General features: G+C 39.9%; 50 protein-coding genes (2 of these 50 only partly in view). 11 read left to right on the top strand and 39 right to left on the bottom strand.

The window, feature by feature from the left end; all coding sequences use genetic code 11:
* Both OCI93_RS10665 and OCI93_RS10660 read right to left on the bottom strand, forming a co-directional pair.
* Positions 1–342, bottom strand: partial view of an efflux RND transporter permease subunit gene (locus tag OCI93_RS10665; protein ID WP_261626377.1) — the 5' portion only. 2,760 nt of this gene lie to the left of the window's left edge; 342 of the gene's 3,102 nt are visible here — the first part of the coding sequence; its start codon is at positions 340–342; its stop codon lies beyond the left edge, outside the window.
* The gene (locus tag OCI93_RS10660; protein WP_261626376.1) at positions 342–1,364 is read right to left on the bottom strand and encodes an efflux RND transporter periplasmic adaptor subunit; all 1,023 of its coding nucleotides are present in this window, start codon (positions 1,362–1,364) and stop codon (positions 342–344) included. The genes OCI93_RS10665 and OCI93_RS10660 overlap by 1 nt, the downstream gene beginning before the upstream one ends.
* Positions 1,365–1,944: 580 nt before the next feature.
* Between OCI93_RS10660 and OCI93_RS10655 the strand changes: the two genes are divergently transcribed.
* Both OCI93_RS10655 and OCI93_RS10650 read left to right on the top strand, forming a co-directional pair.
* Entirely contained in the window at positions 1,945–3,813 is a 1,869-nt protein-coding gene (locus OCI93_RS10655) for a methyl-accepting chemotaxis protein (RefSeq protein WP_261592411.1), read from the top strand.
* Positions 3,814–4,199: 386 nt separating this feature from the next.
* Positions 4,200–8,339 carry a hybrid sensor histidine kinase/response regulator gene (locus OCI93_RS10650; protein ID WP_261626375.1) on the top strand — a complete coding sequence of 1,380 codons (4,140 nt, stop codon included), beginning with the start codon at positions 4,200–4,202 and terminating at the stop codon, positions 8,337–8,339.
* A 315-nt stretch (positions 8,340–8,654) separates the two neighbouring features.
* Here the strand turns inward: OCI93_RS10650 and upp are convergent, their stop codons facing one another.
* The 4 genes from upp to OCI93_RS10630 form a co-directional block, all read right to left on the bottom strand.
* Positions 8,655–9,284 carry a uracil phosphoribosyltransferase gene (gene upp, locus OCI93_RS10645; protein WP_261592409.1) on the bottom strand — a complete coding sequence of 210 codons (630 nt, stop codon included), beginning with the start codon at positions 9,282–9,284 and terminating at the stop codon, positions 8,655–8,657.
* An 11-nt stretch (positions 9,285–9,295) separates the two neighbouring features.
* Positions 9,296–9,844, bottom strand: a complete 549-nt coding sequence (locus tag OCI93_RS10640; protein WP_261592408.1) for an NAD(P)H nitroreductase — start codon at positions 9,842–9,844, stop codon at positions 9,296–9,298.
* A gap of 86 nt (positions 9,845–9,930) precedes the next feature.
* Positions 9,931–10,584: an HvfX family Cu-binding RiPP maturation protein gene (locus OCI93_RS10635; protein ID WP_410007625.1), complete on the bottom strand. Its 654-nt coding sequence runs from the start codon at positions 10,582–10,584 to the stop codon at positions 9,931–9,933.
* Between the two features lie 140 nt (positions 10,585–10,724).
* Entirely contained in the window at positions 10,725–12,686 is a 1,962-nt protein-coding gene (locus tag OCI93_RS10630) for an NADPH-dependent 2,4-dienoyl-CoA reductase (protein ID WP_261626373.1), read from the bottom strand.
* Between the two features lie 265 nt (positions 12,687–12,951).
* Here OCI93_RS10630 and sppA point away from each other — a divergent pair, with 265 nt between their 5' ends.
* Together sppA and ansA are read left to right on the top strand one after the other, a co-directional pair.
* Positions 12,952–14,820, top strand: a complete 1,869-nt coding sequence (sppA, locus tag OCI93_RS10625; protein ID WP_261626385.1) for a signal peptide peptidase SppA — start codon at positions 12,952–12,954, stop codon at positions 14,818–14,820.
* Positions 14,821–14,878: 58 nt separating this feature from the next.
* Positions 14,879–15,889, top strand: coding sequence for an asparaginase (ansA, locus tag OCI93_RS10620; RefSeq protein ID WP_261592405.1), 1,011 nt, complete (start codon positions 14,879–14,881; stop codon positions 15,887–15,889).
* 155 nt (positions 15,890–16,044) lie between these two features.
* Here ansA and gndA read toward each other — a convergent pair whose 3' ends face one another.
* On the bottom strand, positions 16,045–17,418 hold the full coding sequence (gene gndA / locus OCI93_RS10615) for an NADP-dependent phosphogluconate dehydrogenase (RefSeq protein ID WP_261592404.1): 1,374 nt from the start codon (positions 17,416–17,418) through the stop codon (positions 16,045–16,047).
* Between the two features lie 450 nt (positions 17,419–17,868).
* Here gndA and pyk point away from each other — a divergent pair, with 450 nt between their 5' ends.
* Complete coding sequence (gene pyk / locus OCI93_RS10610; RefSeq protein ID WP_261592403.1) at positions 17,869–19,302, top strand: pyruvate kinase; 1,434 nt, start codon at positions 17,869–17,871, stop codon at positions 19,300–19,302.
* A 28-nt stretch (positions 19,303–19,330) separates the two neighbouring features.
* Here the strand turns inward: pyk and OCI93_RS10605 are convergent, their stop codons facing one another.
* The 6 genes from OCI93_RS10605 to OCI93_RS10580 form a co-directional block, all read right to left on the bottom strand.
* Positions 19,331–20,155 (bottom strand): LytR/AlgR family response regulator transcription factor, encoded by an 825-nt coding sequence (locus OCI93_RS10605; RefSeq protein WP_261592402.1) that lies wholly within the window; start codon positions 20,153–20,155, stop codon positions 19,331–19,333.
* Positions 20,155–21,225 (bottom strand): sensor histidine kinase, encoded by a 1,071-nt coding sequence (locus tag OCI93_RS10600; protein ID WP_261592401.1) that lies wholly within the window; start codon positions 21,223–21,225, stop codon positions 20,155–20,157. The genes OCI93_RS10605 and OCI93_RS10600 overlap by 1 nt, the downstream gene beginning before the upstream one ends.
* Positions 21,226–21,370: 145 nt before the next feature.
* Positions 21,371–22,927: a SulP family inorganic anion transporter gene (locus OCI93_RS10595; RefSeq protein ID WP_261592400.1), complete on the bottom strand. Its 1,557-nt coding sequence runs from the start codon at positions 22,925–22,927 to the stop codon at positions 21,371–21,373.
* A 191-nt stretch (positions 22,928–23,118) separates the two neighbouring features.
* Positions 23,119–23,577 carry an Lrp/AsnC family transcriptional regulator gene (locus OCI93_RS10590; protein WP_070985187.1) on the bottom strand — a complete coding sequence of 153 codons (459 nt, stop codon included), beginning with the start codon at positions 23,575–23,577 and terminating at the stop codon, positions 23,119–23,121.
* Positions 23,578–23,648: 71 nt separating this feature from the next.
* Entirely contained in the window at positions 23,649–24,290 is a 642-nt protein-coding gene (locus OCI93_RS10585) for an MBL fold metallo-hydrolase (protein WP_261592399.1), read from the bottom strand.
* Position 24,291: 1 nt separating this feature from the next.
* The gene (locus OCI93_RS10580; RefSeq protein ID WP_261592398.1) at positions 24,292–26,082 is read right to left on the bottom strand and encodes a M14 family metallopeptidase; all 1,791 of its coding nucleotides are present in this window, start codon (positions 26,080–26,082) and stop codon (positions 24,292–24,294) included.
* A gap of 147 nt (positions 26,083–26,229) precedes the next feature.
* On the opposite strand from OCI93_RS10580, the gene OCI93_RS10575 reads away from it, so the two are divergent.
* Positions 26,230–27,057, top strand: coding sequence for an SDR family oxidoreductase (locus OCI93_RS10575; RefSeq protein WP_261592397.1), 828 nt, complete (start codon positions 26,230–26,232; stop codon positions 27,055–27,057).
* A 75-nt stretch (positions 27,058–27,132) separates the two neighbouring features.
* Here OCI93_RS10575 and rplT read toward each other — a convergent pair whose 3' ends face one another.
* The 4 genes from rplT to thrS all read right to left on the bottom strand — a co-directional run bounded on the left by rplT (position 27,133) and on the right by thrS (position 30,428).
* Positions 27,133–27,492 carry a 50S ribosomal protein L20 gene (rplT, locus tag OCI93_RS10570; protein WP_261592396.1) on the bottom strand — a complete coding sequence of 120 codons (360 nt, stop codon included), beginning with the start codon at positions 27,490–27,492 and terminating at the stop codon, positions 27,133–27,135.
* 15 nt (positions 27,493–27,507) lie between these two features.
* Positions 27,508–27,708, bottom strand: coding sequence for a 50S ribosomal protein L35 (rpmI, locus tag OCI93_RS10565; RefSeq protein WP_070985175.1), 201 nt, complete (start codon positions 27,706–27,708; stop codon positions 27,508–27,510).
* Positions 27,709–27,900: 192 nt separating this feature from the next.
* Positions 27,901–28,461: a translation initiation factor IF-3 gene (infC, locus tag OCI93_RS10560; protein WP_261592437.1), complete on the bottom strand. Its 561-nt coding sequence runs from the start codon at positions 28,459–28,461 to the stop codon at positions 27,901–27,903.
* Between the two features lie 56 nt (positions 28,462–28,517).
* Complete coding sequence (thrS, locus tag OCI93_RS10555; protein WP_261626372.1) at positions 28,518–30,428, bottom strand: threonine--tRNA ligase; 1,911 nt, start codon at positions 30,426–30,428, stop codon at positions 28,518–28,520.
* Positions 30,429–30,681: 253 nt separating this feature from the next.
* On the opposite strand from thrS, the gene OCI93_RS10550 reads away from it, so the two are divergent.
* Positions 30,682–31,686, top strand: a complete 1,005-nt coding sequence (locus OCI93_RS10550; protein WP_261626371.1) for an endonuclease/exonuclease/phosphatase family protein — start codon at positions 30,682–30,684, stop codon at positions 31,684–31,686.
* Between the two features lie 63 nt (positions 31,687–31,749).
* On the top strand, positions 31,750–32,196 hold the full coding sequence (locus OCI93_RS10545; protein WP_261592393.1) for a DUF3010 family protein: 447 nt from the start codon (positions 31,750–31,752) through the stop codon (positions 32,194–32,196).
* Positions 32,197–32,234: 38 nt separating this feature from the next.
* On the opposite strand, the gene OCI93_RS10540 is transcribed toward OCI93_RS10545, so the two are convergent.
* From OCI93_RS10540 to glnS, 5 genes are all read right to left on the bottom strand, one after another.
* A complete protein-coding gene (locus tag OCI93_RS10540) occupies positions 32,235–32,783 on the bottom strand; it encodes a hypothetical protein (protein ID WP_261626370.1) in 549 nt (182 codons plus the stop codon).
* Positions 32,784–32,857: 74 nt separating this feature from the next.
* Positions 32,858–33,100, bottom strand: coding sequence for a DUF2164 domain-containing protein (locus OCI93_RS10535; RefSeq protein ID WP_261592391.1), 243 nt, complete (start codon positions 33,098–33,100; stop codon positions 32,858–32,860).
* A complete protein-coding gene (locus OCI93_RS10530; RefSeq protein WP_261592390.1) occupies positions 33,084–33,398 on the bottom strand; it encodes a hypothetical protein in 315 nt (104 codons plus the stop codon). Before OCI93_RS10530 ends, OCI93_RS10535 begins: the two co-directional genes overlap by 17 nt.
* Before the next feature lie 359 nt (positions 33,399–33,757).
* Positions 33,758–35,593: a protein kinase domain-containing protein gene (locus tag OCI93_RS10525; RefSeq protein ID WP_261592389.1), complete on the bottom strand. Its 1,836-nt coding sequence runs from the start codon at positions 35,591–35,593 to the stop codon at positions 33,758–33,760.
* 55 nt (positions 35,594–35,648) lie between these two features.
* Positions 35,649–37,313: a glutamine--tRNA ligase gene (glnS, locus tag OCI93_RS10520; RefSeq protein ID WP_261626369.1), complete on the bottom strand. Its 1,665-nt coding sequence runs from the start codon at positions 37,311–37,313 to the stop codon at positions 35,649–35,651.
* Between the two features lie 229 nt (positions 37,314–37,542).
* Here glnS and OCI93_RS10515 point away from each other — a divergent pair, with 229 nt between their 5' ends.
* The gene (locus OCI93_RS10515; protein ID WP_261592387.1) at positions 37,543–38,616 is read left to right on the top strand and encodes a DUF3083 family protein; all 1,074 of its coding nucleotides are present in this window, start codon (positions 37,543–37,545) and stop codon (positions 38,614–38,616) included.
* A gap of 13 nt (positions 38,617–38,629) precedes the next feature.
* Here OCI93_RS10515 and OCI93_RS10510 read toward each other — a convergent pair whose 3' ends face one another.
* The 15 genes from OCI93_RS10510 to yceD all read right to left on the bottom strand — a co-directional run bounded on the left by OCI93_RS10510 (position 38,630) and on the right by yceD (position 54,050).
* A complete protein-coding gene (locus tag OCI93_RS10510) occupies positions 38,630–42,271 on the bottom strand; it encodes a two-component regulator propeller domain-containing protein (RefSeq protein ID WP_261626368.1) in 3,642 nt (1,213 codons plus the stop codon).
* 156 nt (positions 42,272–42,427) lie between these two features.
* Positions 42,428–44,290: an alkaline phosphatase D family protein gene (locus tag OCI93_RS10505; RefSeq protein ID WP_261592385.1), complete on the bottom strand. Its 1,863-nt coding sequence runs from the start codon at positions 44,288–44,290 to the stop codon at positions 42,428–42,430.
* The gene (locus tag OCI93_RS10500) at positions 44,274–45,068 is read right to left on the bottom strand and encodes a TatD family hydrolase (protein ID WP_261592384.1); all 795 of its coding nucleotides are present in this window, start codon (positions 45,066–45,068) and stop codon (positions 44,274–44,276) included. The genes OCI93_RS10505 and OCI93_RS10500 overlap by 17 nt, the downstream gene beginning before the upstream one ends.
* 8 nt (positions 45,069–45,076) lie before the next feature.
* Positions 45,077–45,403 carry a PilZ domain-containing protein gene (locus tag OCI93_RS10495; protein WP_261592383.1) on the bottom strand — a complete coding sequence of 109 codons (327 nt, stop codon included), beginning with the start codon at positions 45,401–45,403 and terminating at the stop codon, positions 45,077–45,079.
* An 11-nt stretch (positions 45,404–45,414) separates the two neighbouring features.
* Positions 45,415–46,311 carry a DNA polymerase III subunit delta' gene (gene holB / locus OCI93_RS10490; RefSeq protein WP_261592382.1) on the bottom strand — a complete coding sequence of 299 codons (897 nt, stop codon included), beginning with the start codon at positions 46,309–46,311 and terminating at the stop codon, positions 45,415–45,417.
* Complete coding sequence (gene tmk / locus OCI93_RS10485) at positions 46,311–46,940, bottom strand: dTMP kinase (RefSeq protein ID WP_261626367.1); 630 nt, start codon at positions 46,938–46,940, stop codon at positions 46,311–46,313. Before tmk ends, holB begins: the two co-directional genes overlap by 1 nt.
* Positions 46,930–47,919 (bottom strand): endolytic transglycosylase MltG, encoded by a 990-nt coding sequence (gene mltG, locus OCI93_RS10480; RefSeq protein ID WP_261592380.1) that lies wholly within the window; start codon positions 47,917–47,919, stop codon positions 46,930–46,932. The genes tmk and mltG overlap by 11 nt, the downstream gene beginning before the upstream one ends.
* Positions 47,916–48,701: an aminodeoxychorismate lyase gene (gene pabC, locus OCI93_RS10475; protein ID WP_261592379.1), complete on the bottom strand. Its 786-nt coding sequence runs from the start codon at positions 48,699–48,701 to the stop codon at positions 47,916–47,918. The genes mltG and pabC overlap by 4 nt, the downstream gene beginning before the upstream one ends.
* A 58-nt stretch (positions 48,702–48,759) precedes the next feature.
* On the bottom strand, positions 48,760–49,998 hold the full coding sequence (gene fabF, locus OCI93_RS10470; RefSeq protein WP_261626366.1) for a beta-ketoacyl-ACP synthase II: 1,239 nt from the start codon (positions 49,996–49,998) through the stop codon (positions 48,760–48,762).
* An 80-nt stretch (positions 49,999–50,078) separates the two neighbouring features.
* The gene (acpP, locus tag OCI93_RS10465; protein WP_261592377.1) at positions 50,079–50,315 is read right to left on the bottom strand and encodes an acyl carrier protein; all 237 of its coding nucleotides are present in this window, start codon (positions 50,313–50,315) and stop codon (positions 50,079–50,081) included.
* A 218-nt stretch (positions 50,316–50,533) separates the two neighbouring features.
* The gene (gene fabG, locus OCI93_RS10460) at positions 50,534–51,280 is read right to left on the bottom strand and encodes a 3-oxoacyl-ACP reductase FabG (RefSeq protein ID WP_261592376.1); all 747 of its coding nucleotides are present in this window, start codon (positions 51,278–51,280) and stop codon (positions 50,534–50,536) included.
* A gap of 19 nt (positions 51,281–51,299) precedes the next feature.
* The gene (gene fabD, locus OCI93_RS10455; RefSeq protein WP_261626365.1) at positions 51,300–52,226 is read right to left on the bottom strand and encodes an ACP S-malonyltransferase; all 927 of its coding nucleotides are present in this window, start codon (positions 52,224–52,226) and stop codon (positions 51,300–51,302) included.
* Between the two features lie 54 nt (positions 52,227–52,280).
* Positions 52,281–53,333 carry a phosphate acyltransferase PlsX gene (gene plsX, locus OCI93_RS10450; protein ID WP_261592374.1) on the bottom strand — a complete coding sequence of 351 codons (1,053 nt, stop codon included), beginning with the start codon at positions 53,331–53,333 and terminating at the stop codon, positions 52,281–52,283.
* Positions 53,334–53,344: 11 nt separating this feature from the next.
* Positions 53,345–53,515: a 50S ribosomal protein L32 gene (gene rpmF, locus OCI93_RS10445; RefSeq protein WP_070985127.1), complete on the bottom strand. Its 171-nt coding sequence runs from the start codon at positions 53,513–53,515 to the stop codon at positions 53,345–53,347.
* A 10-nt stretch (positions 53,516–53,525) separates the two neighbouring features.
* Positions 53,526–54,050: a 23S rRNA accumulation protein YceD gene (gene yceD, locus OCI93_RS10440; RefSeq protein ID WP_261592373.1), complete on the bottom strand. Its 525-nt coding sequence runs from the start codon at positions 54,048–54,050 to the stop codon at positions 53,526–53,528.
* Between the two features lie 119 nt (positions 54,051–54,169).
* Here yceD and OCI93_RS10435 point away from each other — a divergent pair, with 119 nt between their 5' ends.
* Positions 54,170–54,763: a Maf family protein gene (locus OCI93_RS10435; protein WP_261592372.1), complete on the top strand. Its 594-nt coding sequence runs from the start codon at positions 54,170–54,172 to the stop codon at positions 54,761–54,763.
* On the opposite strand, the gene OCI93_RS10430 is transcribed toward OCI93_RS10435, so the two are convergent.
* Both OCI93_RS10430 and rluC read right to left on the bottom strand, forming a co-directional pair.
* Positions 54,719–55,390 carry an HAD-IIIA family hydrolase gene (locus OCI93_RS10430; protein WP_261626364.1) on the bottom strand — a complete coding sequence of 224 codons (672 nt, stop codon included), beginning with the start codon at positions 55,388–55,390 and terminating at the stop codon, positions 54,719–54,721. The two genes, OCI93_RS10435 and OCI93_RS10430, sit on opposite strands and share 45 nt — an antisense overlap.
* Positions 55,391–56,344: a 23S rRNA pseudouridine(955/2504/2580) synthase RluC gene (gene rluC, locus OCI93_RS10425; protein WP_261592370.1), complete on the bottom strand. Its 954-nt coding sequence runs from the start codon at positions 56,342–56,344 to the stop codon at positions 55,391–55,393.
* 511 nt (positions 56,345–56,855) lie between these two features.
* Between rluC and rne the strand changes: the two genes are divergently transcribed.
* A protein-coding gene (rne, locus tag OCI93_RS10420; RefSeq protein ID WP_261626363.1) for a ribonuclease E crosses the window boundary here: on the top strand, positions 56,856–57,671 show its start. Its footprint extends 2,454 nt past the window's final position; the window shows 816 of its 3,270 coding nt (coding positions 1–816); it begins with the start codon at positions 56,856–56,858; the stop codon falls past the right edge of the window.

Raw genomic sequence — 57,671 nt, 5'->3', positions numbered from 1 at the left:
ATCTTCAATATTTGTACCTGGCCTAAACTCAACCACAATGCGACTAGAGTTTTCTTCACTTTGAGCACGAATAGACTGCACGCCTGATACTCTCGCCGCAGCTCCTTCGAGCTTGCTTGTGACTTCTGTATCGATTGTTTCTGGTGAACCGCCAGGAAAAGAAGCACTAACAGTTAAGCGTGGCCTGTCAACATCAGGGAGTTCTCTTACTTCAACACCACCAAGTGCTGCCACACCTGCGATAATAATCAATAGATTCAATACTACAATGAGTACAGGTCTGCGTATAGCAAGTGAGGGTAAGTCAGATAAGTTGCTATTTGATAAAGGTTTATTAGACATTAGTTTACCTTCGCTAATTGCGGACTAACTTCTTGGCCTTCACGCAAACGTTGCACACCTTCTACAACCAGCATTTGTTGATGTTGTATATCACCATCCACCAGCACTTGGTTGTTTTGACGCTGAATCACTTGCACATTAACACGTTTCGCAACCCCTTGTTTCTCAACCCAAATATAAGGCCCTATTGGACCCCACATCAATGCTGCTTCAGGAATAGCAGCATAGCGTTGCCCTAAGTTACTTAGTACAACTTTAAAGCTCATGCCTGGTAGATATATATCTTGCTCATTATTTAGTTCAGCTCTTATTCGAATAGTACGCGCATTTGCATTCACTCGTGAGTCAATCTGGCTAATGGTGGCTTGCAATTGATTTTGATTTTCTTGCCAAGGTGATACTTGTACTTGGGTACTATTTTTGAGAAGTTCAAGCGCAAGTTCAGGCGCTTTAAAATCGATATAAAGTGTGGACCGATCATCTAAAGAAACTAATTGAGTTTGATTTGTTACCCAGTCACCAACTTCAATATCACTAATTCCAACAATACCCGAAAAAGGCGCAACAACCCGATGATCTTCAATATCATTTTGTGCTTGAACGAATGCGACTTCAGCCAGAGCAACCTGTGTTTTAGCATCATCTAAAGCGCTTTGTGTTGTGGCACCATTTTTGATACTCTCTTGTAATCGCGTTAATGCTCGCTGCGCGTTTTCTAATTGAATTTTTGTTTGTAATGCTTGGGCTTGCTCTTTTCTGTCATCAAGCTGAAATAGAATATCACCTTTTGTAACCTTGTCTCCGCTTCTAAAAGACACTTGTGTCACCCTATCTGCAACAGTTGGAAATAAAATGACTGAGCGCCTTGCTTCAGACGTGCCTACAGCTGTAATTTGTTGCTGTGTTGCAGCAAACTGCAAGGGGGCTGTGATAACAACAGTAGCTGGGCGCTTATCTTGGCCGTGTACTACTGTCGCAATGGCACTAAGTAAAAGGGCTAATATTAATGAGCGTGACGGCATATGCTTCCCTAAATGTTGATGCTTAAAAATATGATACGTTTAAATGCGGTAGTTTAGATCTGCCACAAGGTAGTATATAGCTTAGCAACATGTTCAAAAACAAATACTTTTACACTACTTTACACACATATAAGCCTGAATTTAAATAACAATGCAGCCCTATGACCCACTCAATGAAGTCTTATCATAAAATAAATCTCTGTCACTGAGTCAAAAATAGAGCAATCTCACTAAAAGTCACAAAAAAAACTGTTCTGTTTTTTAAGTACTCAGTCACTTAATTACAACGAAAAACATAATCATAAAAGCGTACCAGATAACTACTTAATTCAGCCATTAGTGTCATTTAAAAAGCTAATCAATAAGGCTAAGTCAATTCTCAAAACATTTCCTATACCAAACAAATTGGTCATTACTAAATCAACCATTAATAGGTAACACGCTTGTTACATAAATATGTGATGCAATTTAATCTAACTGTTTAAAGTTTTGCGATATCTGGTACATTAAAGCAAAACTAACATTGCAAGTTTTTGTTAATGTTTTACATTTATATGATGTCGGGTGTTGGAGATATGCTGTGAAGTTCAAACACAAAATTGTTATTGTATCCTCGTTAGTCTTGTTTGTTGCGCTTAGCGTCTTATCTATTAAACAATACTTTTCTATTAAGCAGAATCTAGAACTACAAGTCAGTCAAAGTGTTAACGAAATAATTCAGGGAATAAGTAATACAGTTACTGCGCAAATGCAAGGAAGTATGGACTTAGCATCATTAGCAACTTCACTCATTTCAGAAACTGACTCCTTGCAAAGTGCCTACCCTATTTTGTCTCAGCCAAAACTCACTGAACAATTTTTATTAATTGGATATGGCCAGGAAAGCACCGGCAAATATATAGCAAGTGATCCAAATTGGAACCCAGGCCCCACATGGGACCCTCGAAAGCGGCCTTGGTACACAGATGCTAAAAATGCAGGCAAGTTAATCGTCACTGCCCCTTATGCCGACTCAGTTAGTAAAGAAATAGTGGTGTCAGTGGGCACACCAGTAAACAAACAAGGTCGCTTTCACGGCGCAATTTTTTATGACGTTAGCTTAGCCAAGCTTGGTGATATGATAAATTCATTTAATTTATTTGATGCTGGCTTTGCATTTATGGTCAGCACAGACGGAACTATTATCTCGCACCCTGATGTTAGTTTAAATGGAGATGAAGCAAGCAAGTTTTTGGGTGATACGGCGTTTAGCCAAGATTTGCAATACATTGTGCTTAATAATACCGAGTACTTAATTGACTTTCAAAAAGTTGATGGTTTTGACTGGCTGGTTGGTATAGCGCTTGAAAAAGAGAAAGTGTTTGCTGCTGTATCTGAAGTGACACAAGACTCTATCACGTTTACTACATTATTCGTCATTATTAGTGTTGTGGTCCTGTCTTTTGTGATCAGTTTATTACTTAAACCACTTTCAGAGATTAATAATGCCATGGCCAATATTGCTAAAGGCAATGCCGATCTCACTGTGAGACTCAATACTAATAGCGACCCTGAGTTTGCTTCACTGGCAGAAAACTTCAACCTGTTCGCCGCGCGCTTACAACAGTTAATCGCTGATATTCAAGTCCTCGGCCACGAAATTCTTGAAGATGCCAAACAAACGTCCTCTGGTGCTAACCAATCTAGTAACGCTATTTCAAGGCAGTTGGAGTCTTTAACTTCTTTAGCAACAGCAACAGAACATATGTCCGAGACAGAGCAACGCGTTGCTAACTCAGCGCAAGAGGCCGCAGAAGCAATCCAAAATACGGATAGCGCAGCCGTCGAAGGTCAGAAAATCGTCACGCAAACCACTGATACAATCGCACATCTATCTGAACAAATTTCTACTGCAGTTGAAGTAGTTAATGCTTTGGAAGTATCCACCAGCGGAATAGAGCAAATACTTTCAGTCATTAATGGCATTGCAGAACAAACAAATCTCCTAGCGTTAAATGCCGCTATTGAAGCTGCTCGTGCCGGTGAGTCTGGTCGAGGCTTTGCAGTAGTTGCGGATGAAGTACGAACGCTCGCACAACGTACACAAGAAGCAACGACTGAAATTAAAACCATGATTGACCAATTACAAGCAGGTGCCGTGAACGCGGTACAAGTAATGAAACAAAGTCAGAGTCTGGTTGAAAAAACAGTAGGTAAAGCAGATGAAACTAGCGACTCTCTACAAGCTATTCGTGCCGCTATTGAGCATATCGTGCAACTTAATTTGCAAATTGCTGATATGCTCAATGAACAAAGGCAAGTAGTCAGTGAAGTCAATAATAATGCAATGGAGATCCGCAACATCTCAGACATGGTGTTTAATGAGGCGAAAACGGTTGATCATACAATGAAAAGTCAAGTGGAAAAAATTGCCGAACAAGAAAACATGCTAGAACAATTCAAAGTTTAGTTTTCCTATTTGGCGATTAACCTAATACTCATTGCATTAGATAAAGCACCAGATATTGCGACAGATAAATGCTTTAGTAACAAAGTAGAAATTTCAGTATGCTGTTATTATATATGAGTCATTTAGCTCGCTAGAATGATCAATGTTTTAATAAAAGTTGGTATAATCGTTAAGTTTGATAAATGTTATTTATGATAAACCCGCTAAAAACTTAAGCGGGTTTATCATCTTCGTAAAGGTAAAATGAGCATAGCAAGGTATTTTAATTTGCTTACAGCATACTGGCTGTTCAATTGAAAACTAGATATATAAAAATCATAGCAGACATAAACTAGGCTATTATTAACAATAAACATTCCAATTCACAATAGACTTAAAAATAATTTATGAATAGATTTTTAGTTGTTGCATTTTTACTATTGGTTACTTTATTTCCAAGTTACATTTTTGGTCAAATACCCTTACTGGCGAACGAGTACTCAGTCAAAAAACTGACTGCTGAAGACGGTTTCGTTTCTTCAGAAATATACTCCATCATTCAAGATCAACAAGGGTTAATTTGGTTTGGCACTGCTGAAAATGGTGTCATGCGTTTTGATGGCCGTAAAGTCACATTATTTGAATTTGATAGTATGAGCAATAATGGCCTATCTCATAATGATGCAGGCAATCTCCTCTTAGACCGTTATGGTAACATTTGGATTGGCACGTGGGGAGGTGGGGCCAACCGTTACAATCCACAAACAGGCCAATTTGAAAACTTTATCAATGACCCAAAACGGCCTAGTTCAATTTCAGCGAACCGCATTCAATCTTTGCATCACGACAAAGAAGGCGTAATTTGGTTAGGATCATATGACCAAGGATTAAATCGCTTTTTGAACAACAATCAATTTGCGCATATCAAAAAAGGTAATTCTGACATACCTGGACTTTCTCACAACCGCGTCTGGGACATAGAGAGTCACGACCGAGACTCACTTTGGGTGGCTACCAGTTATGGTTTGAACTTATATAATAAGAAAACAAACGCATTCACATACTTTTTTCCAGAACCAACTAACAAAACCCCTACAGGTGCCAACGAAATTCGTCATATTTTAAAAAGCCGTGATGGAAAAATTTACATAGGCACTCAACAGGGCCCCTTTCTTTTTGACCTACAAACACAAGAGTTCAGTCCAATTGGCATAGTTAAGAATGAAAACTTAGGCCAAGTTAACTCGATGATAGAAGATCAAGATGGGTTTATTTGGTTTGTTACAAGTAACGGTGTTTTTAGACTCTCAAGCACGAATCAAGAATTGAAACAACTGGACCTAGAGCACAATAACGGATTACGAATTATTTTTGAAGATAATGCTCGTACACTGTGGATAACAAATGAAGTACAAGGTATATATAAACTTGTACGTCATAGAAAATTTAAATCACTCCAACATCCTGAATTAAGTGCACCCAATGGTATTTTATCCGACAAAGACGGAAACTTATTAATTGTGAACTCTAAGTCAGAAATATTCAAATGGCTCGTATCCACACAAAACCTAATTAAGCTATCTGGGGCTATTTTTTCCGAAGAAAATGGCTTTGATAATAACCGGTTGTTAGAGCGGCCGGTGCTGTTTTTAACTAATGATAACGTTTTGTGGGTTGGCCAAGACGAAGGACTTGCCAAATTTAACCTTGATACTAATCACGCAAAGATAATTACTTACCCAACTACGAATCCTAATCTCAAAGAGTTTAGAGAGATAAGAGCACTCAACGCAGACGAACAAGGAAAACTATGGATAGGCACTTATAAAAATGGTGTTTACATTTATGATGCACCACAAAACTCGTTCCAGCATTTAGGGGCCTCTTATGGACTGTCACACCCAGAAGTCCTTGAAGTATTTAAAGATAAAAATGAAAATATGTGGGTCGGTACTGGTGATGGGGTAAACCTGTGGCAAGAACATTCCAAATCTTTTTTAGCATTGAAAAGTAATCGATATAAACAAGACAGCTTGTTAGGCAATATCGTGCAAGATATTCATCAATCTAAAGATGGTAAAATTTGGATTGCAACACAAAAAGGGCTCAATTTATATCAACCTGAAACACAAAGCTTTAAACATATCAGCAAACAAAATGGCTTGCCCACCAACCTTATTCGCGCGGTTTCCGATGACAACGAAGGTGAGTTGTGGTTAACAACAAATAAAGGTATATCTAAATTTTCACCCACCAAAGGAAAAATTAAAAACTTTGATAGTCAAGATGGTTTACTCGGCCTAAATTATTATTCTGGTAGTTTAGTTAAGGGCAGCGACAATATATTATTCACAAGCAGCCAAAGGGGCATTGAATATTTCAGTACTCACTCTTTAAGCTCCAACCAAGCCGACCCAAATATTGTCCTAACTGGTTTCAATATTCTGGGCCAACCGGTTAAACTTGATGTGCCCTACTCTTACGTTACTGATATTCAAATTTCTTACTTAGACTATGTATTTTCATTAGAATTTTCTGTATTGGATTTCATATCTCCTCAAAAGAATCAATATGCATATAAACTAGAGGGCTATGATGAGCACTGGATAGAGATTGAAAATCGTAATGTCGCAACATTTACAAACTTAGATGGTGGCTCATATCGATTTTTAGTTAAAGCAACAAATAGCAACGGTGAATGGTCAAAAAACATACTTTCCGTAAATTTACATGTTGCTCCTCCATTTTGGCAGACTTGGTGGGCATACTGTTTATATATTTTAGCTTTTACATCTATCATTGCGACTGTGATTTACCTCAGAACTCGATTACAACGGTTAGAAATAACAAGGCAAAAACAATTTGTTTCCCAACTCGAGCAACAAGTGTCACAAAAAACAGCTTCGCTGGAAGCTCAAGCAGAAGACTTAGCTGCGGCACTGGAAAAAGCTGAAGAAGCAACCCAGCTTAAATCTGATTTTCTAGCAAATATGAGCCATGAGATCCGCACCCCAATGAATGGTGTAATCGGTATGCTAGAACTACTCAAAGCAGGCCAGCTTAGCGCCGAACAAGCTCATGCCGTTAATGTGGCTAGTACCAGTGCCAGCTCCCTCCTAACGCTGATCAACGATATTTTAGACTTTTCAAAAATAGAAGCAGATAAACTTGAAATTGAGTATATCGATTTTGATTTTAGAGAGCTTGTGGAACTACTTGCAGAGTCAATGGCATTAATAGCGCAAAGTAAAGGCGTTGAAATAGTGCTTGATTTGGCGGATATTAATACGCCCATAATACGTTCAGACCCTAATAGGATCAGGCAAATTCTGAGTAACTTATTAAGCAATGCCGTCAAATTTACTGAACAAGGCGAAATCGTCATTGTCGCAAAGCTTAAACCAATGAATGATACTGAGCAGTACCTTTTAAGTTGTCAAGTTTTCGATACAGGTATCGGTATCCCCGATAATAAGCTAGGTACTTTGTTTGATACCTTTAGCCAAGTAGATGCTTCAACGACACGCAAGTATGGTGGTACAGGTTTAGGGCTTAGCATCACTAAACGTTTATGTCAGTTACTCAATGGCGATGTAACGGTGTCAAGTGAAGTAGGTGTGGGTAGTTGTTTTACTGTGACATGTGTCGTCAAAATTTCAGAACCTAAAAAGCCATATAATATAGAAAACCTCAGACTAGAAGTGCTCATCATCGACGCCAATCAATCAAGTCGACATGCGCTACGAAAACAACTTAAGCTGTGGGGTATTTCAGTCACTGAAGCAATTACCTCTGAGGCTGCATCTCAAATACTTAAAGAGCGTAAAATATCAAGCTCAACACCTTTTGATATTGTGTTGCTTGATAAGCACTTAATCGCGTTAGAGAATGACAGCTTTGAGCAAGAGCTTAAAGTGAATAATCCGTTAAGTAAAACTAAGTTAATAGTAATGACTCAAGTTGAAGAATACTATACACAAGGTAAAGTAGTGCCATTCAATATTGCATCCTACCTTTGCAAACCGATAACTCAACTCGCTTTATTGAACGCTTTAGCGACTGCCTGCCCAAATTTAAAAGCTTTACTTAAACAACATCAGTTAATAAGCAATGATAGTAAAAAATCAACAGCGAATACCCTCAGTGCAGATTGGGCCAACGATATCAATGTGCTACTTGTAGAAGACAATAAAATTAATCAACTGGTGGCGTTAAAAGTGCTCAATAATATAGGCATCGAGGTTAAAGTTGCAGAGAATGGATTGCAAGCAATCGAATTAATTGGTGCATCTGCAGACACAAAACCATTTCATGCGGTACTAATGGATTGCCAAATGCCAATCATGGATGGTTATCAAGCAACTCGTAATATTCGCGATGGTCAAGCTGGAGAGAGAAATAAATCCCTACCAATTATAGCTATGACCGCTAATGCTATGCAAGGCGATAGACAAAGATGCCTTGATGCAGGAATGGATGATTACATTACTAAACCTATTTCCACAAAGCAGATACAAGACAAGTTAAAAGAATGGGTAACAAAGTAGCGAGATGAAATTAGGTGATAATTAGTCCATCCTGAAACCAACTTAATTGTTTGAAGATTTAAACGACCTTACTACCCTGAAATTGTAACTTTTCTGAATCACGCAGCCAGAACATTACAATTTTAGTATAAAAATGAAACCAAAATCGCCCCCTAACACACCACAAAAATGATGATATGAAATTGAACTCGTTGATATTTTTCCATTGAGTCATAAGTGAATGAAACTTGCAAAACTCATTAATTGGCAACGGTTGAGGTCGAATTTAAACAACGCTATAGCGATAAAGGCTTCATACCTAAAAGGTCACATGCGCTAAACAGTGCCAAATATTTTATCACCCGCGTCTCCTAAACCAGGCACAATGTAGCCGTGCTCGTTAAGATGACTATCCAGTGAAGCAGTATAAATTTCAATGTCAGGATGCGCATCTAAAGTCGCTTTAACCCCCTCAGGTGCCGCGACTAACACAATTGCTTTAATATGGGTACAGCCTGCGCTTTTTAGCATGTCAATGGTGGCAATCATTGAGCCTCCAGTGGCTAGCATTGGATCTATTACCAAACTTAAGCGTTGCTCAATTTTACCAACTAACTTTTCAAAGTATGATACTGGCTCTAGCGTCTCTTCATTTCTTTGTAGTCCCACGACACTCACTTTTGCAGACGGTATTAGCTCCATCACGCCATCCATCATGCCTAATCCAGCGCGTAAAATTGGTACAACTGTTATTTTTTTACCTTGCAATTTATTGACTTCAATATTGCTGCCCTCCCAGCCTTTTATAACACTGGCTTGTAATGGCAAGTCTTTAGTCGCTTCATAAGTAAGTAACGTACCAATTTCACTAACTAACTCACGGAAGCTTTTTGTACTAATTCCATATTCTCGTAGTAATGCTAATTTATGTTGTAACAATGGATGATCAATAACATGTAGTGACATAACAGCGCCCTCTATAGCTCTTTGAAAAATGTTTCAGGTTTATGGCGTACAGGTTTTGTACAATCAACAGTTGGAGTACCTAAGTAAAGATAACCAATAATTTCATCTTGCTCATTTAAACCTAGTAAAGATTTAACCTTAGGGCTTTGCGCATAATAGCCTGTTCGCCAAACACCTGATAAGCGTTGCGCAAATGCCGCTTGCTGCATGGCAAGGACACTACATGCGGCACTTTGTATTTGCTCAATACGGGGAACTTTTGGATGCTCTTTATAAGGCGATATAGCAATAATGATCATCGGTGCGCGCTGTGGTAACGACTTGGCACGGCTGATCGTGCGTTCACCTTGCTGTTCTTCCACAGCTGCTTGGTGGTATATTTCGCCGAGCTTATCACGAGCCTGCTCATGCACAACAATAAACTGCCACGGGGTTAAGCCACCATGATCAGGTACTTTAAGGGCTGCTTTTTTTATTACTTCTAGCTGCTCCGTTGACGGACCAGGAAAAGATAAGTTACTGTCTGATTGACGTGTAGTGAGTAATTCGATGGCATCCATGTGTACATACCTTTCATTCATTATTTCAATTGTGAATGAGAATACCATCGTAAACGCTTATCATCTATTGTAGATGTGTTTTTTCTTTAACTTTCAACCCTATGTTTATTTAAATAGCGCTTTAGCCAATGATCCACGCTGACAAATCGCCCCCCTCCTGTAAACAATAGGCTTAATAACATGGCAAAATATATCGCGGCAAATTCAATACCGTTATTTAAAATAACCACACTGCCTTTTTCATATAAATAGTCAGGGTAGCCGTGAGTATCGACTAAAGCCTTAATTCTATCTAGGCGCAGTGCTACTTGTTCGCTATTTTCTAAACTTTGCTGTGCTCCAGGAACTCCAAACCAATCAAATACCTGTGCAGCACTCGTTTGCGGATTGCCAGGTGCAACCGAAAACCAACCGTTGTCCCAATGCACCGTCGTTGCTGCAATAAACATAGTAAATAATAAAGGAATTGATACAAGACGGGTAAGTAGCCCAATTAGCAGTAACCAACCACCTAAAAACTCACTCCAACCAGCTAAAAAGGCCAATAAATCAGGTAATGGTAGCCCTAACCCCCACTGTTCATTACCAAACCAAGCAACGACATTTTCATCTGCTAGTAGACGACTAGGAAAGCTGACTTCACTATTGGCAATATTGAGTTTGTTATAGCCGGCAATGATCATTACTGGTGCAACAATCAACCTCAAAATTAATGCTGGTGCGCCGTCTAAAAAGCGCATTTTGGAAACTATCGAGCTATAAGTTTTATAAAGTGTACAAAGCATGAACGGCCTTTTCTATTAATCAAAAATAATATCAATTACTAGTCTAGACCGCTCTATTGTTTTATTCATTGCAAACTTAATTGCAAAACTGAGTGTTAAATCAATCGCGCAGCTTGTAATGCTTCGTAAATAGCACGTTTGGCATCGATTGCACTGGCTAGTTTTGCACCACCAATTACATGGTGATGACTAGGCAAACTCTCTTTGTCAAACAGCTGATCATTGGATACCTGGCCAATACACGCGATGACAGTGTCTACATCTAACCATTTCTCCTGACCAGCTTGCTTGATAAGCAAACCTTTATCTGAAAAAGCGATATATTCACACTCTGGAAGTTGCTCAACATCATGTTGCTTGGCAACTTGACGATGGATCCAGCCTGTTGTTTTACCCAAATCACTACCAAAACGACCGGGGCTACGTTTGAGCATGTAAAGTTTTCGAGGGTCTTTAATCGGGTTAGCATCGCACTCTATTCCCCAGTGGTGTTTAAAGTCTTCGATTGATTGCTCAGGCTTTTCAGCCAAAAAAGCGACCATATCGAAGCCAATACCACCAGCACCTAAAATAGCGATTTTATTACCTAGCTCAACTTCCTTGCGTATCACTTCATCGTATGCAAATACGCGCCTACCATCGCTGCATTCAATGTTAGACATTCTAGGACTCACGCCTGTCGAAAACACAACATCGTCATACTGCTGTGACATCGTGTCCTCATATGGTGTATTCAGTTCAATATCTACATTTAAACGTTTTAATTCAGACAAATAATAAGCCAGCGTCTTTTTAAAATCTTCTTTGCCGGGTATTTGCATTGCCAAATTAAACTGACCACCAGGGTGACTATTTTTATCTATTAATGTAACTTCATGCCCTTTATCCGCAAGATAGTAACTTGCTGATAAGCCCGCAGGGCCTGCGCCCACTACGAGAACACGTTTTTTCTGTTTCGCCTTTTCAAGCGGATAATCCAGCTCAAAACCTGCTTGTGGATTAACCAAACAAGTTGCTCTTTTACCCTTAAATACATGATCTAAGCAACCTTGATTGCAGCCAATACAGACATTTATTTGTTCACTATGATTGGTGGCATATTTATTAAAAAAGTCAGGATCGGCTAATAACGGGCGTGCCATCGAGATTAAGTCTGCTTCTTGGTTGTGCAAAATATCATTTGCAATATCAGGTGTATTGATACGGTTTACAGCAATAACTGGCACATCAACAACATCTTTGAGGCGTTTAGATGCTTCCTTAAAAGCACCAGGAGGAACCATGCTGGCAATCGTCGGCACTCTCGCCTCATGCCAACCAATACCGGTGTTTAAGATATCAACGCCCGCAGCTACCAGTGCTTTTGCTTGTTGTGTCACTTCCTTAGCCGTCGAGCCATTAGGGATCAAATCCATGACAGATAGCCTAAAAATAATCAAAAACTTATCTGAAACAACCGCACGCACCGCCTTAACAGTCTCAACAGCTAAACGCATACGATTTTCTAAAGTACCACCATATTCATCAGTACGTTTATTAGTATGATTTGCCATAAACTCATTAATTAAATATCCTTCTGAGCCCATGATTTCTACGCCATCATATCCTGCTTTTTGGGCCAGCTTAGCTGAATGAGCAAAGTCTTTAATGGTACTTTTAATCATCCGTACAGACATTGCTTTAGGTTTATATGGATTGATTGGTGCTTTGATTGCACTTGGTGCTACATTAAATGGATGATAAGCGTATCGGCCAGCATGCAACAGTTGCAGGCAAATTTTAGCGCCGTGTTTATGCACGGCCTGAGTATACGCTTTGTGCTTAATTACATCATAAATTGAATTAAAAGAAGATGAGATAGGCGTTAACTTACCACGTAAGTTTGGGCTATAACCGCCTGTTATAAGTAACCCAGTTCCCCCTTTTGCACGTGCTTCATAAAACGCACTTAATCGCTTACGATTATGCCAACCTTCTTCTAAGCCTGTATGCATCGAGCCCATAACCAAACGGTTTCTAAGCTCGGTGTGTTTTAATTCTAATTGTTTTTCTAACATTATTTGCCCCAACTAACTGGTCTAACCTGTGCAACATTAACAATTTTCTATAAATTAGCAAGCATCACCTCAAAGTAAATTAATTGTTGACATAATGAACCAGTTGATCAATTAAATTTCTTTATAGATTTTATGCGCATTTTCCAACCAAAATGGAATGTATAAATACTTCGTTACGTTTTTGTGGTAACACCCAAATACAATCTGAGTTATCATAATTATATATATGGTAGGCAGTTCTTTTTTATGAGGATTAATTTTGAATCTGATTAGTAAATTTTTTAAAGCCTTATGGCATGGCCTGAATTTTTCACGCCGTTTAATTTTAAATTTGATTTTTTTCGTGATAATTGTTGCTGCACTTGTCGCGCTATTTAGTAGTGATGAAAAGATCACCGTTGCCGACAATAGTGTGTTAAAGCTCAATTTAAATGGCTTTTTAGTAGAAGAGCTCACATACATAGACCCTATCGACGCTGCATTTCAAGATATGCGTGATTCAGGTGACCAACCAAAAGAAATATTACTAGATGATGTTTTACAGGTGATCAACCGAGCAACGACAGATGAGAGCATTCAAGTCTTACTTTTGGATATCGGTAATTTATATGGTGGGCACTTAGATAAGCTTGAAGTAATTGCTCAAGCTATTGATGAATTTAAAGCTGCTGGCAAAAAAGTTCTTGCTCACAGTGCTTACTATAATCAAACGCAGTATTACTTAGCGGCACATGCTGATACCATCTCACTTCACCCATACGGTGGAGTAAAAATAAAAGGTTTCGCATCTTACCCCATGTATTTTAAAGACGCACTGGATAAACTGAAAGTTACCCAGCATATATTTCGCGTTGGGACATATAAGTCAGCCATCGAACCGCTTATTCGTAACGATATGTCTGATGCAGCCAAAGAAGCTAATCGCTTATGGCTTGGTGAACTTTGGCAACAATATAAAGTTCAAGTAAGCGAAGCTCGTCAATTTGGCTTAGACAATTTTGACGAAACACTTGATGCCTATCAGTCTAAAATACAATCTGTGCATGGCGACTTTGCCCAATACGCATTAGCTAATGGTTGGGTTGATGAACTCAAAACGGACCAACAACTGCAAGCTGAACTTATTGAACTCGTTGGTTTGAACGACAGCGGTAAAACATTCAAGCAGGTGTCTTTTTATAAATATTTAGAAATGATCAAACCGCCTGTGCAGTTTGACAATCCAGTGACTGAAAAAGTGGCCGTGATTGTCGCGCGCGGTGCAATTGAGGATGGTAAGCGCAAAGCAGGTACCATTGGGGGGGACTCAACCGCAGCGTTACTTAAAAAAGCGCGTTTAGATGATAAAGTCAAAGCTGTAGTGCTTCGCATTGATTCTGGCGGTGGTAGCATGTTTGCTTCACAGATTATCCGCAATGAGGTACTTGCAATTAAAGCTGCAGGTAAGCCTGTTATTGCTTCCATGGGCTCCATTGCTGCATCAGGTGGTTATTGGATTGCAGCATCTGCAAATGAAATTTGGGCTGCCCCAACTACGATTACAGGCTCTATCGGTGTATTTGGGGCGCTGTTAACTTTGGAGAACTCACTCAAAGAGCTTGGTATCCATTCTGACGGTGTTTCAACTACTGAGCTTAATGCTATTTCCATAACCCGTGGTATTGACCCCCAGCTGGCTGATATATATCAATTGAGTGTAGAGAACTCATACGACAAATTCATTTCTATAGTCGCAATGGAGAGAAACATTGATAAGGCAGCTGTAGACAAAGTTGCTCAAGGGCGTGTATGGACTGCAACACAAGCTAAAGAGTTCGGCTTAATTGACAAGCTTGGCTATAAAGCAGATGCCATAGAAGCAGCGGCTAAGCTTGCTAATTTAGACTTTTATGATGTGATAACAATACAGCAAGAGTTATCTGAAAAAGAGCAGCTCATACGCGAGGTATTTGGATCCGCTATGGTGCAATCTGCTTTATCTGGTATAAAGTTAACCGCACCTCTTAATGTATTAACAAATGGTTACCTCGCGCCAGTTACCTCACAGGTAGAAAAAAACTTATCAATTCTAAATCAATTTAACGACCCAAATGGCACCTATGTACGGTGCTTGGTGTGTGAAGTGAGTTTCTAACTGCCAAAGTGAAGCTGCAGTTGATATACTTAGCCCAGAACATATTCTGGGCTTTTTTATGAAAAGAAAAAAAATATATATCGCGTATACTGGTGGTACTATCGGTATGAAACAATCGAGTCGTGGTTATATCCCTGCAGAGGGCTATTTAACCGAAACGGTGAAAAATAATGCCGAGTTCACCCGCGAGGAAATGCCACTATTTGATATTCATGAATATTGCCCGCTCATAGATTCATCCGATATGTCTCCCCTTCATTGGCAAATGATCGCTAATGATATTCAAGATAAATATGAGCAATATGATGGTTTTGTTGTATTGCACGGCACCGATACAATGGCTTATACCGCTTCAGCGCTGTCATTTATGTTTGAGAATCTATCCAAACCTGTGATTGTTACAGGTTCACAAATACCGTTATCTCAACTTCGTTCTGATGGTCAGGTTAACTTATTAAATGCTATGTATTTAGCAGCCAACTACCCTATTGCTGAAGTAAGCCTATTTTTTAATAACAAATTGTTTAGAGGTAATCGTGCTACCAAAGCCCATTCAGATGGGTTTGACGCGTTTGCATCACCGAATTTACAACCACTGGCGCTGTCTGGAATAAATATTCAACTAAAAGAAGGTAAGCTGAGCCCGTATGTAGAACAAGCACTACAAGTGACTCAGGTTGTTCATCAGCCAATTGGCGTTTTATATTTATATCCTGGGATCAGCAACGACATCATAAATAGTGTAATTACCAGCACAATCAAAGCGCTTATCATACTTAGTTTTGGCGTTGGTAACGCACCACAACAACCAGATTTCCTTGCAATGCTAAAAGCAGCAAGTGATAAAGGTGTTGTGATAATAAACCTAACACAATGCATTAAAGGCCAAGTCAATATGGGTGGGTATGCAACCGGAAATGCACTACTCAATAGCGGTGTATTAAGTGGGTTTGATATGACATTAGAAGCCTGTATTGCAAAACTCCACTATCTATTTAGCCAAAATTTAGAGTTAGAAACCGTCAGGCATTTGATGCAAGACAACTTACGAGGGGAACTCACACGCTAATTAATCCCAACTTTGGATAAACGAATTTACCCAATAAAGCTATTTTTCTCACTCTGTGCGCTGCTTTCTTTTTAAACCTCTTATCCAAGCCTGAGGTTAAATAAACAGCCGGCTTTAAGCCGACTGTTTATTTTAGCTACTCACTGAGAATACAATCAGCGTACTTTAGATTCCAGCTCGACCAAGTCAGTTAAATGGCATGTTTCGCCACTGTGGGTTTTAATCCCGTGTTCACCAAAGTAGTCGCGTTGTGCTTGTACTAAGTGTCCATTGCTTGGTGTGCTTAACGTTGCAATATAAGTTTGTGTTGAAGCCAGTACTGGGAATGCAAGGCCACTGGCAATCGCGATACCTGTAACTTTACGAAGTGCTGATGCTTCCTTTGTCAACGTATCAATAAACTCAACTCCTTGAGCAATATCATTTAGATAGTCCGCACGGATTATGCAACCAGCTCGCCAAGTCTGTAATGTTTTTGCCAAGTCGACTTTCCATTGATGTGCGCGTGAAGCGCCTTTTATCAACGCAAGACCTTGTCGATAACACAATAAGCTTGCTAAATAGAACGCATCTTTTAGCTCATCCAAGTCAACATCTATCGATATAACCACTTTGTCTGCATATGTCATTTCTTTGGCAGCATGAGTATCTATCGTATTAGTCAAGTGCCTTGCCTGTACTGCCGCAACTAATGACGGCACTGCAATGCCTAATTCAAGTGCATTTTGTGCAGTCCAAAGGCCCGTTCCCTTAGCACCAACTTTGTTATCAATTAAATCCACTAAAGACTCTGCTTGCTCTGTTTCTAAACTAAGGATATGGCTTGAAATAGAGAGTAAATAACTATTTAAAGTACCTTCTGACCATTGCTCAAATATTGCAGCTACCTCTTTAGGACTGCGGCCTGTGCCATGGCGTAACAGCTGATACATTTCTGCAATAAGCTGCATTAACGCATATTCAATACCATTGTGGACCATTTTTACGAAGTGACCGCTAGCAGATTGCCCCACGCGAGCAAAACAAGAATCGCCATTGTAACTTGCTGCAACTTTTTCAAACCATGGCTCGACACGCTCCCAGCCACCTTCTGAACCACTTGCCATCATTGCTGGACCATGACGAGCTCCTTCTGCTCCTCCTGATATTCCCATCGTGGCAAACTCAAATTTATTCTGATATTTAAGTTTTCGTGCAATACCATCTTTATAATTACTGTTGCCGCAATCAACAATGATATCTTCTTTGGCAACACCCGCTTCAATTAAATCACTACACACCCTATCAACTAGCTCACCAGCGGGAACTAACAGTAAGATAGAACGAGGCGACTCTAAGCGTCTGACCATATCACCGAGATCTGAAACTATGTGTAAACGCTCGGCTAATCCCAAAGATTGAGCACAGCTTATCAGCTCTGCGCCTGCGTCAGGGTTTGTGTCATAGGCAACAAGTGTTAACCCCTTTTCAATAAGGTTCAGTGCAAGGTTTTTTCCCATCACTCCCAAACCAACTAATGCGACTTGCATTTAGTTTCCTCCTCGGTAACTACAATATTGTGAGTATTTGAATTTCTCAGCCATTATACCCCAGCAGCTATCAGATGCTAAGCACAGCGCAACAACGTAATGCATCAGTGTAAATTTATGGCACTTTTAAAAAACAAAGATCACTTGTTAATTTACTATAATGACGCATAGCACATACTTACCAAAATAAGTACAAAAAGCGCCCAGAAGTAAACTTTTTGGTAACGGTATCAGTGATTGACCCCAGCTGACACCGGTGTCATAATGACGTCATACAGATCATATAATTTAATCTAGTCGTTAAACAGTCTTTTGAGTTAATTCTTTACAAACTAGAGAGTAGTTTATAGCAAATATATCTATAAACAGATTTATTAGTGAACGATAATGTTGTAATAGATTAAGTATAAATAACACAGCCCTATGGATATAGGTTTACAGGAGATCCTGATGCTTAGACGCACAAAAATAGTCGCCACACTCGGACCGGCAACTGATAGAGATAATAATTTAGAAAAAATAATCTTAGCTGGCGCCAATGTGGTCAGACTTAACTTCTCCCATGGTGTTGCACAAGATCATAAAGACCGTGCGCAAGCGGTTCGTGAAATAGCACAACGATTAGGTAAACATGTCGCCATTTTAGCTGACTTACAAGGTCCAAAAATTCGTGTCTCAACATTTAAAGAAGGTAAAGTAACACTTGATCTCGGTGCTAAATTTACCTTAGATGCAAAAATGGAAAAAGGTGAAGGTACAGTCGAGTCGGTTGGTATCGATTACAAAGAGCTCCCACAAGACGTTACCAAAGGTGACCTATTACTGCTTAATGATGGACTAATTCAACTTGTCGTCGACGGCGTTGATGAGCACCTTGTGCATACCACCGTCACTGTTGGAGGCGTACTTTCAAATAATAAAGGTATTAATCGTTTAGGTGGAGGCTTAACGGCTCCTGCATTTACTGATAAAGACAAAGAAGACTTGATCACAGCCGCAGAAATAGATGTAGATTACATTGCAGTCTCATTTCCACGCAGTGGCGATGATATGCGTTATGTACGCTCTTTAGCTGAACAAGCGGGCTCTAAAGCTCAGTTACTTGCCAAAATTGAACGTGCGGAAGCAGTGGCAACACAAGAAGCTGTAGATGACATTATATTAGCGTCAGATGCTGTTATGGTAGCACGAGGTGACCTCGGTGTTGAGATTGGTGATGCTGCATTAGTAGGCAAACAAAAGCTCATCATTAGACGAGCACGCTCTTTGAACCGTACCGTTGTTACTGCAACACAAATGATGGAGTCAATGATTGACAATCCCATGCCAACTCGAGCAGAAGTAATGGATGTGGCAAATGCGGTGCTAGATGGTACTGATGCAGTGATGCTATCAGCCGAGACTGCTGCAGGAGACTATCCAGAAGAGACTGTCGCTACGATGGCTCGAGTGTGCTTAGGCGCTGAATCTCAACCTGAAATTCACGTTTCAAAACACCGTTTAGATAGCATGTTCTCTGATACATCTGAAACATTGGCATTATCAGCAATGTATGCAGCCAACCACCTAGACAGTGTTAAAGCAATTGTAGCATTAACTGAGTCTGGTAAAACTGCTAAATTAATGTCTCGTATTAGCTCAGGTTTACCTATTTATTCGCTTTCTAGACACAAGTGTACCCTTGGCCAAAGCGCTTTGTACCGTGGTGTCTACCCTGTCTATTTTGATTCAACTAGATGCTCAGAACAAAGCATGGTTCGCGATGCGCTCAATACCTTAGTTGAAGCAGGTTCTCTAAAGCAAGGTGATACAGTCATCCTCACACATGGTGACGCAATGGAAACCGTAGGTGCTACTAACACCATGAAAATTGTGACCGTTTAAAAACACGTCAAGCAAGCTAGAGTGCGCTCTAGCTTGCCAAAGCTGCTTTTACTTTATCACGGTAACTGCGGCTCACTTTTAGCTCTTGACCATTTTCTAATACAAGCAAATACTCTCCACTACTTTGAGTCACTAATTTACTAATTTGCTTAGTATTAACAATCGCTGAACGGTGAACACGTACAAATAAAGCTGGGTCTAGTTCTTGCTCAAGTTCTTTCATGGTTTTACGCAATATATGAGTTTGTCCATCACTACAATGCAAACACATATAGTCACCCGCAGCGTCAACCCACTGAATTGAGGCGGCTGCGACACGAATTATTTCGCCCTGCTCTTTTACCGCTAGCGACTCAGGGTACTTTTTATTTACCAAGGTATCACCCGTTGCCAGCTTTTTTAAAATTTCTTCGCAGTTGTTCCCTGTAATTCCGGCTACAAAACTAGCTAGCTTTTTCTTATGAATATTGTCTTGTTGCGTTTTTAAATAACTTTGCACTTTCTCCACCGCCTTTTCTAGTCTGTTGTCATCAACGGGCTTTAAAATGTAATCCAATGCATGGATCTCAAACGCTTGTACTGCGTACTGATCAAAAGCAGTCACAAATACAATTGCTGGTAATGGCTTTACACTTTTACTCAGTGATCTTGCCACTTCAAACCCATTCATCCCTGGCATTTGAATATCTAAAAAAACTAAATCTATATCTTGCGTTTGACACACATCAATTGCTTGCTGTCCACCTGCGCATAATTCTACAACTTCAATTTGTGAAAATGATTTCAAACGAACGGCCAAGCCTTTTCTGGCCAACGGTTCATCATCAACAATTAATGCTCTAATTTTGCTCATTACTTCTTAGCCTTTTCAAATGGAACGCGAATATTCACTTTCAAACCACTCGGTTTGTTATCTGATAATACAAATGAATAATTGTTCTCATATAGCGTTTTAAGCCTATCAATTGTGTTGGCTATACCCACACCTTGAGCATTTTGTAACTGCCCATTATATACTTCTGCGCCTGGGCCATTATCTCCAACCTCCAGTAATAGCTCATTGGCGAATACTTGCGCTTTTATTTCTAGCTTACCGCCTTCTGTCAAATGAGCAATGGCATATTTGATTGAATTCTCGATTATAGGCTGTAAAATCAAGCTTGGAACCAGCGCTTGCTTGGCTTCCTCACTTACATCAATGTCAATCGATAGACGTTCATCAAAACGCACTTTCTCGATTTCTAAATAGAGTTGCAGCGCATGTAACTCTTGTTCTAAGGCGACCTTTTTTATTGGATCAGTGTTCAAAGTGTAGCGTAAAAAGTCACTCAAACGAGCAACCATTTGATTTGCATCTTTATTTTCTTCAACCAGTATTAAAGTCGATATTGCGTTCAAGGTATTAAAAAGAAAGTGCGGATTAAGTTGATAACGAAGCATTTTTAATTGTGCTTCATGTGCCATCGTATTCGCTTTTAATGCTTTTTGTCTCTCACTTTGCAATAGTTGGTAATATTTAACACCAAAATATAGTCCGCTCCAACATAATATAATGTAGACAGAATCTAGCCCTTGCTGAAGGTAATAAAACCATTCTTCTGGTCGGTAACCATGGCGGTATATTTCCCATAAATTAAATTTTTGTACAACCGCCCACAATGTACCAGTAATGTATGATGCGCCAAATACAACCAGAATTAAAACCCAGGGTGCAGCGTTCCATATTTTTCGGTACAAATATCTAAGAGGTACCGTCATCAAACAACCAGCATACGCGTTAAGCACGATCACAAACACGTAGATATCACGCATCTCAAATACTTTTGAGCCAATATAATTAACCAGTGCATAACCAAGCCAACCAGCTATTTGCAATACCCAAAAAAAACGTTGTCGATTATCGACCAATGCTTGCCATTTCAAAAGTTTATTCAACTCCTCATTATACAGTTTGATTATATCTCAGTGCGAGTTATAGGATCACTGTAAATGGTCTTAGTTTTTTTACATTCCAGCGCAAATGAAAAAAGACACCGAAGTGCCTTTTTAATATTATACCGTATTGGATTTATGCTAGTTTATCTGAAGCCACTTTATATTTAGGGTCTTCAATTACATTTACTTCTACTAAGTCTTTTGCTTTTTCTAGTAAGTCTCGGCAATCTTGACTCAAATGACGTAAATGAAGCTTTTTACCTGCTTTTGTATAACGCTCAGCAAGATTGTCAATTGCTTCAATTGCACTGTGATCAGCCACACGGCTATGTTTAAATTCAATAATAACATCACTAGGGTCACTATTTACATCAAACAAGTCTGCAAAGTTTTTCACTGAGCCAAAGAATAATGGACCATGTAATTCATACACCTTTGAGCCTTCATCATCAATATAATTACTAGTATATATGTGTTTTGCATGTTCCCATGCAAATACAAGTGCTGAAACAATCACACCAACACATACCGCAATTGCAAGGTCAGTGATCACTGTTACCCCAGATACGAGCACAATTACAAAGGCATCCGTTTTTGGTACACGATTCATCAATCTAAAGCTTGACCACTCAAACGTACCAAGCACAACCATAAACATAACACCAACCAATGCTGCAAGTGGGATCATTTCAATCAAGCCAGCTGCAAATAAAATAAAGCCCAGTAATAAAAGTGCTGCAGTAATACCTGATAAACGACTACGGCCACCTGAATTAATATTAATCATAGATTGACCAATCATTGCACAGCCACCCATTGCGCCAAACACACCACAGGTCATGTTAGCTGCACCTTGGCCAATACATTCTCGGTTACTATTACCTCGAGTCTCTGTTATTTCGTCGATCAGAGTTAAAGTTAACAATGACTCAATCAAACCTATTGCTGCTAATACTAGAGCATATGGAAAAATGATCGTAAATGTTTCCCAGTTAAACGGTACCATTGGGATATGAAACTGCGGGAAACCACCAGCAATAGTTGCATCTACGTTGCCTGACATATCTTTTAAGTAATCTAATACACTGCGTGTATCTAGATCAAAACCAATTACCAAGCCCGTTACAACTAAAATAGCAGCAAGAGAGGAAGGAATAGCGGTTGTTAATTTTGGTAAAAATTGAATGATAAACATAGTTAATGCAACCAAGCCCAACATAATATACATTGGACTGCCTTGCATCCATTGTAACTCACCATGGCTATCTGCAACTTTAAATTGCCCAAGTTGAGCTAAAAAGATAACAATTGCCAGACCGTTAACAAAGCCCAGCATTACTGGGTGGGGAACCATTCGAATAAACTTACCAAGCTTAAATACTCCAGCAATCACCTGAAGTATCCCCATCAGCAGTACCGTTGCAAACAGGTATTCAACACCATGCTCAACAACTAAGCTCACCATCACCACTGCTAAAGCACCTGTCGCACCGGAGATCATGCCAGGACGGCCGCCAAAAATTGACGTAATCAAACCAACAATAAACGCAGCATATAAGCCGACTAAAGGATCTACTTGCGCAACAAACGCAAATGCAACCGCTTCTGGAACCAAGGCAAGCGCCACAGTTAAACCAGATAAGATGTCATTCTTAGCAGAGCTCGGCGCCTTGCTGATTAAATTAAACATTCACATCCTCTTGTTATTTTTTACAACATACAGAAAAGCGCTGGATCTTAACAAAATGCAGCGCCTTTAACAAACTAGATGTCAATATTATAGACTAAGCTGATTAGGACTTTGTGACAAATGCTTAGGGTATGTAGAAAGCCTTTGATCTGAACAAAATTCATAGCTTGACGATCTACACTTTAAGTCTCTTATAAAGGAAGTGCGGTTGTTCTTTTCACACAGGTCATTGTTACATTTGAATGCACCTCTTGAACATACTCAAGGTTGAGCAAGTTATCTCTAACAAACAACTCATACCCCTCAATACCCCGTGAGATAATACGTAACATAAAGTCCATTGTGCCAGCCATGGTGTAGCACTCTGTTACTTCATCGTAACTCATTATCAGCTTTTCAAACTCTGCCAAATTGTTACGACCATGATTTGATAAACGAACATGTGCATAAACCAACATATCAAAACCGAGTTGCTTTTCATCCAATAAAGCGACTTTTCCTTTGATATATCCATCTTGTTCTAATTTAGCGATACGACGCCAGCATGGTGATTGTGAGAGTCCAACTTTATCTGCAATTTCCGCAGTGGAAAGACTAGCGTCTTGCTGTAATAGTGCCAATATTTGGCGATCAACTTGATTTAATGACATTGTTTTTTCTTTAAATTTTAGTCAGTGGAAAAAATTATACATGCAGACAACGAATTTGTCCGCCCCTTTAGTTAGCCAAATCGCCCACTCATAAATGGGTTGTGCTGTTTCTCATAACCAATCGTGGTGTTTTCACCATGTCCTGACAATACCAGCGTATCACCTGGCAGCGTAAATAGCTGCTCAAGTATAGACTGCTTAAGCTGAGCAGCATCCCCTTTGGGGAAATCTGTACGCCCTACCGAACCTTTAAATAAGACATCACCCACCAATACTTGAGATGATGGCTTATGATAAAACACTACATGCCCTGGTGTATGACCCGGGCAGTGTCGGACCTCTAATTCTAACTCACCGACCCTAAACTGTTCTTGATCAGTTACCCAACGATCGGGATAAAAAGTGCTTTTTGTTGCAAAGCCAAACATTTGTGATTGCATTGGTAACGCATCAAACCAAAACTTTTCATCAATATGTGGGCCGATAATTTCAACGTTAAGTATTGCTTTGAGCTCATCAGCCGCACCCACATGGTCCAAATGACCATGCGTTAACAAAATACATACTATATCTAACTGCTGTTGCTTTATTATCGTTAGCAATTTATCAGTATCACCACCTGGGTCAACAACTGCACTTTTACCAGTACTGTTGCAGGTAATAAAACGTGCATTTTGCATAAAAGGTGTAACTGGAACCGTGATTACATGCACCCTACTTCTCCTTAAATGACATGAGAATTGGATACTTTAAGTAAGCTTGGTCATAATAGGGAGTTTGTGCATATAACCAATCCATACGAGCTGCTGGATCGCTTGCAAACTCCTTGTCCTCGCGAATTTTACGATCAAACTCTAACGCCATCGCTGGATTCTCTTTTAACATAGAACGAGCAAAAGGTTCTAATGCATAATTTTCAACATACTCTGTACGTTGAAAAATTGTATTAAACTCTCCCCAACTAAAAAATGAATCAGGTGCCTGTGGATGCAATAGATGAGTTGCAAGTTCACCCTTGGCTTGCGCAGTTGCAACCTCATACCACCCGGTTAAATCTACTGAATTCTTAACATCAAAATTAAAGGTTGCATCAACTCTAAATCGCCCTTCAAAAGGCTGTTTTGCAAAAGTATAATTCGTAATACTCGCCTGCTTTAACGCCTCACTCTTTGAGTATGTTTCATCAAGCTTCGTTACTTTTATTCCTTGAATTGTCAGCTTCTTTACGATATCAGGATATGCAGGTGGAATATAAAACTTATCAGGCACGTCGACTTTAACCGCCACTTCTTTTTGCCAATAAATAGGAAGCGCATCATATTGCTGTGGCTTACCCAAATATTTTGCTTCAGTTTGTCCAGAAATCGCACTTTTAAAATGTTTATAGGCAACCCCTTTAAAGCTAATCAAATCGGGCTGTTTTGCATAGCTTCTTTTTACAACAAGCTGCTGAGGGAGGTGCTTTTGCTCTTTAATGACTGCTTTTTCAAGTTCAATATAATGTTCAGATAACGCAGAGATCAACCCGTCATAGAGTATATAAGTACCTAAAACTCTTTGTTTATAGGGTTTCAAAGAGTGATTTTCTACCAAAATGGTCGGCACAGCGGCTAAGTCTCCCCAACCATTTGAAAAACGCGGTGATGCAACCCATCCTGCAATTCCTTTTTTAAAGTCACGTTTGTCCATTGCAAAAACTAATGGTCCTGGTATGTGGCCTTGCTTTGCCAGTGCCGTATCAATGGTGGGCTTTATTTTTGTCTCAAGCACCTGCGCTATCGCAGGCGACTCACTAGCAAAACTGGGTGTAAAGCCATAGGTAATATCATATTGATAATCGGCACCATCTGTCACATGTACATCTAGGTATAAGTCTGGTTGATATTCATTGATAACTTTCAAAACGGCACGTACTTCTGGTGTATCAAGTTTCGTGAAATCTCGATTTAAATTTAAGTTATTTGCATTAGTTCGAAATCCCATATCAGTGGGACCACGCTGGTTAATTCGGTTATATTGACTACTACGCTCATGGCCATCAACATTTAAAATAGGTATAAATAAAATATTAACTTTGCTCAGTAAATCGCGACGCTTACCCAATGCAATGTCTCTTAACATCATAAAAGCGGCATCTTTACCATCAATCTCACCGGCATGAATACCCGCCTGAATAAGTAAAGTAGGCTTATTATTATTTTTTAGCATGGCTGCTGAAAACTGACTTTGCTCAGATGCTACAAGCATCTTTATCGCACGCCCTGATTGACTAAAACCAATATCACGCGCTCTGAATTGAGTTGGATTTGCTGCAACCAATCTCTCTACAAACGCTACTGTTTGCTGGTAATTTGGAGACCGCTCCCCTTCACTCAACTCAAAATCAGTTGTTAAAGGACCTGTGGTTTGCATCAATTGTTCACTTTGTCCTTGCCATGGTATTAATGGTGGTAAATGTCCATTTAATGACAAGCCTGCAGTTAACATAATCATGCTTGCAATCATTTTTATTTCTCAACTTTCAGCGTAGATAGCACAATTATATCAATATTTTAGTTAACATCTTACAATGTGCGGTGATTCAACAAAAATATGCAGCTAATTACATATTGATCACACAAAATTAGGCTAAATAATCTTAGAAGACACAATATGAAAAAAAATATACTCATCACCGGATGTTCAAGTGGCATAGGTTACTACTGTGCTCATGCCTTACAAAATGCTGGGTTTAAGGTTATAGCTTCATGCCGAACACAAGCAGATGCCAATAAACTTAGCGACGAGGGGTTAACTTGTATATTGCTTGACTTAAGTGACGAACACAGTATTAAAACAGGCTTCGCCGAAGCACTCACACTGTGTGATGGACAATTAGATGCACTGTTTAATAATGGTGCTTATGGTCAACCTGGTGCCGTTGAAGATTTGCCAACTGAAATCTTAAAAAAACAATTTGAAGTTAACTTTTTTGCTTGGCATACGTTAACCAGCCTTGCAGTTAAACATATGCGTACACGAGGACATGGCCGTATTATACATAATTCATCAGTACTTGGCCTTGTCGCACTACCTTTTCGTGGTGCTTACAATGCCAGCAAGTTTGCCTTAGAAGGATTAACAGATACAATGCGTATGGAGCTTAAAGATACTAATATTCAAATCAGTTTAATTGAGCCTGGCCCAATCACTTCAAGATTCAGAGCAAATGCCAAAGATGCATTTATTAAAAATATTGATATTCAATCAAGCCCACATAAACAAGATTATTTAGCCCAGCTAAAAAGATTAGAGGCTGAAACAGCGCCACAGCCTTTTACACTAGAACCTGAAGCCGTCTACAAAAAACTCTACCATGCATTAACGGCTACGCAAGCAAAGCCAAGATACTATGTGACTTTTCCAACTTATCTTATGGGGTATTTGAAGCGCATACTCAGTACTCGTTGGTTAGACAAGCTGCTAATTAAAAATCGCTGAGCTATTAGGTAATGAAATAATAAGATCAAAAAAAGGAGCCTGAGGCTCCTTTTTTAGGGAATAAGCTTAAACTTATTAAGCAGCTAGACCATCTTTTGCTTTTGCAACTAATGCTGCGAAAGCAACTTGATCGTATACTGCGATATCAGCTAAGATCTTACGATCGATTTCAACAGATGACTTTTTAAGGCCATTGATGAAACGGCTGTAAGAAAGGCCGTTTTGACGTGAAGCAGCGTTGATACGTGCAATCCATAATTGACGGAAAGTACGTTTCTTAGCGCGACGGTCACGATAAGCGTATTGACCTGCTTTAGTTACTGCTTGGAAAGCTACACGATAAACACGTGAACGTGCTCCATAGTAACCTTTAGCTTGCTTTAATACTTTTTTGTGACGTGCACGTGCGATAACACCGCGTTTAACTCTTGCCATTTCTGATAACCCCTATTAAGCGAATGGTAACATACGGTCGATAAGACCAATGTCGTTTTTGTGAACCATAGACTTAGCACGTAAGTGTAGTTTACGCTTAGAAGACTTTTTAGTCAGAATGTGACGTAAGTGCGACTGTTTACGCTTATAACCGCCTGAAGCAGTCTTTTTGAAACGCTTAGCGGCGCCTCTGTGTGATTTTAGCTTATAAGCCATTGCAATAACTCCAAATGTATTGCTTTAAACCAATGTAAGTAGGCGGATGTTACCATCACTTTGAGGCCTAAATTACAACCAAATCCGGTGAAGGGTTCCTATAAGGCGTGCCCTTTCTTCAGTACCGGTTAATACAGGTGGCCAAAGACACTTTAAACCTGTATTAAATTCGCGCATATTATGCCGTCTTTATTACTTTTTAGCAATAGGTGACATCATCATCACCATCTGACGACCTTCAACTCGATTTGGGAATGATTCAACAACTGCTATATCTTCCAAATCAGCTTTAATACGATTAAGTAATTCGATACCAATTTCTTGGTGAGCCATTTCACGACCACGGAAGCGAATAGTGATTTTAGCCTTGTCACCCGCTTCTAAGAACTTTCTTAGGTTACGTAACTTAACTTGGTAATCACCTTCATCAGTGCCAGGACGGAACTTGATCTCTTTAATTTGGATCTGCTTTTGCTTTTTCTTTTGTTCTTTTTGCAACTTTGCTTTTTCAAAAACAAACTTACCGTAGTCCATCACCTTACAGACAGGCGGTTCAGCATTAGGACTAATCTCTACTAGATCCACGCCGGCTTCATCAGCAATCGCTTGAGCTTCTTTTAACGACATAATGCTCGCTTCCTGGCCTTCTACACCAGATAAGCGAACTTCTTTCGCAGTTATTTCTTCATTGATACGATTTTTTTGAGCTGTAGTTTGCCCTTTTTTTCCGCCTCTAATGGTACGTTCCTCCAAGAAAATCAAAATAGTTGCGTGTGTCAGTTGTATTATTTAAGTCACACGCAGGTTTGTTATTGTCGATGTTTAATTTCTTCGCTGATTTTAGCGATAAAATCTTCGACTGAGAATTTACCTAGGTCTTCACCTTTGCGCGTTCTCACTGCTACTTCCTGTTGTTCAACTTCTTTATCTCCAACAACAAGTAGGTATGGTATACGTTTTAAAGTATGCTCACGAATTTTAAAGCCTATCTTCTCATTTCTCAAGTCAGCACAGGCTCTAATTCCAAGTTTATTTAATTTTTGTACGATTTCATGCACATAATTAGCCTGTTTGTCGGTGATATTCATGATCACGACTTGCTTAGGCGCTAACCAAGTTGGGAATAAGCCAGCATACTCTTCAGTTAAAATGCCAATAAAACGCTCAATTGAACCTAATATTGCACGGTGGATCATAACTGGTGTTTTACGCTCGTTGTTTTCTGCCACATAAGTAGCACCTAAACGACCTGGTAAAGCAAAATCTAATTGTACTGTACCACACTGCCATGCACGTTCTAAGCAATCATACAAAGTAAATTCAATTTTAGGACCATAGAACGCCCCTTCACCCGGTAAATACTCAAATTCAATATCATTAATTTTTAATGCTTCAGCAAGCGCTAATTCAGCCTTGTCCCACATTTGATCTTCACCGATACGCTTCTCTGGACGAGTAGAAAGCTTAACAACAATCTTTTCAAAGCCAAATGTTTCGTAAGTATCATACACCATCTTAATACATGCCGAAACTTCATCCATGATTTGCTCTTCAGTACAAAAAACATGCGCATCATCTTGAGTAAAACCACGTACGCGCATCAAACCATGTAATGCACCAGATGGTTCATTACGGTGGCAACAACCAAACTCAGCCATACGCAGTGGTAAGTCACGATAAGACTTTAAACCTTGGTTAAAAATCTGAACATGCCCAGGGCAGTTCATTGGCTTAATCGCATACTCTCGTTTTTCAGACTCTGTGGTAAACATTGCCTCTGAGTATTTATCCCAGTGACCTGATTTTTCCCACAAAGCACGATCCATCATCATTGGACCTTTGACTTCTTCGTAGCTATATTCACGTAGCTTTTCACGTACGAATTCTTCTAGCTCGCGATAAATACTCCAGCCATCATTATGCCAAAACACCATACCTGGAGCTTCTTCTTGCCAGTGCCAAAGGTCAAGTGCTTTGCCAATTTTTCGATGGTCACGTTTTTCAGCTTCTTCAAGGCGTTTTAAATATGCTTTTAATTGCTTTTTATCAGCCCAAGCAGTGCCATATATACGCTGCAACATTTTATTTTCTGAATTACCACGCCAATAAGCGCCGGCAACTTTCATAATCTTAAAATGTTGACAGAATTTCATGTTTGGTACATGAGGACCACGACACATATCAACATATTCTTCATGATGATAAAGACCAGGCTTATCATCTTTATCGATATTTTCGTCCAAAATCTCTATCTTGTAGCTCTCGTCTCGTGCTGCAAAAGCGTCACGCGCTTCTTGCCAAGAAACAGTTTTCTTAACAACATCATAATTCGTTTTTGCAAGTTCAAGCATGCGCTTTTCAATAGCGTCTAAGTCTTCTTGTGTTAATGAGTGTTCCAAATCGACATCATAATAAAAACCATTGTCGATTGTTGGCCCAATGGCCATTTTTACATCTGGGAATAATTGCTTGATAGCATGTCCGATTAGGTGAGCACACGAGTGGCGGATGATTTCTAAACCATCGTCATCTTTTACTGTAATAATTTCTAAACGAGCATCTTCATTAATCACATCGCATGCATCAACACGCACACCATTTACCCTACCGGCTATGGTTGCTTTAGCAAGACCAGGTCCGATATCTTGAGCGACTTGTAATGTTGATACTGGGTTTTCAAAGACACGCTGACTACCGTCAGGAAGCGTAATAATTGGCATGATAAATCCTATTTACAGTGGTGACACCTACGATGCATCACATGTACAAATTAATTAATTTTAAAATGAGTGCCCAACAACGCTTTTACGAATAAGCATTGGCGCCGGCAGCGATTTAGCATACCGTGTGCTTGAGGACTTTCAAACCGAGTGGTATTTTGACCGTGAGCGTGACGAAATTCAAGTCAAAGACTAAAATTGATCAATAAATTGTTAAATTTATACACGTTTGAGCATTCAAAAAGGGGAATACATGACTGACCTGACTCGCTACTGCTTTGCTTCTTTAAATTTATTAAATTTTGCAAGTCCCCCGTTTTCGTTCTATCAACTGCACGAACACTATAATGAAACACAATGGCAGTCAAAAACCCAATTTATAACTGGGCTTATTGAACATATCAACCCCACCTTTATTGTCTTTCAAGAAGTATTTAGCATTGATGCATTAAAAAACTTATGTGGTGATTTAGGCTTAAGTTACTTCGCTACAGTTGATGCACCAAAAGCGGATGCTGTATTCTCAAATGTACTGTTTAACCCTGTTGTTGCGATAGCCTCAAAAGTGCCGTTTGGGCAAGTGAGCGCATTTGAACCTTGCCCTGAACTGTTAGAGTATTTAAATAATCAACACCAATTTCGTTTTAATCGCACTCCAATAAAGTGTACGATTGAACTGGCAGGTTTTGGTTTAATAACCTGCTACGCGGTACACTTCAAATCACAGCGCGTTCACTCTATGGCACATATGCTTGGTGACTCACAACAAGATGACCCCCTTTTAACACTCTTGCACAAAACAGTGGGAACTATGCAGTCACAAATTTCTCGCTCTTTAGAAGCCTCAATTATTTATTATGATGCACTTAAAACTCAGCGCGAGCAAAATTGTGCCACCCTCGTGATGGGCGATTTTAATGATAACCTCTGTAGCCCAGCTCTATCCTTCATGACCCGCTCCTTTCCCCCGCAAGTTAATATTCATGAGCGTTTTGACAGTGTTGGACTGTTTGACAGTTTTACCTTTGCTGATAATACTCATCAGTTTGAACAAAAACCTGCAAGTCATTACTATCAGGGCCAAGGTAATGTACTTGACTATATTTTAGCATCACAGCAATTTAACCCTAATAGTAGCAATCCTTTGATAAAATCACTGACATATCATAATTTTGATGCCCATCTGGATCCAAAAAGAGATGAAGAGGATATCCGCTATTCAGATCACGCAGCCATCGCAATAGAGATTAAGGTGTAAGCTTTTGCTTTATGGATGAGGTTGCTATAATCCGTCGATAATTAAATAGATTGGAAACCAATAATGAGAACATGTGGCGTTGAGATCACAGGCAGTGACATACTTCTGTGTCTGCTAACTAAAAAAGATGACGTATTTGATATACGTGACGTGCGTCAAACCCGCTTTACTCTTACAAATGTAGGCCTAGACACTGAGCAAATGCGCAAATTTCAATTCGATTTTGCAAAGCTTATGACTGATTATCAAGTTGATTCTGTTGCGATAAGACAACGAGCACCTAAGGGAAAATTTGCAGGCAGTGCAGCTGGTTTTAAAATGGAAGCAGCAATACAATTAATCGAAGGGTTAGATGTGCGGTTACTTTCGACAACTGAAGTTAAAGAGCAGCTTAAGCGCAACCCATTACCGATTGACTTTGAAGATACTGGTCTCAAAAAATATCAAGAAAATGCCTTTGTAAATGCTTTTGTGTATATCATGAAAAAAACCTACCGACCTGATGAATAAATAACCTAGGTTTAAATAGCTTTTACAAAAAGCCCGATTTAAGTCGGGCTTTTTATATCATAGTGATCAACTGCAAATGCGTAGCATACCTTGACTAAAAAAAGCGCAGCCACTGTTTTATACCACCACATCGACGCCAAACCTACAATTAATACGAGTCCAATACTAACCAATATCATAGCAAGAAACCGCTGTATTCTTTTGTCAAATAGTGCATTCAAAATACACGCAGATATTATCACATAGCTCCAAATATAAAGTGCTTGTATTAAAGGTTGCTCAAATAACACAGCTACCACAATTAGGTGAATGTGAATCGCTATAAAAACCCACCGGGATCGTGCTCGACAAGCATAATAATGATTAGTACCTCGGGTAAAATTAGCCGCAGTACCTGCAATTATATCAATTATAATGAGTCCGCCTAGCACATACTGCCACCACATATAAGATTGTTCGGACATTTGATAATGCATCAAAATAAAAACCAGCACTGAGCCTAACAGTGTAAATGCAGTTATACCGAAAAGCGCTAATTTACTTTGCTGTTCACCTAAAATTTCATGTAATGATTGCGGCATGTCCATATAGCCTGCTTCCTTTTTAACCTTTGCACTGGATAAGCGAATTTGTCCAATAAAACTATTTAACGCATTCGCCTTTAATATTTTTCCAAGTCATATAACCTTTCACCCAATACCTCAAAATGTTGTTCTAAATGAGATTTTGCGTCATCAAGTGCTTTATTATAAATCTGCTTACCAATTTGTTCGATAAAAAAATCTACCATAAAGGCCGCATCAAACTGTTCAAGTTCGAGACCAAAACTATCCACACAATATTGCTGTGCCTTTAATATTAATTCATCATGCTGCTGTGATGACAGCTTAATTTTCTGATTCATGATCAGGTTCCAAGTGATATAACTTGTCAGTAACAGCCTTTAAATCCACATGCTCAATGAAGTCATTACTGAGTGTTAAAATTGCGTTTAAATTATTCGTCAATTTGTCTGTTTGTAAGTCGCCGGGTTTAAGTGCTGTTTGTAATAAGTGTAACGCCATATCTGCTAGCAGAAGGCGTTGTTTTTCCTGCCAGTTTTCATCATTACTACTGGCTGGGTGTTTTAATACAGCCTGCTCCACATCATCATGAATACTCCAACTTAGGGTTAAAATATCTTGTCTTTGTTGCTTGTCCATATCCCTACTCACTTATTGATTGATCACCACTACTTTGAATAAAATACACATGTTATGCAATGGCAAATAATTCATTTTCCCTTTATATGTTTAATAAGGGCTGCTGATCTTTGAGGTATGAATTTTGTTCAAATCAAAGGCTTTCATTACGCGAAATGAGCAATGGAGCATAATATAGTTTAAGTTCGTTGCGAATAACAAAGTAGTGGAAGCCTTTGGGCAGCGCCATTCGGCACATTTTTCTACGTTATCACCTGACTTATATAAAATAACTATAGGTGCAGGTTCGCCTTGGGGAAATACCCGAATGACTGCTGTAAAAACACACAGCAAAGATCAACACGCCCTAAGGCTCAATTCTAAAGCTTGGGGTTTTTAGGGTAGTAATATTGGGCTTGTTGCTCGCATAGGTTAAATTCTCGAGTATTTTTATAAGGCAACTTCATAAAGCCTGCTACACCAACATCGTCTATGCTCATAGCATATTGAATAATACGGTTAAGTAACGCTTTGAATTGCTGCTCTTTGCTTGCATCAAGTAAACGATAATAATGATGGATCTTCAAGCGTCCTTCAAGCGACTCAAAAATAATGCAACCGGTGTGGTGAATTTGGTTAAGCTCAAATACACATTTGATAATGCTTTTGGGCAGTTGCAGTTGCTCGTCAGGATCTTTTCCATCTTCAAAGTAACTATGCGGACGAGTCAATTCGTTACTAGACACATCAACCACGGAATAATTCAGCTGTGGGAGTTTATCAAAAACAAATGCACCAGTTTCATCTCTTTCAAGCTGAATAGTTTGGCGTGCATCAAATAGGCAACATTTAAATAAACCTTTTTGAGTGATTCCTTGCGCTAACATCACCGTTGCATTAATGGCATCTGTTAACGCGGTCTGCATATCACTATCATGTAGAATTAAACTTGATTCGATATACAGCGAAGTTTCTTTCCAATGAAAGCTCAACCCCCCCACTACTGGATATTTTGCTAAACGGCTTATGGATGCTAAAAAGGCTTTCTCAACGTCGCCCGTGTCAAATAAAAACTCTTTATAATATCTATCTAGCTGGGCATCGTTAACATCATGAAGTTGTTGCTTGTGATCTGCCCGACGTAAAAACTCCTTTCTAGAGCTATAAACTACGGTATCTGGCTGCTCATCGGTATTACTTACCCAAAATGGAATATTTGCTTTGCTTTCTTTGCGCTTAAAACGGGGTAAGTAAGTACGCGCCATAGCTGGCATATTACGCATAAAGTAATCACCGGCTTGGTCACGTGTGTGCTTATCTTTACTCAACATGCCATCAATTACCGCTGCAAACTCTTTCGGTAAACCCAGACTCTTAGCTGGAATAACTTTTGCGCCAAAACGGCATGATTGAGCACTGGCGAGCGCATAAATGGTTGACGCAACACCTTGCTCATCAAAACGTGGGGATGATTGCGCACCAGACATTTGCTCATCACCAATAAAGTACACATCACCCATTCTGGCATTTGTACTAGCCACATCTGAAGACATTAAGTCCATAATATTGCTTGCTACAGGCTCACCATGTTCATCTATTTGTGCGTACACAGAGCTGCCCCAATCCACCAATGAAAAGTTTTTGACTTGCTCGTCCCAAACAATATTCGACGGTTTAATATCTCCATGAACAATAGGCTGTGGTGACATACCATTACGGTGCGACCGCAAATCTCGCAATACATTGCGCAGTTTTAATGCCAAAGCCACCAGCTCGTCGGCATAAAAGCGCCCTTTTTTAAGAGAAACTTTCTCTAAATCCTCTCCGGGCGCTCGCGCCATCATTAAAATACCTTGCTTTTTTACCCGTTCAAAAGCAAAAAACTTCGGCACCATAGGATTGTGAATTTGCGATAACATGTATGCTTCATCTTCGAGCCTGTCACGCACAGCTTGTGGTAAAGTGATCCGAGAAAACTTAAACACCCATTGCTGGGAGTCTGGGCTGACTCCAGCAAAAACAAAGCCAAACGCTCCAGAGCCAATGATTTCAACATCTGAATAGCCCAACATAGATAATTGTTTTTTACAAATACTAAGCCATTGGCGATGCTTTTTAGCATCATGATGCGATAACAAATAAATAGATTGCTGTTCATTGATATAAAAATTATGGATGGACTTAGTACTTTGCTTATCTACGACTTGGTTTTTCATGTTGTCTTTCACTGAAGAAAAAGGCCGAGTGGCTCGGCCTTTTTAAGTTACTTGCTTAAGCGTTTTCGCTTTTTGCCCATGAGTCCCTTAAGCCAACGGTTTGGTTAAATACCAACTCGGTTGCTTTGTTATCACGACAATAATACCCCATTCTCTCAAACTGAAAGCCTTGCTGAGCAGCTGCGTTTGCTAACGATGGTTCCAATTTCGCATTGCTGATCACAACCAATGACTCGGAATTAAGCGTCTGCGTAAAATCTTCAGCTGCCGCTGGATTTGGCACATTAAATAAACGATCATATTGGCGAACCTCAGCCTCAACGCAATGTGTTGCCGACACCCAGTGGATAACACCTTTAACCTTGCGACCATCACTTGGGTTTTTACCTAAAGTCTCAGCATCATAGCTGCAATAAATAGTTGTGATGTTACCATCAGCGTCTTCGTCAACACGTTCAGCTTTAATCACATATGCATTGCGTAAACGTACTTCTTTATCCAAAACTAAACGTTTAAATTTCTTATTCGCTTCAACTCGAAAATCTTCACGTTCAATATAAAGCTCTCTAGTAAAAGGAACCTCACGAGAACCCATAGCTTCATTTGAAGGGTGATTCGGTGCAGTAAGTTGCTCAACTTTATCTGCGTCAAAGTTCTCAATAACCACTTTGATTGGGTCAAGTACTGCCATAGCACGTGGTGCATTTTCATTTAAGTCGTCACGAATACATGCCTCTAACATGCCCATTTCAACCATATTGTCTTGTTTAGTAACCCCGATACGTTTACAAAACTCTCTTATAGACTCTGGGGTATAACCTCTGCGGCGTAACCCTGCAATAGTTGGCATACGAGGATCATCCCATCCTTGTACCTGGCCATTAACTACAAGATCGTTTAGCTTACGCTTTGACATTACTGTATATTCTAAATTTAAGCGTGAAAACTCAATTTGCTGCGGGTGACACTCAAGACTAATATTATCAAGTACCCAGTCATATAAACGGCGATTATCTTGAAACTCTAGTGTACACAACGAGTGCGTGATCCCTTCCAATGCGTCTGAAATACAGTGCGTAAAATCATACATTGGATAAATACACCACTTATCAGCAGTTTGGTGATGATGAACAAAGCGAATACGGTAAATAATTGGGTCACGAAGCACCATAAACGAACTAGCCATGTCAATTTTAGCACGTAGTACGCACTCACCCTCTTTGAATTCACCTTTGCGCATTCTTTCAAATAAGGCTAAGTTTTCTTCTGGTGAGGTGTTTCTGTAAGGGCTATCTTTACCCGGTTCAGTCAAAGAACCTCTATATTCGCGCGCCTGCTCTGGCGACAAAAAGCACACATAGGCCAAGCCTTTTTCAATCAACTCAACGGCGTAGCCATGCAGTTGGTCAAAATAATTTGACGAATAACAAATCTCGTCATCCCATTTAAAACCTAACCAGCTAACGTCTTCTTGAATAGACTGTACGTAATTAATGTCTTCTTTTTCTGGGTTAGTGTCATCAAAACGTAAGTTACAAAGACCTTGGTAGTCTTGTGCAATACCAAAGTTAAGACAAATTGATTTAGCATGTCCTATATGTAAAAAACCATTTGGCTCTGGCGGAAAACGCGTGTGCGTTTGCTGATGCTTACCGCTAGCCAAATCAGCATCGATAATCGTTCTAATAAAATTTGTTGGGCGATTTTCTGTTTCCGCCATGCTCATGCATTCCTCTGAAATTGGTACTGAATAACTTCGGCATTATTACAAAATACGCTGGGAACTTACAGTAAATCCTGTCCAACACTGAAAGAATTCTTCAAATGCGATACAGATATCACGATCGGCCTTAAATTTCATGACAGTTTTTGTTCTATCGCAATAAAAAAGTCATGAAAATGTTTTATAGTGCACTCATACAGTGATGTAATCCAAGGACAATTAATAAATGGCTTCAATGACACTCAACCGCGTCTATATTCCAACTAATGCGCGCAACAATCAGTATATCCTCGCAGAATTCAAACCAACAGAGCAGTTTTATAACTGTTTTGATGACTTACAAAGCTGCTACGAGCGTCTAGCTCGTCAATTGTTTGCACAATGCGATGAGTATGAACTTCATAATGTACATCTCATTGCTAATGACAAATTACCGATTGTACGTTTTCATGAAGAATCATATTGTTTGCAAACACAAAAACAAATGCTGTTTTTTTATAATCCAAAATATCACGAAGCCCATAAATCTTATTGGGATGAAAACGTAAAAGCACGCAAGATTTCTCTACTCTTTTTAGCCACTGGCAGTGATATTCGCGCAAATGCAGCAAACTTTCATATTAAGGTAAAACGCACTCTAGAAGCACTACTTGAAACCAACCAAAGTATTGGTGCTAACGCGTTAAGGGTACGCGATCATCAACACTTAACCTATGATATTTTTGCTAAGTCTAAAGGTAACAAAGAAAGTTATGGTTATAAATTAAGAAGCTTATACCCAAGATATCAGGCACGTAATTGTACGTTACCCGACACACATTCTGAAATGACATATGCCACTTTTAGCTTACCTGTTACGCGCGCTCTTAAAACTGAATATCAACATCTATTAAAACACGATGATTACAGTCAATTCTACAAAACCATAGAAGATGCTTTTTTGTCGAGTTGTGCTGAAAAACAGCTTTCACTGTGTGCGTTTGTTGCAGACGGACGTTTACCATTAGTACGAAATAGCAAAATAGATAAAAATGCTGCCAATATCGAATTACAGAAGCTCAGCTTTGATATTGAAAGTGACCAAGTGCAAAATGCTTCTATTTGGGAAAGTGATAAATTAGTTGATACAATGAATTTTGTCATCGTTGCGCACACATCCCATAAAAAGGATATGGGCTATGGACGCTTTATGAGTAACGTTGAAAGCGTGATCCGTGCCTTTGCGGATAGATTACATATAAATCCGAACAAACAGGATGTAAATATACGCTTTTTTCAACATATCAGTTACCAGTATTAAAACCTGATAGGTGTTAATACTGGCTATTATCAAATGTTTGGATTGGCACCTTAACTTTAACTTCTATACCTTGGTCAAGCTCTGACGTACAGCGGATCTCTCCCTTTAAAAGCTGTGTCACTAAATTATAAACAATGTGCATGCCAAGCCCACATCCACCTTGGCTTCGCTTTGATGTCACAAAGGGGTCAAATACTGATTTAAGCATAGCATCTGACATCCCCACTCCGTTATCTTGATAATTAAAGTACCAATAATTTTCATCCTGCTGAAGCTGGACTATCACCTGTCCTGTTGATAATTTTTCAAACCCATGAATAACAGAATTATTGAGTAAATTTGTCAAGATCTGATATACCGCGCCAGCATAGGTATGTATGTTGATGTCATCATTACCCAAAACCTGGATCTCGATATTTTTACCCTTTGTTAAAGGCTCAAGCGACGTAAAAATATCTTGCACATACGCTTTGAGATTGATTGCCCGACACACTTCACTAGATTGGTCAACAGCTACTTGTTTAAAGTTACCGATTAGATTTTGTGCTCTATCAAGATTTCTAAATATCAATTGATACCCTTCACCTTGCTCATCTAATGCTTTATTGAGATCTTTTTGGCTTAACGTTTTACTCTTTAATTTATTGGCAACCTTTCTCATACTTTCTTCATTATATGTAAGGGCAGTAAGCGCAACACCCAACGGCGTATTTATTTCATGAGCAACGCCTGCGACTAGACCTCCCAGCGATGCCATTTTTTCGCTTTCGATTAACTCATCTTGAGTCTGTTTTAACTCCATCATAGCTTGTTCTAGCTTTTGGTTTTTTTTGTAAAGCTCATCGGTGCGCATGGCAACTTTTATTTCTAACTGTTCATTAAGTGCTTGTAACGCATTTTCATGTGCTTTGAGCTGTGCGATGTCTTTTAGTGCACCAGCGATGCGAATAGCTTGGCCCCCATTTCCGCGTTTAACAACCTTGCCACGGTCTAATACCCAACTCCAATTACCATCTAAATCTTTAACACGGATAGCTATCTCATAACTTTGAGCATCCCCTCGGATGCAAGACTCCACCTTGGTTTTTAAGTACGTACAGTCTTGAGGATGAACAAACTGACCAATATCTGCTAAGGTCATTCGTGTTTGAGTAATACCATAATCAACACGCGGAGATACACTATGGCGATATATGGTGTGGTTCATTAAATGCCAATCCCACAACTCATCACCACTAGCCCAAAGAGATAGCTCTAAACGTTGCTGTAATTCCTGCATTTTTTTATTTGCTCGAACTACCTGCTGATAACGGCGTTGTCGCACACGCATGATTAACAACACAATAAGAAGTATAGTGAGTCCATAAGTTGCTTTGGAATAACTATTCCACCACCAAGGAGCCTTTACCTTAATAACAAAACGATGTTTGGGAGATTGGATATTAAATCGGTTTACCGTGTATGCTTCAACCACATATTCCCCGGGTTCCAAACGTAATAAATTAACTTGCCTAACACCGGATGCTAACTTCAACCACTTATCACTTAAGCCCAAAACACGATAATAAAACTGCTGCTGCTCAGAGCCATAATCAAGACTGGAATACTGTAAAGAGACAATGTCTTCATCATGATTTAGTACAAGCTCTTTTGCTAATTCAGGAGATGTACGTAGGTGGCCATTAGGGCTAGGTAACAATACCCGCCCCAACAATTCAATATGACTTATAAGAAGTGGTTTTTCACTCTTATCAATATTTACTTTTTGCGGATAAAATTGATTAAACCCTTTTGCCCCACCAACAAAAACTCGTCCATCAGGCGCTAACCATGCAGCATTATAATTAAATTCATTGTCTTGAATGCCATCAATTGGAGAGAAATTATGAATTGCAAAATTGGCCGTGTGAATCTGACTTAACCCGCCACTACTGCCTACCCACATATGATCATAACCATCGTATACTAAAGCCCATATAGCAGTATTAGCCAGCCCATTCGTATGCGTAATTGTACGTTCAACTTCAAAATCAGCATTAACAATAGATATGCCTAATTCACTGGCTACCCAAGTATTTTCATATTGGTCTTGCTCCAACATAAACACCAGATCTGAACTCAGCCCGTGCTGAGTAGTAATATTACGCAACCTGCCACCTTTGAACTGAAAGAGCCCATTGCCGATTGATCCAAACCACAAAGCACCGGCAACATTGCGCATGGATGAAACATGACTAGGAGCTTGAATTGATGGGTGAAAATATGGCTCTAGCTTATTTTTTCCTTCGACATATTTGAGCAAACCTGACGTTCGAGAACTTATTAATAAATCGCCTTTGTACTCAAGCATACTATTAAAGGTAAGTTCAGGCCCATTACCAAAATCTGGTTTAAGGTGCTCTAAGCGCGCATTTTCAAAATCATACTTAATAACTCCATTACCTCTGGTTGTGACCCACAACTGCTCTTCAATAATTGCTACTTTAGTAATAAAGCTGTTGTCTAACACATCCAACGAAGGATAGATTTTGTTTGCAGCGATAAATCCCTGACCATCAAATATAAATAGCCCACTTGATGTGCCAAACCACAGTCTGTCTTGCTTATCAATAGCAAAACTTCGTATATCCGAACTCAGTAAAGGTGATTGGGTATAACTGTGTTGGCTGACATGGCCAAAAGACTCACTTAACTGGCTTAAAAAGTGTAAACCTCTTGTTTCAGTTCCAAGCCAGAGATCCTGATTTGCGTCTCTCATCACCGTAATAACATTGTTATCCAGTAATCCATTAGTTTGCATACTGCGCTTGTACCAATGATTGAGAAGTTGTCCCTGCCTATCTAACAGGTATAAGCCATTATTAGTTGCTACAAGTACTTCATCGGCATTCACAATCACATTATGTAATGTGATATTTGTATCGTTGGTAAAACTTCTAGACCACAATACACGCTCATACAAGGTGTCATAGTTAACCAGTTTTTGCATTTTGCTTATAAGAACGATGCGCTGGGCTGAAAAACTCATTTTTTCATATTCCCCACCAAGCAGTAATATGGCTTCAGAAGATTGCTTTGTATATTTCATTAACCCTTGATCACTCAAGAAATAATATGCACCATTGCGTTCAATTACATTGCGAATGAAGCGCCCTGGCAAAATCACTTTACTAGGCTTTAAGGTCGTTTGACTTACTTGATAAACATCGCTATCTTCCAAAGAAACAACCACATTAGGGCCATTGCAATCTAAAGAGATAACTCTATCTGATGCAACTTCTGGGTATTGCTCAGATAAGAATGAGGTAAAATGCCCATGGGTGCTATGATAAACACTCAGACCTGTGCGAGTACCGACCCACACTTTATCTGCACTGATGCATAAGTCAGTGACAAAGCCTCCAGCAAGGCTATTTGGGTCTTGTTGTCTTGGTTTAAATTGTTTAAATTCATGCCCATCAAAGCGATTGAGCCCAGCCTGAGTACCAACCCATACATATCCATATTGATCTTGTGCTAATGCTGTAACGGTAACTTGACTTAAGCCATTATTATAATCGTAATGGCGCATGATTTGAGCAGTATCTGAAAACTGCGGTACTGCATAGGCAAAGTTAATTACCAATACTAAGCATAAACACCATTTAAGTTGCATACATTGCCGAATAAAAAGGGCTTTAGATAAAATATAGCAAAGAGTTGGCGGTTATAAAGTGGCAATACTTTTACAGGGACAGCAAACGTTTATGGTGGCAAGAGTACAAATTGAATGACAGCGCTGTTAAATCGACATGAGAACATGTTAAGCACACTAATCAGTTTCTAGAGAGAACTCTTGTACCCTACCATCATGATGTAGCAATTGATATCGAACTAATTCCGCTTGCTCTAACGTGATCAAACTTATAGCGCTATCAGATACTAAATAGGGTTTATTGCTCGACGAACCAAGCAGTGGGTGTTTGTTCACTTCCATATGCCAACGCTTGGTAAAGTAATTTAGTGGGCTCCATGGTGCGTACAACATGGAGTCTAATTTATCTAAACACTTGATTAATTTTTTCGGAAACTCATTCTTGATACCCGACGCTGTTAGTTGCCAAATTCTATTATGATGTTTACCAAATCGACTTTGTACAGAAAAACAAAACGAATAATGAACATCGCCCGATAATATAATCGTTTCTTTTGGTGTATCAGAGCGTCTAAATATCTCTAATAACTTACGAGCAGAGCCTTCATGTGCCATCCAGTTTTCAACATCGACTAATAATGGCTGACCAAAAAAATTAAATACCGATTGAATAGCTTCGATAGATTTAACCCCAAATACAGGCGCTGGTGACACTAAGATGACGGCACTGTGATCCAGTAGTGTGTCTTCTAACTCCATGAGCATTTCCCAATCTAATAATCCACTGGGCTCATTAAAGTTTTGCTCATTACGCCAACGGTGAGTACGCGTATCCATAACCACTACTTTCGGCACTGTTTCTAAGCAGTAATGCCAATTTTTAAACCTATTGAGCGCTTTATCTAAGGCTTTAAACTGCCATGTATTGCCCTCTAAGCTTCTTTCAAATTCAGCGCTTAAAGCACCACTATGACGCATCGCATCATTACCCAAGCCTTGAAATAACCAATAGCTTAGTAACCCACTATTAATAATCCGCCGACTACTTTGATGTGCCGCTATGGCTTGTTCCCAGCGTGCAGTCAAGTTCCAGTCATCTGTAACATCATGATCGTCAAACATCATCAAGGTCGAGATATTGGCAAACAGCCTCTGCGCTCTGGGCAAGTCATCAACATATTGAGTTATAGTTTGCAGTTGGGTATCAAAAGACTTTTTAAACTTAGGGTTTATACCTTGATAAGTTAGCTTATGCGGGTCGATTAATTGCCAGCAAACTGCACTAAAATTAAGTAAATAGCATGCAACAAACTCTTGGAAGTAGACTAAATGATTACCTGCACTCATGCTTGTAAAATGTGCTTCACCACGTTTAAACCAGTAACTAAAGCTATATTTAGGACATTGCTGCCATGGTGTTTTTGGTAAAAAATTATGCCGATTATAAAGTTGTTGTTGCATGTCATGTGGTAATTGTGCGACGTGGGCTTGTTCTTTGTATATACCCAGCACCTCAACTAGCTGTGCTATTGCCAGCAACATTGGTCCTGCAACATCATCTGCATAAATTTGATCGCCGGACATCAAAAGTAAGTTTGGTGCTGCCTCCCCCGCTGCTTTTTTATTTTCAAGCAAAGCGTCTGCGGCAGCTAAACTATCTCGGCTTGAATGATGTGGATTTCGGCAAGACCCATGCAATATTTGCTGTAATTGCTTGGGCACAATACACTGAGCTGATGCCTGTGATGGATAGCAAAAAGCTTCTAAGTCATAACGCAAGTCATCCAAGAACAGTTGATAGTCAAGCGTAATATCTGCTGCAAACAATCCAGACACAGGGCGCACTAGCAGCAAATGAACGAAACAGTGCTCGCCTAAGCGAAATGTTTTTTGCTCACTAACACATTGATAGTCAGCAATTTCAATTGTAACTGTATACGACTGGCTTGTTACCAATTGAAAACAAATTTGGCCCTGTTCAGCTCGTCTGAGCATCGGGCCAAGTAATAATTGTGGTAATGCGCTAGCTTGCTGTAACATCTGAGCGACATGCCAAGCTAAATAAGTTGTAAAAGTTGTTAGTCGTTGCTTTGGCTAATGCTTCATAGCCAATTCCTTTCAAATCCGCGATATAATAAGCCACATCCTGTACATACGCAGGTTGATTAGTTTTGCCTCTATGTGGAACAGGTGCCAAATAAGGGGAGTCTGTCTCGATAAGTAAGCGATCTAACGGAATTTTTTTAACCACTTCTTTTAACTCAACTGCATTTTTAAATGTAACAATCCCAGAAATAGAAATATAAAAGCCTAAGTCTAACGCTTGTTTGGCCATCGCCCAATCCTCTGTAAAACAGTGTAAAACACCTCCACAGTTTTGTGCATTATGTGCCTTCATTAAGTCAATGGTATCCGCTTTGGCATCTCGAGTATGAATGATCAATGGCTTGTTAAGCTCATTTGCAACCTCAATATGCCCGACAAAACTATCCTGTTGAACTTTATGCGTGTCTTTTGAGTAATAATAATCAAGCCCAGTTTCACCAATTGCAACTACTTTAGAATGATCCGCCAATGATGCCAACTTGGCTTTATCAAGTACATCTTTTTGGTCTAAAGGATGAACACCGCATGATGCTGATACATCATTATAATGAGAAATAGCATCAAGCATATTAGGAAACTGCTCTAATGTGACGCTGACACACAAAAAGTGCTCTACTTGTTTAGCTCGTGCTGCCGTCAAAATTTCAGGTAACTGTTGCCCTAACTTATCGAAGTCGAGCCTATCTAAATGACAATGTGAATCTACAATCATAACTACTCTTACATGGTGTAGGTGGGTTTATCAGAGTTTAGGGCCGTGCCTAACTGCTTAATAATTCTATCGTTGACTCTGTCAAGGTCCTCAACAAAGCTCACACCAATCCCTGGTGGGTTAGAGTTTTGAGCACCTTGTGGAGTTATCCACACCACTTTGCCAACTATTTCATGATCTTCAATCTCATCAGGCAAAGTGACACGCAGCTTTACGCTTTGCCCTAGCTCAAAACGCGCATTACTTTTAACAAATAAACCACCTTGCTTTAAGGCAGCCATATAACAACGATATAATTCATCTAACTCTTGAAGGTCTATAAGCAGTTCTTGCACTGGCTATCCTATTACACTGTATTTTTTAATGTATTAACTAACTTATTGAGCCCCAGTGATTGGTTTAAACCCAATATTTGTTGTGTATCAGACATATATTGATCAAGCGCTACCTGCGCTCGACTGTAAGCTTGATAAGACAAATCACCAAGCAGCTTTGCTTTTAGCTGTTGCTGAATAAACAAGCATAAAACGTTCACTAATTCAGGCGACTCACTCAGTATTGCCTGTACCTGTGAGAAATTATGACTTGCTTTTATATCACATGCAAACTTGTATAACGTATCTATTTGTCCAAGCTGTTCATCTAAATACCACTGCTGTACTTTCAAAGGCTGCTGATAAAAATATTTTAACCACGAATAACTTACACCCAATGGTAATTGTGTCTCTATCCAGTTCATTGCTGAGTTGCTATCACTCACTGCAACTTTAACCTTGCTACACCGACTTAAAATTGTCGCTGATAATTGGCTGATATCATCACAAGTAAGTAATAGGTAACGCCCAACATTTGGTTCTTCAAGGGTTTTCAAAAGTGCATTGGCAGCAGAGTGAGTCATTTTCTGTGCATTAATTATAATTGCAACTTTGCTGCCCCCTTGTTGTGCTGAGTGATGCACAAAGCTTGCTAAATCACGAATTGCATCTACCGATATACTTTGCCCTTGTGGTGCTATTACTAATAAGTCTGGATGTGTATTTGCACTAAGCAAAACACAACTTTTACATTTTCCACAAGCACTTAGACTTTGTTCATGTTCACATAGCAAAGCTTTAGACAACTGATCCGCCAGCGATTTTTTACCTACTCCCGCTAAACCATGTAATAATTGCGCATGGTGAAACCGCTGTTGTTGTTGACTTTTAAACAATCGCTGCCAAAGCGTCGTTTGCCACTCATACATTAGCCGAAAACTCTTTTATAAAACTGCGCTAAAGCTGCCACAATATCTGCGTGCACTTTGTCCATAGTCTGATCAGCATTGACTATCACACAATGCTCATCTTGTTTTGCCAACTCTAAATATCGTGCTCTTGTGCGCTCAAAAAAGCTTAACGCTTCGAGCTCAATTCTATCCAGCTCCCCACGGCCTTTCGCACGCGCAAGTCCTACAGCAGGTGGTATATCTAAATAAACAGTCAGGTCTGGTTTAAGTCCATTTAACACTATGTTAGATAATGAGCATAACGTACTTTCTGGCAAACCACGACCGCCCCCTTGATATGCTTGAGATGACATATCGTGTCTATCCGCAAGTACCCACTGACCCTGCTCTAGTGATGGCCTTATAACATTGTGAAGTAGCTGAGAACGGGCTGCATACATCAATAACAATTCAGTTTCACTGGCCACTTGCTCTGTATGCTGCTGTTTAATCAAATCGCGTAATGATTCAGCTAATGGCGTTCCTCCTGGTTCTCGAGTTTGCACAAAGTTTATATCATGTTGCTTTAAAAATTGCTGGCAAATTGCCATCGCAGTTGACTTACCTGCACCTTCTAAGCCCTCAATTACAATAAATTTAGCTGTCATTACTTCTCTTTAAAATATATTTTTGAACGGCTTGATTATGTTCACGCAAGCTCTTAGAAAATTGATGTTGACCATTACCTTTAGACACAAAATAGTAGTATGGCGTTTGCGCAGGCTGAGTAGCTGCATAAACGGCATCAGTAGATGGCATAGCAATGGGGGTTGGCGGTAATCCATTTATTCTATAGGTATTATACGGCGTATATTGCTTCAAATCACTGCGCTTGATATCACCATCAAACTTTTGACCTAAGCCATAAATGACTGTCGGATCTGTTTGTAACCGCATGTTACGATTTAAGCGGTTAACGAATACTGATGCAATGGTTGAACGTTCTGGTTCATAACCTGTTTCTTTTTCAATGATCGACGCCAAAATTAACACTTGATATGGGTCGTCCAATGGCAGTTCATCAATACGTTGCTGCCAAGCATCAGTTAACACCAATTGCATTCGCTCTGCGGCTCTATTGAGTAGAGCTGATGCTTTAGTGTAAGCCTCATAATAATAGGTCTCAGGCAGCAACCACCCCTCGGGATTACCATCCACTTTTAACTCCGCCAATAACTGCTGCTCATCTTTTGGATAATCAATGAATAAGCTCTTGCTCAGTTTATTTAAGACACTATTATATGTTTCTCCCGCAATAATCGTAAAACTAAATTGCTTTTGCTCGCCTCTATGTATCTTAGCTACTGCATCGAGTACACTCAAATTAGCTAATTCATAAACACCCGCTTTGAGCTGAAATTGTTCTGGGACCAATTTAGAATACACTTGATATTTAAAACACGAATCTATAAAACCATGTGCTTGCCAGTCATAGCATAAGTGATTGAAGCCAACACCTGACTTGACCTCATAGAATTCACCATCAAACTTAAAAGGCGCGTTTTGAATACCTTGAAACTGATGGATGATAAAAGCCACTCCCACACAATTGAACAAAGCAAAAATCAATAGTATTTTTTTTATCATAACATCCCTGACTCTAATTGAGTTTGCAGCAGTTTCGCAAGCGATAAATCAAATTCATTTGTCCCTAACGACCTAACAAATGCGCAACCTAGTAGGCTATTACACACAAATAAGGCATCCATTTCTAGTATTTCCTCAACCTTTATCCGCCTTTGCTCAATCTTGTTGTGCTTAGCAAGGTGTTGCAAATATACGCCTGAAATACCACATTTGTTCAAAATAGGCGTGAATGCCCTACCCGCTTTAACAGCAATAAGATTACCCACACTGGTTTCAACTACGTCGCTGTTGATATCACAAACGAGTACGTCATCACAGGAGTATTTTTCAGCATCTTGTTTTATCAAGACCTGCTCCAAACGATTGAGCGTTTTTAAACCTGCAAGCAACGGTTGATGGCCCAGTTGAATAGCACTATATTGAAGTGCTAAACCTCGTTGTAATAATTCAGGGTAATGAGTCGGATAGTGTGATGTTTGTAAAATAACGTGCGGATGAGCCTGCTTCGGCGGCAAATAACCTCTGCCGCCAACACCTCGCGTTATAATAACTTTCAAAACGCCATACTCTAATTTTTGACTTTCAACGTTACAGCGTTCATTTAACGTTTGCCAATCAAGCGAAGGGAACTGTAAGCGCTGTTGGCATTCTTTCAAACGATTTAAATGCCGGTCCCAAAGTAATATTTGCCCACCCTGTACTTGTGCGGTGGTAAAAAAACCATCACCGTATAACAAACCTCGATCGTAATCAGAGACTGAATGTGCTTCAATAATTTCCATTTATCACCCACAAAAAAGCCCGGCATTGCCAGGCTCTTCATATTATGCCAATTCGCCATTATACCTTTTTAAATAACAACGAGCCATTGGTTCCACCGAAACCAAATGAGTTACACAATGCATATTCGAGTTTTGCATCTCTGGCGATATGAGGTACATAGTCTAAATCACACCCTTCATCTGGGTTATCTAGGTTAATTGTTGGTGTTACTTGTTGATTAACCAAAGATAAAGCAGTGATAATAGACTCAACAGAACCCGCAGCACCAAGCAGGTGTCCCATCATAGACTTAGAAGAACTCACCATAACGTTATGTGCAGCATCACCAAATATCGTTTTTACTGCTTGCGTTTCAGCTTTATCACCAGCGTTTGTAGAAGTACCATGTGCATTAATATAGCCCACTTGATCAGCATTAATTCCTGCATCATTTAATGCATTCGTCATTGCCAATGCCGCACCTGCACCATCTTCTGGTGGCGAAGTCATATGATATGCATCACCACTCATACCAAAGCCAACTAGCTCAGCATAGATTTTTGCACCACGTGCTTTAGCATGCTCGTACTCTTCAAGTACCATGACACCAGCGCCGTCAGCGAGTACAAAACCATCTCGGTCTTTATCCCATGGACGAGACGCTGCTTGTGGGTCTTCATTGCGTGAAGACAATGCACGTGCCGCACAAAACCCACCCATCCCAATAGGAGTAGACGCCTTTTCAGCACCACCTGCAACCATCGCATCTGCATCACCATATGCAATCATACGTGCAGCATGACCAATATTGTGTAAACCCGTCGTACATGCGGTAACGATTGAAATATTTGGACCTCGTAGATTATGCATAATCGACAAATGACCCGAAATCATATTAATAATGGTTGAAGGTACGTAGAACGGTGATAGTTTACGAGGGCCACTATTGAGCAATTTAATGTGGTTTTCTTCAATTAGTGTTAAGCCACCAATGCCAGAGCCAACGGCCACGCCAACTCGATGCGCATTATCATCAGTCACTTCAAGACCAGAATCTTGAATCGCTTGCACACCCGCAGCTATACCATACTGGATAAATAGATCCATTTTTTTGGCTTCTTTCTTCGCCATGTATTGAGTGGCATCAAAATCGTTGACTAAGCCTGCAAATTTAGTTGAAAAGGATGATGTATCAAAGTGAGTGATGTTTTCGATGCCGCTACGGCCATCTAATAAGCCCTGCCAGGTTGATGCTACATCATTACCCAGCGGCGTCAACATACCCAAGCCAGTTACTACGACTCGACGTTTAGCCACGGTTTCCTCCAAAAAGGAATTAGTATTTTATGAGGGGATAAAAACTAGGGGCAACGAGCGCTGCCCCGAGTGTTCGCTAATTACTCAGCGTGAGCAGTAACGTAATCGATCGCTGCTTGAACAGTAGTGATCTTCTCTGCTTCTTCATCAGGGATCTCAGTATCGAACTCTTCTTCAAGAGCCATTACAAGCTCAACAGTATCAAGTGAGTCAGCACCTAAATCATCTACAAAAGACGCTTCTGATTTAACTTCTTCTTCTTTAACACCTAGTTGCTCGATAATGATTTTTCTTACGCGTTCTTGAATATCGCTCATTCTTCTTTCCTTTATTAAAACGCATTTGCGTTATTTTCAGATTGCGGCGTAGTTTACGGCGCATAATCCTGTGATTCAAGGATTTGCTCAGAATTTTTTATCTGGTCAAACCTCTCTACTCATATTTTCTACTTTTATCGCTTATTTTAATAGCAATTTCAAGTCTGTTTGCTGCAAGATCATAAAAAATTAAAACTAAAATTATCTACTTTGCAACTTTATACCATGTACATCGCGCCATTTACGTGCAATGTTTCACCAGATATGTATGCAGCAGCATCAGAGGCTAAATAACATACGGCTGCAGCAATTTCTTCAGGTTGACCTAAGCGTCCAGCCGGAACATTTGCAAGCGTAGCTGCTTTTTGTTCGTCTGTTAACTCGTTAGTCATATCTGTTTGAATAAACCCTGGCGCAATAACGTTAACAGTAATACCGCGAGAAGCAACCTCACGTGCTAAGGATTTTGAGAATCCAATAACACCCGCTTTTGCAGCGGCATAATTAGCTTGTCCTGCGTTACCCATAGTACCAACTACAGAGCCAATGTTAATAATACGACCCGATTTTTTCTTCATCATGGGCCGCAATACCGCTTTTGACAGTCGATAAATAGAACTTAAGTTAGTATCGATAATATCGTCCCACTCACTTTCTTTCATACGCATTAATAAATTATCGCGAGTAATACCTGCATTATTAACGAGGACATCTACATCACCGAGATCCGCCTTGATAGCCGCAAGTGTACTCGCGATAGAATCAACATCAGTAACGTTAAGTGCATAACCTTTACCATTAGCACCTAAATATTCACTAATTTTCTCAGCGCCTGATTCGCTGGTTGCTGTGCCAGCAACCTTAGCACCTTGTGCAACCAATTGATTAGCAACGGCTTTACCGATACCGCGACTAGCCCCAGTTACCAAAATAACTTTACCTTCTAATGAAAATAATTTACTCATCGTCTTTGTTCTTCTCTCATTATTGTGCCGCCGCTATCGATGTAGTGTCATTAACTGCACTACAAGCAACAGATTTATCAATTCGTTTAACTAGGCCAGTAATAACTTTACCTGGTCCAAACTCATATGCTTGTGTTATACCTTGCTTTGCCAATAGTTGAACTGTCTCCGTCCAACGAACTGGACTATATAGTTGACGTACTAGTGCATCCTTTATTTCTTGTTCTGATACTGAAACGGTTACATCCACATTATTAATAACTTCTGTCGATGCATTGCCGAACTCTAAATCAGCTAAATCTGCCGCTAACTTTCGTGCCGCTGGCTTCATTAATGCACAATGTGAGGGCACACTTACAGCCAATGGCAATGCACGTTTTGCTCCGGCTTCTTTACACGCTAGTGAAGCACGCTCAACTGCTTCTTTGTGACCTGCAATGACAACTTGACCAGGAGAGTTGTAATTAACTGGCGACACTATTTGCTCAAGCGCCGAATTAACGCATGCAGTCTCAATGGCCGCATCATCTAAACCAATGATCGCCGCCATAGAGCCAACACCTGCAGGCACAGCTTCTTGCATATATAAACCGCGCTTTTCAACCAGCTTTACTGCTTCACTTAATGGTAATACCCCTGCGCAAACTAAAGCCGAGTATTCACCTAAACTATGGCCTGCCATAATGACGTCTTTACCTTGATTACTCTCAAGCCAATACCTGTAAATTGCAACACTTGCAGTTAATAAAGCAGGTTGCGTTCGGTGTGTTTGATTAAGCTCGTCTTCAGGCCCCTGTAGCACCATCGATGCAAGGTCATATCCCAATGCAGCAGAAGCTTCAGCAAATGTGTGCTTCACAACCTTTGATGACTCTAACAGTTCTGACAACATGCCAACGGCTTGAGAGCCTTGACCGGGGAATAAAAGTGCAATTCTTTGTGACATTTATAGTGCTCTTCTAGTAATAGTTACGCCACGTGAATTCTAGACAAAAGTAAATCATTTGCTGAATGACGATGACGGATGTTCTGATTTTGATGCTATGTGCGCAAAAGTAGCTTGAATTTTTTCTGGAATACAGCGCTCTACTTCTTGGGCAGCTTCCTCAATCGCAGCAAGAAATGCTTTATTTGAAGCATTTCCATGGCTTTTCACAACAATGCCCCGCAATCCTACCAGACTAGCACCGTTATACTGGTCGGGGTTCACCCTTTTATAGAGCTTTTTTATTATAGGGCGTAAGACAAATGCGATGAGACGATAAAAAGCATGCTTTTTTAGTGCTTTTGTAAACTTATGCATAATAAGTTTAGCAATGCCTTCACATGTTTTAAGCGCGACGTTACCAACAAACCCTTCACACACTATCACGTCGGCTTTACCAGAAAACATATCACTGCCTTCACAGTAACCTTGATAATTAATGTGCTCACAATTTTTCATCAATTGCGCTGCTTGTTTAATACCATCATGCCCTTTTATATCTTCTGAACCAATATTGAGTAAATACACTTTAGGCTGAGCTAAATCTAACGCTTGACCTGCAACAATGGACCCCATAATGCCAAATTCAAATAACGTTTGGCCATCACAGTGAACATTAGCGCCTAAATCTAACAGATACACAGGTTGTTTTTTTTCTGTGGGAACGGCAGAGATCAATGCAGGACGTTTAATACCAGGCAGCATTTTTAATACATAATGCGCCATAAAAAACAACGCGCCAGTATTGCCAGAACTAACACAAGCTTGTGCTTCACCAGATTTGACTAAATCCAGTGCGATACGCATTGACGAGGCTTTTTTATTTCTTAAGGCATGCGCTGGTTCACAGCTATTAGTAACGACTTCAGTGCAGTGTTTAATGACTAATCTAGGGTGATTAAGTGAGTCGAGCTTACTAAGGCCATCGCTGATAACGGCTTCGTTACCGCAAAGGAGCAGCACCAGATTACAATGCTTGTTAACAGCAGTGACTGCTGCCGGGATAGATGAACGGGGGCCGTAATCGCCCCCCATCATATCTAACGCTATGGTTAGATGAGTTAGCATAAAGCAATCTCTTAGTTAGAAATTACTTTAACGCCTTTGTAGTAACCATCTGCAGTCACGTGGTGACGACGATGAGTCTCACCTGATACTTGATCTACAGTTAAAGCTGGTCCACTGATAGCATCGTGTGAACGACGCATACCACGTCTTGCGCGAGACTTTTTGCTTTTTTGTACTGCCATTAGCCTTCTCCTAAGAATCTTTCTTAAGTTGTTTTAAAATTTCAAATGGATTTGGTTTGTTCTCTTGCGACTCTATATCCCCGAAGCTGGCAGGCTTCTCAGAATAGGCGCATGATGCTTCGTCATGGGTAGGAACTATAGGAATAGCCAAAATCGTTTCGTCTTCTATAAGTTGACGAAGATTGATTTCACCTTCTTCATTTAGCTCTGCCATATCGTAGCAATCGGGAAGATCATCTGACTCTGAACCTAATCCAACAGGAGAATAAGCAAAGTCTTGTACCAAATCCAACCCTAATTCATCATTACATCGCTGACAAATAACAGTCAGGTGTGCGCGAATAGTTCCGCTAACAACAACTAACCCTTGTTCATCATTTTTGCAATGAATGTTTACCGCTATTTCACCTGATTGATCTTGTACAACTTGCTCTAATCGAGAAAGCTCTTCAAGCTGCACAGTTCCGTCATAACTTAAACGACGCTGAGCGGCTCTACAAGGATCAAGGGTGACGGGAATTTTCACCTTTTGCATAGGGGCTGCATCATATAGATAGTTAGTAGTTTAGTCAAAATAAAAATCAAACTTTCCTTTGTTTTTCGCGTTATTGCGCCCTATCCTAGCAACACGTTTAAATTGACCTGCGAGTATTAATGAAAATACCCTTTATTTTAGCCTCAAGTTCTGTATTTAGGCAGTCTATTTTTAAAAAACTTAACTTACCCTTTGAAAGCTTCTCACCGGATATTGATGAAAGCCCATTGAAGAATGAAACCGCAGAACAACTTGTAATAAGGCTCAGTGAGTGCAAAGCTCGTAGCGCTTTAAAACACTTTAATAGCGGTTTAGTAATTGGCTCAGACCAAGTAGCACTACACAACGGTCAAATATTAGGAAAACCGCATAACAAGAAGAATGCGATCAAACAGTTAAGTACATTTAGTTCAGACAAGGTCACTTTTTTAACGGGATTATGCCTGTTTGACATCAAGAATAATAAGTCCAAAACCATTGTTGAGCCATTCTCGGTGTATTTTAAAACCCTGACTTTGTCACAAATCGAAGCCTATTGTGATGCTGAGAAGCCTTATCAATGTGCTGGCAGCTTTAAAAGTGAGGGGTTAGGTATTTGCTTGTTTGATAAACTTGAGGGAGACGACCCAAATAGCCTTATCGGCCTCCCTTTGATTCGACTGAATGAATTACTCGCAGAGCATGGAATCGATGTGCTTGCGCTGCAGGAATGATTCTAACTGCTGGTAATTCTCACAAATAGTCAGTGCACTGCTTTGTTGTAACTGCTCTGCACTGGCTGCACCACAACTCATCGCAATAGCATCAACACCCGCATTTTCTGCCATTTTCATGTCTAATAATGAATCACCTATCATCACCGCATCTTCAATAGCTATATCAAGCTCATCAAGGATCTGGTTGATCATATCAGGACTGGGTTTGGAATTCGCTTCATCTGCAGTGCGTGTTGTCACAAAATATTGACCTAAGCCTGTTTGCAACAACATACGCTCTAAACCAGCACGACTTTTACCTGTTGCCACAGCAAGCAATACACCTTGCGATTTTAACTGATGAATAGAGTTATGCGCGTTATCAAATAGCGGCGTGGCAGTATTATCGCCATGCACATACTGATGCTGATATGCCTTTATTAGCGCAGCCCAATGCTGATTGTCATCAGGAAACAAGGTCGCTACTGCGGTATCTAGCGATAAACCTATTATAGCAGCCGCTTTATCATCGCAAGGCACCGAAACACCCACTTTTTCGGCAGCTAATTTTAAGGTATTAACAATTTTTGGCACTGAATCCATTATCGTGCCGTCCCAATCAAAAATGACTAATTTGTACTGCATTCACTCTTGCCTTAATGTCGTCAAACAGTTTGTAAGTGCCTTATCTAATGGCGCCTCGACGTGCAACGTTGTCTCTGTTTTTGGGTGTAAGAAACGTAAATCATGGGCATGTAGAAATAATCGACCTAAGCCCCGCGAGCGCATTTTTGAATCAAATACTTGATCGCCATATTTATCATCACATGCAATTGGGTGGCCTTTACACTGGGTGTGAACACGGATCTGGTGCGTGCGCCCTGTGACAGGTGATGCTTGAACTAGCGTACAGTCACTAAAACGTTCCAGCACTCTAAAGCGAGTATGAGACGCTTTGCCTTGCTCTTCATCAACCCGAACTACCCTCTCACCCGATTGTAAGGTGTTTTTTCTCAGTGGTTCTGTTACATTTTTTATCTTTGCAGCCCATTCACCTGTCACTAATGCCCAATAGTTTTTTTCCATGGTTTTTTCACGCAATTGTTCGTGTAAACCTTTTAAAATTGAACGTCGTTTAGAAATAAGTAAACACCCTGACGTGTCTCTATCTAGGCGGTGGACTAACTCTAAGCTTTTTTCTTCAGGTCTAAGTGCTCTGAGTGCCTCAATAAGACCATAGCTCAAACCACTACCACCATGCACTGCCATACCAGACGGTTTATTTATAACAATCAGATATTTATCTTCAAATATAATCGCATCTTCTAACGCAGAAACCTTATCTAAATTTCGTGGTACGAACTCTTCTCGTTCTGCAGTTCTAATGGGAGGAATACGCACGAGGTCATCTATTTGCAAACGATAAACAGGTTTAACACGTTTTTTATTTACACGTACTTCTCCTTTGCGCAAAATTTTATAAACCGCACTCTTTGGTACACCTTTTAGATGAGTTACCAAAAAGTTATCTACACGTTGACCTTCTTGGTCTTCGGTAATGGTAACAAAGCTAACTTTTAAACCGGATTTTTCTGACATTGCCTAATCACTGATTTGAGTAATAATTTAGTTGCTATCACGAGGGTATTAGTGGGATAATCGGCTCGCATTTTTTGCGAAACCGCTTTTTAATCGCAAAATACTAGTCGTGAAGCACATCTGGGTGTCAGATCATACAGATTGAAGCTAGGATTTCCAAAGCTTTTGTCACACCCGAACAAACACGTGCGTTTAACACCTTATGATGAGCGTAATAGATCGTAAGTGGAGTTGAGCATGATTAAATATATAAAAAGCAAAAATAAAGATATTTGTCTGATAGTTAACAGCAGCGAGCTATTTAGCCCGTGCGAAAAACCAAATGCGAAATGCATTGCCCAATGCTTGCTGCAGGTGTAAAAAACACTAGCAAAGTACATTGCTTGGCAAGGTTAATGTGAATTGTTCCCGCTTTCCCCAGTCGTGAGACTGCATTAAAACCAAAGGAACACTAAATCGGCTCATGCTGAAAACAGTCAGACTCGACTAAATTTGAAAGTAGAGTAACAATATGAAACGTATGCTAATCAATGCTACGCAGCAAGAAGAAATGCGCGTTGCACTGGTTGACGGCCAACGCTTATACGATCTAGATATCGAAAGCCCTGGTCACGAACAGAAAAAAGCCAACATTTACAAGGGTAAAATTACCCGTATCGAACCATCACTTGAAGCCGCTTTTGTTGATTATGGCGCTGAGCGTCACGGTTTTCTCCCTCTAAAAGAAATTGCAAAAACTTATTTCCCAAGTGGTTACACCTTCAACGGCCGTCCTAATATCAAAGATGTGATCAGAGAGGGTCAAGAAGTTATAGTGCAAGTTGATAAAGAAGAGCGTGGCCAAAAAGGCGCAGCGCTTACTACTTTTATCAGTGTAGCGGGAAGTTATTTAGTATTGATGCCCAACAACCCAAGAGCTGGTGGTATTTCTCGCCGCATCGAAGGAGATGAACGCATTGAGCTAAAAGAAGCGCTAAGTCGTTTAGACTTACCAAAAGGCATGGGGCTTATAGTACGCACAGCAGGTGTTGGTAAGTCTTACGAAGAGCTAGATTACGACCTTAAAGCACTGCTTGTACATTGGCAAGCGATTCAGCAAGCTGCCGATGGCGGTAAAGCACCGTTTTTAATACATCAAGAAAGCAATGTTATCTTCCGTGCCATTCGTGATTATTTACGTCGTGATATCGGTGAAATTTTAATTGATAAAGCGCGCGTTTTTGAAGAAGCAAAAGCACATATTGAACGCTTTCGTCCTGATTTCATCAGTCGCGTAAAGCTTTATCAAAATGATGTGCCGCTATTCACTCACTATCAAATTGAAAGC

This window comes from Pseudoalteromonas holothuriae (assembly GCF_945859825.1).
Lineage (GTDB): Bacteria > Pseudomonadota > Gammaproteobacteria > Enterobacterales > Alteromonadaceae > Pseudoalteromonas > Pseudoalteromonas holothuriae.
The sequence above is the reverse complement of the archived record's forward strand: the minus strand, read 5'-3'. Positions and strand labels throughout refer to the sequence as shown.

Coding starts and splice junctions, on each gene's coding strand:
- OCI93_RS10660 (WP_261626376.1), bottom strand. CDS start 1,364: ATGCCGTCACGCTCATTAATATTAGCCCTTTTACTTAGTGCCATTGCG.
- OCI93_RS10650 (WP_261626375.1), top strand. CDS start 4,200: ATGAATAGATTTTTAGTTGTTGCATTTTTACTATTGGTTACTTTATTT.
- upp (WP_261592409.1), bottom strand. CDS start 9,284: ATGTCACTACATGTTATTGATCATCCATTGTTACAACATAAATTAGCA.
- OCI93_RS10640 (WP_261592408.1), bottom strand. CDS start 9,844: ATGGATGCCATCGAATTACTCACTACACGTCAATCAGACAGTAACTTA.
- OCI93_RS10635 (WP_410007625.1), bottom strand. CDS start 10,584: ATGCGCTTTTTAGACGGCGCACCAGCATTAATTTTGAGGTTGATTGTT.
- OCI93_RS10630 (WP_261626373.1), bottom strand. CDS start 12,686: ATGTTAGAAAAACAATTAGAATTAAAACACACCGAGCTTAGAAACCGT.
- ansA (WP_261592405.1), top strand. CDS start 14,879: ATGAAAAGAAAAAAAATATATATCGCGTATACTGGTGGTACTATCGGT.
- gndA (WP_261592404.1), bottom strand. CDS start 17,418: ATGCAAGTCGCATTAGTTGGTTTGGGAGTGATGGGAAAAAACCTTGCA.
- pyk (WP_261592403.1), top strand. CDS start 17,869: ATGCTTAGACGCACAAAAATAGTCGCCACACTCGGACCGGCAACTGAT.
- OCI93_RS10605 (WP_261592402.1), bottom strand. CDS start 20,155: ATGAGCAAAATTAGAGCATTAATTGTTGATGATGAACCGTTGGCCAGA.
- OCI93_RS10595 (WP_261592400.1), bottom strand. CDS start 22,927: ATGTTTAATTTAATCAGCAAGGCGCCGAGCTCTGCTAAGAATGACATC.
- OCI93_RS10590 (WP_070985187.1), bottom strand. CDS start 23,577: ATGTCATTAAATCAAGTTGATCGCCAAATATTGGCACTATTACAGCAA.
- OCI93_RS10580 (WP_261592398.1), bottom strand. CDS start 26,082: ATGATTGCAAGCATGATTATGTTAACTGCAGGCTTGTCATTAAATGGA.
- OCI93_RS10575 (WP_261592397.1), top strand. CDS start 26,230: ATGAAAAAAAATATACTCATCACCGGATGTTCAAGTGGCATAGGTTAC.
- rplT (WP_261592396.1), bottom strand. CDS start 27,492: ATGGCAAGAGTTAAACGCGGTGTTATCGCACGTGCACGTCACAAAAAA.
- rpmI (WP_070985175.1), bottom strand. CDS start 27,708: ATGGCTTATAAGCTAAAATCACACAGAGGCGCCGCTAAGCGTTTCAAA.
- thrS (WP_261626372.1), bottom strand. CDS start 30,428: ATGCCAATTATTACGCTTCCTGACGGTAGTCAGCGTGTCTTTGAAAAC.
- OCI93_RS10550 (WP_261626371.1), top strand. CDS start 30,682: ATGACTGACCTGACTCGCTACTGCTTTGCTTCTTTAAATTTATTAAAT.
- OCI93_RS10545 (WP_261592393.1), top strand. CDS start 31,750: ATGAGAACATGTGGCGTTGAGATCACAGGCAGTGACATACTTCTGTGT.
- OCI93_RS10540 (WP_261626370.1), bottom strand. CDS start 32,783: ATGGACATGCCGCAATCATTACATGAAATTTTAGGTGAACAGCAAAGT.
- OCI93_RS10535 (WP_261592391.1), bottom strand. CDS start 33,100: ATGAATCAGAAAATTAAGCTGTCATCACAGCAGCATGATGAATTAATA.
- OCI93_RS10530 (WP_261592390.1), bottom strand. CDS start 33,398: ATGGACAAGCAACAAAGACAAGATATTTTAACCCTAAGTTGGAGTATT.
- OCI93_RS10525 (WP_261592389.1), bottom strand. CDS start 35,593: ATGAAAAACCAAGTCGTAGATAAGCAAAGTACTAAGTCCATCCATAAT.
- glnS (WP_261626369.1), bottom strand. CDS start 37,313: ATGGCGGAAACAGAAAATCGCCCAACAAATTTTATTAGAACGATTATC.
- OCI93_RS10515 (WP_261592387.1), top strand. CDS start 37,543: ATGGCTTCAATGACACTCAACCGCGTCTATATTCCAACTAATGCGCGC.
- OCI93_RS10510 (WP_261626368.1), bottom strand. CDS start 42,271: ATGCAACTTAAATGGTGTTTATGCTTAGTATTGGTAATTAACTTTGCC.
- OCI93_RS10505 (WP_261592385.1), bottom strand. CDS start 44,290: ATGTTACAGCAAGCTAGCGCATTACCACAATTATTACTTGGCCCGATG.
- OCI93_RS10500 (WP_261592384.1), bottom strand. CDS start 45,068: ATGATTGTAGATTCACATTGTCATTTAGATAGGCTCGACTTCGATAAG.
- holB (WP_261592382.1), bottom strand. CDS start 46,311: ATGTATGAGTGGCAAACGACGCTTTGGCAGCGATTGTTTAAAAGTCAA.
- tmk (WP_261626367.1), bottom strand. CDS start 46,940: ATGACAGCTAAATTTATTGTAATTGAGGGCTTAGAAGGTGCAGGTAAG.
- mltG (WP_261592380.1), bottom strand. CDS start 47,919: ATGATAAAAAAAATACTATTGATTTTTGCTTTGTTCAATTGTGTGGGA.
- pabC (WP_261592379.1), bottom strand. CDS start 48,701: ATGGAAATTATTGAAGCACATTCAGTCTCTGATTACGATCGAGGTTTG.
- acpP (WP_261592377.1), bottom strand. CDS start 50,315: ATGAGCGATATTCAAGAACGCGTAAGAAAAATCATTATCGAGCAACTA.
- fabG (WP_261592376.1), bottom strand. CDS start 51,280: ATGAGTAAATTATTTTCATTAGAAGGTAAAGTTATTTTGGTAACTGGG.
- fabD (WP_261626365.1), bottom strand. CDS start 52,226: ATGTCACAAAGAATTGCACTTTTATTCCCCGGTCAAGGCTCTCAAGCC.
- plsX (WP_261592374.1), bottom strand. CDS start 53,333: ATGCTAACTCATCTAACCATAGCGTTAGATATGATGGGGGGCGATTAC.
- rpmF (WP_070985127.1), bottom strand. CDS start 53,515: ATGGCAGTACAAAAAAGCAAAAAGTCTCGCGCAAGACGTGGTATGCGT.
- yceD (WP_261592373.1), bottom strand. CDS start 54,050: ATGCAAAAGGTGAAAATTCCCGTCACCCTTGATCCTTGTAGAGCCGCT.
- OCI93_RS10435 (WP_261592372.1), top strand. CDS start 54,170: ATGAAAATACCCTTTATTTTAGCCTCAAGTTCTGTATTTAGGCAGTCT.
- OCI93_RS10430 (WP_261626364.1), bottom strand. CDS start 55,390: ATGCAGTACAAATTAGTCATTTTTGATTGGGACGGCACGATAATGGAT.
- rluC (WP_261592370.1), bottom strand. CDS start 56,344: ATGTCAGAAAAATCCGGTTTAAAAGTTAGCTTTGTTACCATTACCGAA.